47 protein-coding genes, 1 tRNA gene and 1 riboswitch are annotated in these 53756 nt (G+C 44.0%); of the genes, 19 read left to right on the forward strand and 29 right to left on the reverse strand.

Annotated elements, in window-relative coordinates:
• Positions 1 to 145: 145 nt before the first annotated feature.
• A complete protein-coding gene (locus tag F0251_RS21325) occupies positions 146 to 595 on the reverse strand; it encodes a low molecular weight protein-tyrosine-phosphatase (RefSeq protein ID WP_061033782.1) in 450 nt (149 codons plus the stop codon).
• Between the two features lie 84 nt (positions 596 to 679).
• Between F0251_RS21325 and cobO the strand changes: the two genes are divergently transcribed.
• Complete coding sequence (cobO, locus tag F0251_RS21330; protein WP_171731761.1) at positions 680 to 1285, forward strand: cob(I)yrinic acid a,c-diamide adenosyltransferase; 606 nt, start codon at positions 680 to 682, stop codon at positions 1283 to 1285.
• 219 nt (positions 1286 to 1504) lie between these two features.
• Here cobO and F0251_RS21335 read toward each other — a convergent pair whose 3' ends face one another.
• The 3 genes from F0251_RS21335 to apbC all read right to left on the reverse strand — a co-directional run bounded on the left by F0251_RS21335 (position 1505) and on the right by apbC (position 5733).
• On the reverse strand, positions 1505 to 3631 hold the full coding sequence (locus tag F0251_RS21335) for an AsmA family protein (protein WP_061033784.1): 2127 nt from the start codon (positions 3629 to 3631) through the stop codon (positions 1505 to 1507).
• Between the two features lie 107 nt (positions 3632 to 3738).
• The gene (gene udk, locus F0251_RS21340) at positions 3739 to 4380 is read right to left on the reverse strand and encodes a uridine kinase (RefSeq protein ID WP_004737367.1); all 642 of its coding nucleotides are present in this window, start codon (positions 4378 to 4380) and stop codon (positions 3739 to 3741) included.
• A 276-nt stretch (positions 4381 to 4656) separates the two neighbouring features.
• The gene (gene apbC / locus F0251_RS21345) at positions 4657 to 5733 is read right to left on the reverse strand and encodes an iron-sulfur cluster carrier protein ApbC (RefSeq protein WP_008220270.1); all 1077 of its coding nucleotides are present in this window, start codon (positions 5731 to 5733) and stop codon (positions 4657 to 4659) included.
• Between the two features lie 157 nt (positions 5734 to 5890).
• Between apbC and metG the strand changes: the two genes are divergently transcribed.
• Together metG and F0251_RS21355 are read left to right on the forward strand one after the other, a co-directional pair.
• Positions 5891 to 7951: a methionine--tRNA ligase gene (metG, locus tag F0251_RS21350; RefSeq protein ID WP_102424359.1), complete on the forward strand. Its 2061-nt coding sequence runs from the start codon at positions 5891 to 5893 to the stop codon at positions 7949 to 7951.
• A gap of 214 nt (positions 7952 to 8165) precedes the next feature.
• On the forward strand, positions 8166 to 8645 hold the full coding sequence (locus tag F0251_RS21355) for a DUF1456 family protein (RefSeq protein ID WP_105057410.1): 480 nt from the start codon (positions 8166 to 8168) through the stop codon (positions 8643 to 8645).
• A 117-nt stretch (positions 8646 to 8762) separates the two neighbouring features.
• Here F0251_RS21355 and fadR read toward each other — a convergent pair whose 3' ends face one another.
• Complete coding sequence (gene fadR, locus F0251_RS21360; protein ID WP_008220261.1) at positions 8763 to 9602, reverse strand: fatty acid metabolism transcriptional regulator FadR; 840 nt, start codon at positions 9600 to 9602, stop codon at positions 8763 to 8765.
• 640 nt (positions 9603 to 10242) lie between these two features.
• Between fadR and nhaB the strand changes: the two genes are divergently transcribed.
• Together nhaB and dsbB are read left to right on the forward strand one after the other, a co-directional pair.
• The gene (gene nhaB, locus F0251_RS21365) at positions 10243 to 11835 is read left to right on the forward strand and encodes a Na(+)/H(+) antiporter NhaB (protein WP_102426095.1); all 1593 of its coding nucleotides are present in this window, start codon (positions 10243 to 10245) and stop codon (positions 11833 to 11835) included.
• 147 nt (positions 11836 to 11982) lie between these two features.
• Complete coding sequence (gene dsbB, locus F0251_RS21370) at positions 11983 to 12492, forward strand: disulfide bond formation protein DsbB (protein ID WP_171731768.1); 510 nt, start codon at positions 11983 to 11985, stop codon at positions 12490 to 12492.
• Between the two features lie 375 nt (positions 12493 to 12867).
• On the opposite strand, the gene F0251_RS21375 is transcribed toward dsbB, so the two are convergent.
• The gene (locus tag F0251_RS21375) at positions 12868 to 13488 is read right to left on the reverse strand and encodes an SEC-C metal-binding domain-containing protein (protein WP_171731762.1); all 621 of its coding nucleotides are present in this window, start codon (positions 13486 to 13488) and stop codon (positions 12868 to 12870) included.
• Positions 13489 to 13667: 179 nt separating this feature from the next.
• Between F0251_RS21375 and dusC the strand changes: the two genes are divergently transcribed.
• Positions 13668 to 14624: a tRNA dihydrouridine(16) synthase DusC gene (dusC, locus tag F0251_RS21380; protein ID WP_102424921.1), complete on the forward strand. Its 957-nt coding sequence runs from the start codon at positions 13668 to 13670 to the stop codon at positions 14622 to 14624.
• A gap of 49 nt (positions 14625 to 14673) precedes the next feature.
• Here the strand turns inward: dusC and F0251_RS21385 are convergent, their stop codons facing one another.
• From F0251_RS21385 to yfbV, 3 genes are all read right to left on the reverse strand, one after another.
• Positions 14674 to 16140 (reverse strand): sensor domain-containing diguanylate cyclase, encoded by a 1467-nt coding sequence (locus F0251_RS21385; RefSeq protein WP_061033792.1) that lies wholly within the window; start codon positions 16138 to 16140, stop codon positions 14674 to 14676.
• Between the two features lie 256 nt (positions 16141 to 16396).
• Positions 16397 to 17362 (reverse strand): ABC transporter substrate-binding protein, encoded by a 966-nt coding sequence (locus F0251_RS21390; protein WP_105057412.1) that lies wholly within the window; start codon positions 17360 to 17362, stop codon positions 16397 to 16399.
• 270 nt (positions 17363 to 17632) lie between these two features.
• Complete coding sequence (gene yfbV, locus F0251_RS21395) at positions 17633 to 18085, reverse strand: terminus macrodomain insulation protein YfbV (RefSeq protein WP_061033794.1); 453 nt, start codon at positions 18083 to 18085, stop codon at positions 17633 to 17635.
• 344 nt (positions 18086 to 18429) lie between these two features.
• Between yfbV and F0251_RS21400 the strand changes: the two genes are divergently transcribed.
• Positions 18430 to 19626: an acetate kinase gene (locus tag F0251_RS21400; RefSeq protein WP_004737356.1), complete on the forward strand. Its 1197-nt coding sequence runs from the start codon at positions 18430 to 18432 to the stop codon at positions 19624 to 19626.
• 139 nt (positions 19627 to 19765) lie between these two features.
• Positions 19766 to 21931, forward strand: a complete 2166-nt coding sequence (pta, locus tag F0251_RS21405) for a phosphate acetyltransferase (protein ID WP_105057414.1) — start codon at positions 19766 to 19768, stop codon at positions 21929 to 21931.
• 82 nt (positions 21932 to 22013) lie between these two features.
• Here the strand turns inward: pta and F0251_RS21410 are convergent, their stop codons facing one another.
• From F0251_RS21410 to moaA, 11 genes are all read right to left on the reverse strand, one after another.
• Positions 22014 to 22952, reverse strand: coding sequence for a glutathione S-transferase family protein (locus tag F0251_RS21410; protein WP_171731763.1), 939 nt, complete (start codon positions 22950 to 22952; stop codon positions 22014 to 22016).
• Positions 22953 to 23317: 365 nt separating this feature from the next.
• Positions 23318 to 24313: a murein tripeptide/oligopeptide ABC transporter ATP binding protein OppF gene (gene oppF / locus F0251_RS21415; RefSeq protein WP_061033797.1), complete on the reverse strand. Its 996-nt coding sequence runs from the start codon at positions 24311 to 24313 to the stop codon at positions 23318 to 23320.
• Positions 24310 to 25284 carry an ABC transporter ATP-binding protein gene (locus F0251_RS21420; RefSeq protein ID WP_061033798.1) on the reverse strand — a complete coding sequence of 325 codons (975 nt, stop codon included), beginning with the start codon at positions 25282 to 25284 and terminating at the stop codon, positions 24310 to 24312. Before F0251_RS21420 ends, oppF begins: the two co-directional genes overlap by 4 nt.
• A gap of 52 nt (positions 25285 to 25336) precedes the next feature.
• The gene (gene oppC, locus F0251_RS21425) at positions 25337 to 26239 is read right to left on the reverse strand and encodes an oligopeptide ABC transporter permease OppC (RefSeq protein WP_061033799.1); all 903 of its coding nucleotides are present in this window, start codon (positions 26237 to 26239) and stop codon (positions 25337 to 25339) included.
• Between the two features lie 12 nt (positions 26240 to 26251).
• The gene (gene oppB / locus F0251_RS21430; RefSeq protein ID WP_017062174.1) at positions 26252 to 27172 is read right to left on the reverse strand and encodes an oligopeptide ABC transporter permease OppB; all 921 of its coding nucleotides are present in this window, start codon (positions 27170 to 27172) and stop codon (positions 26252 to 26254) included.
• Positions 27173 to 27284: 112 nt separating this feature from the next.
• The gene (locus F0251_RS21435; RefSeq protein ID WP_061033800.1) at positions 27285 to 28916 is read right to left on the reverse strand and encodes an ABC transporter substrate-binding protein; all 1632 of its coding nucleotides are present in this window, start codon (positions 28914 to 28916) and stop codon (positions 27285 to 27287) included.
• Positions 28917 to 29568: 652 nt separating this feature from the next.
• A complete protein-coding gene (moaE, locus tag F0251_RS21440) occupies positions 29569 to 30024 on the reverse strand; it encodes a molybdopterin synthase catalytic subunit MoaE (RefSeq protein ID WP_017062176.1) in 456 nt (151 codons plus the stop codon).
• A gap of 2 nt (positions 30025 to 30026) precedes the next feature.
• A complete protein-coding gene (gene moaD, locus F0251_RS21445) occupies positions 30027 to 30272 on the reverse strand; it encodes a molybdopterin synthase sulfur carrier subunit (protein ID WP_004737346.1) in 246 nt (81 codons plus the stop codon).
• The gene (gene moaC / locus F0251_RS21450) at positions 30269 to 30748 is read right to left on the reverse strand and encodes a cyclic pyranopterin monophosphate synthase MoaC (protein ID WP_004734026.1); all 480 of its coding nucleotides are present in this window, start codon (positions 30746 to 30748) and stop codon (positions 30269 to 30271) included. Before moaC ends, moaD begins: the two co-directional genes overlap by 4 nt.
• A gap of 12 nt (positions 30749 to 30760) precedes the next feature.
• A complete protein-coding gene (gene moaB, locus F0251_RS21455) occupies positions 30761 to 31273 on the reverse strand; it encodes a molybdenum cofactor biosynthesis protein B (RefSeq protein WP_004737344.1) in 513 nt (170 codons plus the stop codon).
• A gap of 79 nt (positions 31274 to 31352) precedes the next feature.
• Entirely contained in the window at positions 31353 to 32342 is a 990-nt protein-coding gene (gene moaA, locus F0251_RS21460; RefSeq protein WP_171731764.1) for a GTP 3',8-cyclase MoaA, read from the reverse strand.
• Positions 32331 to 32483: riboswitch (molybdenum cofactor riboswitch) on the reverse strand. (Overlaps the previous gene by 12 nt.)
• 194 nt (positions 32484 to 32677) lie before the next feature.
• Between moaA and F0251_RS21465 the strand changes: the two genes are divergently transcribed.
• Positions 32678 to 33565 carry a YvcK family protein gene (locus tag F0251_RS21465; protein WP_061033802.1) on the forward strand — a complete coding sequence of 296 codons (888 nt, stop codon included), beginning with the start codon at positions 32678 to 32680 and terminating at the stop codon, positions 33563 to 33565.
• Between the two features lie 78 nt (positions 33566 to 33643).
• Here the strand turns inward: F0251_RS21465 and luxU are convergent, their stop codons facing one another.
• The 3 genes from luxU to uvrB all read right to left on the reverse strand — a co-directional run bounded on the left by luxU (position 33644) and on the right by uvrB (position 37720).
• The gene (gene luxU / locus F0251_RS21470) at positions 33644 to 33988 is read right to left on the reverse strand and encodes a quorum-sensing phosphorelay protein LuxU (RefSeq protein ID WP_061033803.1); all 345 of its coding nucleotides are present in this window, start codon (positions 33986 to 33988) and stop codon (positions 33644 to 33646) included.
• 23 nt (positions 33989 to 34011) lie between these two features.
• On the reverse strand, positions 34012 to 35400 hold the full coding sequence (gene luxO / locus F0251_RS21475) for a quorum-sensing sigma-54 dependent transcriptional regulator LuxO (RefSeq protein ID WP_032553998.1): 1389 nt from the start codon (positions 35398 to 35400) through the stop codon (positions 34012 to 34014).
• Positions 35401 to 35689: 289 nt separating this feature from the next.
• Entirely contained in the window at positions 35690 to 37720 is a 2031-nt protein-coding gene (gene uvrB, locus F0251_RS21480) for an excinuclease ABC subunit UvrB (RefSeq protein WP_171731765.1), read from the reverse strand.
• Positions 37721 to 38229: 509 nt separating this feature from the next.
• On the opposite strand from uvrB, the gene F0251_RS21485 reads away from it, so the two are divergent.
• A tRNA-Asn gene (locus tag F0251_RS21485) sits at positions 38230 to 38305 on the forward strand.
• 480 nt (positions 38306 to 38785) lie between these two features.
• Here the strand turns inward: F0251_RS21485 and F0251_RS21490 are convergent.
• The 5 genes from F0251_RS21490 to F0251_RS21510 form a co-directional block, all read right to left on the reverse strand.
• Positions 38786 to 39226 carry a hypothetical protein gene (locus F0251_RS21490; RefSeq protein WP_061033805.1) on the reverse strand — a complete coding sequence of 147 codons (441 nt, stop codon included), beginning with the start codon at positions 39224 to 39226 and terminating at the stop codon, positions 38786 to 38788.
• 19 nt (positions 39227 to 39245) lie between these two features.
• Complete coding sequence (locus F0251_RS21495; RefSeq protein ID WP_061033806.1) at positions 39246 to 40577, reverse strand: hypothetical protein; 1332 nt, start codon at positions 40575 to 40577, stop codon at positions 39246 to 39248.
• Between the two features lie 696 nt (positions 40578 to 41273).
• The gene (gene sph, locus F0251_RS21500) at positions 41274 to 42761 is read right to left on the reverse strand and encodes a sphingomyelin phosphodiesterase (protein WP_301339457.1); all 1488 of its coding nucleotides are present in this window, start codon (positions 42759 to 42761) and stop codon (positions 41274 to 41276) included.
• Positions 42762 to 42863: 102 nt separating this feature from the next.
• Positions 42864 to 43244, reverse strand: coding sequence for a hypothetical protein (locus F0251_RS21505; RefSeq protein WP_239938164.1), 381 nt, complete (start codon positions 43242 to 43244; stop codon positions 42864 to 42866).
• A gap of 130 nt (positions 43245 to 43374) precedes the next feature.
• On the reverse strand, positions 43375 to 44187 hold the full coding sequence (locus F0251_RS21510; protein ID WP_105057419.1) for a winged helix-turn-helix domain-containing protein: 813 nt from the start codon (positions 44185 to 44187) through the stop codon (positions 43375 to 43377).
• Between the two features lie 797 nt (positions 44188 to 44984).
• Between F0251_RS21510 and rsxA the strand changes: the two genes are divergently transcribed.
• The 9 genes from rsxA to F0251_RS21555 all read left to right on the forward strand — a co-directional run bounded on the left by rsxA (position 44985) and on the right by F0251_RS21555 (position 53590).
• Positions 44985 to 45563 carry an electron transport complex subunit RsxA gene (gene rsxA, locus F0251_RS21515; protein WP_004737335.1) on the forward strand — a complete coding sequence of 193 codons (579 nt, stop codon included), beginning with the start codon at positions 44985 to 44987 and terminating at the stop codon, positions 45561 to 45563.
• Positions 45564 to 45565: 2 nt separating this feature from the next.
• Positions 45566 to 46159 (forward strand): electron transport complex subunit RsxB, encoded by a 594-nt coding sequence (gene rsxB / locus F0251_RS21520; protein ID WP_004734040.1) that lies wholly within the window; start codon positions 45566 to 45568, stop codon positions 46157 to 46159.
• Between the two features lie 7 nt (positions 46160 to 46166).
• Positions 46167 to 48977, forward strand: coding sequence for an electron transport complex subunit RsxC (gene rsxC / locus F0251_RS21525; protein ID WP_171731766.1), 2811 nt, complete (start codon positions 46167 to 46169; stop codon positions 48975 to 48977).
• Positions 48977 to 50023: an electron transport complex subunit RsxD gene (rsxD, locus tag F0251_RS21530; RefSeq protein ID WP_105057420.1), complete on the forward strand. Its 1047-nt coding sequence runs from the start codon at positions 48977 to 48979 to the stop codon at positions 50021 to 50023. Before rsxC ends, rsxD begins: the two co-directional genes overlap by 1 nt.
• 13 nt (positions 50024 to 50036) lie before the next feature.
• On the forward strand, positions 50037 to 50666 hold the full coding sequence (gene rsxG / locus F0251_RS21535; RefSeq protein WP_012603532.1) for an electron transport complex subunit RsxG: 630 nt from the start codon (positions 50037 to 50039) through the stop codon (positions 50664 to 50666).
• Positions 50666 to 51358 carry an electron transport complex subunit E gene (locus tag F0251_RS21540; protein ID WP_061033813.1) on the forward strand — a complete coding sequence of 231 codons (693 nt, stop codon included), beginning with the start codon at positions 50666 to 50668 and terminating at the stop codon, positions 51356 to 51358. The genes rsxG and F0251_RS21540 overlap by 1 nt, the downstream gene beginning before the upstream one ends.
• A 169-nt stretch (positions 51359 to 51527) precedes the next feature.
• Positions 51528 to 52163 carry an endonuclease III gene (gene nth, locus F0251_RS21545; RefSeq protein ID WP_171731767.1) on the forward strand — a complete coding sequence of 212 codons (636 nt, stop codon included), beginning with the start codon at positions 51528 to 51530 and terminating at the stop codon, positions 52161 to 52163.
• A gap of 108 nt (positions 52164 to 52271) precedes the next feature.
• Complete coding sequence (gene gloA / locus F0251_RS21550) at positions 52272 to 52688, forward strand: lactoylglutathione lyase (RefSeq protein ID WP_008220190.1); 417 nt, start codon at positions 52272 to 52274, stop codon at positions 52686 to 52688.
• Between the two features lie 467 nt (positions 52689 to 53155).
• Positions 53156 to 53590 carry a DUF2753 domain-containing protein gene (locus F0251_RS21555; RefSeq protein WP_004741697.1) on the forward strand — a complete coding sequence of 145 codons (435 nt, stop codon included), beginning with the start codon at positions 53156 to 53158 and terminating at the stop codon, positions 53588 to 53590.
• Between the two features lie 99 nt (positions 53591 to 53689).
• Here F0251_RS21555 and F0251_RS24715 read toward each other — a convergent pair whose 3' ends face one another.
• Entirely contained in the window at positions 53690 to 53755 is a 66-nt protein-coding gene (locus F0251_RS24715) for a hypothetical protein (RefSeq protein ID WP_353057832.1), read from the reverse strand.
• Position 53756 lies beyond the last annotated feature (1 nt).

Genomic DNA, 53756 nt, shown 5'->3' on the forward strand with positions numbered 1-53756 from the left:
ATAAAGCTAATCAAGCGAATGGGATATGGGTATCGAGATACAGACTACTTCTTCTTGAAGATAAAAGCGGCTTTCCCCGGAAAGCCGCGATGAACCTTTTTTATACTTATAGCTTAAGCCAAATACTGCTCTTACATTCTCGATCTCAAATCGACCTTAATATCGCTTCGCTAGATTCTTCGATTAAGTCCAAAACCAGTTCGAACCCATCACCCTCCCCATAATACGGATCAGGAACTTCTTGATACTGCGATTCACCGAAGCTTAGAAACAACGCCAGTTTGTATTGCAAGTGTGCCGGACATTGGCTCATTAAGTCGGTCAAGTTAGCTCTATCTGCTGCGAGTATTAAGTCAAACTCTTCAAAATCATTTGCGACGACTTTTCGTGAAGTAATGCCTTTAAAGCTATAGCCTCGCTTCTCTCCTGCCGCTTTAGAGCGTGAATCCGGCGGATTGCCTTGATGGAAACCAATCGTCCCTGCAGAGTCGACTAGAACATCAATATTGAGCTGCTGTGCCTTCTTTCGTAATACCGCTTCACCTGTTGGCGAGCGACAAATATTCCCCATACAAACCACGAGTATCTTTTTCATCCGTAATCACCTGTTCTTCCGATGGTTTTTGCTATCGTTAAGTTAGGCTATGATAAGCGCAATCACAACTTAAAAGGATTTGTTATGTCGACTGAAGACAACAAAGAACAACGTCATAAAGCAAGACAACAGAAAGTTAAAGAACAAGTCGATGCTCGTGTCGCTGCAGCTCAAGAAGTAAAAGGCCTGTTACTGGTCATCACTGGTAATGGTAAAGGCAAATCGACCTCAGGCTTTGGTACCATAACTCGCGCAGTAGGCCACGGTAAGAAATGTGCGGTTGCTCAGTTTGTTAAAGGCACTTGGGATAACGGCGAAAAGAATGTCCTGCAAAAGCTAGATGTTGAATTTCAGGTGATGGGCACTGGTTTTACCTGGGAAACGCAGAACAAAGCGCAAGATATTGAAGCAGCACAACGCGTATGGAGAGAGTGTAAACGCATGCTGGCTGACGAATCGATTGATGTGATTCTATTTGATGAGCTGACTTACATGGTGAGCTACGGTTACATTGAGCTAGATGAAGTCGTTGAAGCGCTTAACAACCGTCCGAAGATGCAATCAGTGATCATTACAGGCCGTGGTGCACACCGCACACTAACTGAAATGGCAGACACCGTATCAGAGGTACGTAACGTAAAACACGCATTTGAATCTGGTGTTAAAGCGCTACAAGGCGTTGACTGGTAATCACCTTCAACCAGAGCTCCCGGACTCGGTCATTCTTCCCTCTCGAGGATAACAACCACTAGGCCGTTATGCCCTTGAGCAAAGGACAACTGCCTATAGTCATTCTCTAGAGCGAGGGACGAGTGTCATAGGGAATCTCTCTTGAGTATTACCTATGCCAAAATAAAAAGCGCCATTCCTACAATAGGAATGGCGCTTTTTATATTTAGCGAGTAATCGTTAGTTAAAGAAACCTTTCAATAAACCGTCTACGGCTTCTTTGGTCTTCTCATCTTTAATCTTGTCCGTTAGCTTGTTAACACCACGGTCAATCTCTTTCTGTGCTTTTTGCTTCAATACATCATCAAAAACAAGTGCAAATTTCGGGTCAGCCCATTGGCCTGTCACCTTAATCGGAATCGTCACATCTTTCAGGTCATCAATACTCTTACCGCCCTGACCTTCTAATGAGCCAACAATCGATGTTCTTACTAAGAAATCTACCGTTTCATTAATGAAGTTAGCTTTACCTTGACCTGTCACGCGAAGTAGTGGTGATTGTGCCGACAAGTCATTGGTTGAAACCCAACCTTTATCAACCTTAAGTGTCGCTTTCATCGCACTAAAGTCAGTCTTTTTAGCTTCATTTGTGCTTTCAACTTTCTCGCCTTTGATCTTCGCGTAATTCTCACGAATCAGTTGTGCAACGTTGATACCGTTAACCGCACCATCTTCAAAGTTAATCGCGATAGTACCAACTAGGTTCTTTTTGATTCCTGTCGGAGTCAGGCTCTTACCTTTCACATTAACATCGATATTACCCGTACCTTCAAGCATATCGTTACCGGCAACATCAACCAGCAATGGCTGAACTTTCACCCCTTTAATTCTCTTCTTAGCAGTGTAAGTCGCCGGTGTTTTACGAGCGTCTAGCTTTGCTGTTGCAGAGATAGAACCTTGGTAAAGGTTTGATGTGAATGAAGTTAATTCAGCAACACCGCGGTTAACAGAGAATGCCGTTTTAACATTCTGCATTTTCGCATTGTTTGCTTTGAACTTATCGATCGTGATATCACCTTTCACATCAAGCGTTTTCAACGCAGATAGGTCAGGTTCAACTTCTTTCGCTGGTGCTGAGCTGCCTGACTTTGACGTTGAGCCACCAGCAGAACCAGAAGGCGCCGTGCTCGCAGTTTCTGTTGAACTACCTAAACCTAGGAACTCGTCTAAATCAATATTCGGGCTATGAAGCGAGAAACGAACCTTTGGTATGTCTGACAGAGTAACGTCGGCTTTACCGTCTAATGCAATAGAGTTAGCTTGTAGCTTCTCTAGCACAAAGCTCAAATGGCTCTTCGTTAGATCAAAGCTAAGATCAGACAACATGTCGACTTTCATTGGTGACTGAGGAAGCGTGTCACCCTTGAACGTAGAGTCTAACGTTAACTTGTTCAGTATCACTTTTGAAATTGCATTATCAACCGTCAGCTCACCGCCACCTTTCAGATCTAAATCTAGACCAGCAGCTTTACCAACCACAGCGTAAGTCAGTTGGTTAACCTTATCGAACTCAAACGTATCTAAACCAAGCTTTACGGAGTCAATTGACGTCGTTGGGTCATTAAACTTAGCGTTTAGGTCGATATTACGTAGCGCATAGCTTGCAAAGCCTTCGGCAAGTTTGAACTCAGCGCTACCGTTGGCTGAGAATTTTTGCTGGTTGTTCTCACCAGACGCAGCAAAAGTTGCCGTAGTCCATGTGTCTACTGCGAACTCAGATAGGTTCAAAGACACATCGTAGAGCTTAGTGAAAGAACCGGCTTGCTTGTCGTCCATTTCAAATAGTGCGTTTGAAATGGTTACGCCTGCTAGATTAATCGTCCAGCCAGATGTCTCTGCTGTGCTTTGCTCTTGTGGAGCCTGCGCAGACTCAGACGTTGTATCAGCTGCTGGTGCCGACGCATCAGATGTAGATGCTTGCGTCAGCGCATCAATATTTTTACGGCCATCTTTAAGCGTTTCTAAGTAGAATTCAGCGCCATCTAGAGTGATGTTGCCGATCTCTAGTTGGTTGCTAAATAGCGGAGTAACCGAAACGTCAACGCCAACGGTATCAACCTTAAATAGGTTAGGTTGGGTGAACCCTTCTGGGTTGCGTAATTCAGTTTGACCAAGTTCGAAGCCAATAGATGGGAAGAATTGCCAGCTGATATCACCCTCGATCACTAGCTCAAGGCCGGTGTGCTTCTGGGCTTGTTCGACAATTAATGGCTTAAATTGGTTGGGATTCACTAACAGCACTAGTGCCAAAATTGCCGCAACAACAATAAACACTGGCACAGCTATGAAAATGAGTAGTTTCTTCATCCGCATATTCCTTGCTTAGATTCCAAAAGAAAGTGGCACTATAAAAGTGCCACTGATTCGGTAAAAAATAAAGCTAAGTGAGTCACTTAGGCAAAACTTTTATTCGATTAAGACTTCAACAACTTCGCAATGTGCGCTTTTAGTACATCAATCGCGATACGGTTTTTACCACCACGAGGAACGATGATGTCTGCATGTTGTTTTGAAGGCTCGATAAACTGCATGAACATTGGACGTACTGTTTCTTGGTATTGCTTTAGTACTGTATCCATTGTGCGACCACGCTCTTCAACGTCGCGCTTAACACGGCGTAGTAGACAGATGTCTAGTGGTGTATCCATGAACACACTTGCGTGCATTAGGTTACGAAGACGTGGGTCTGTTAATAGCAGAATACCTTCTAAAATGATCACTTTCTTAGGAGTAAGTGTAGTCGTTTCAGAAGTACGTGTGTGTTCTGTGTAGCTGTACTCTGGTACTTCTACAGCATTGCCGCTCATCAGCTGCTGTAAATGCTCACATAACAGATCATGGTCCAGTGCATTTGGGTGATCGTAGTTAGTTTTAACACGCTCTTCCATACTCAAGTGGCTTTGGTCGCTGTAATAGCAATCTTCCGTGATAACACCAATTTGATGGTCGCCTACTTTTTCGCGCAGCTCATTATAAATCGTACTAGCAATCAGACTTTTTCCTGAAGCTGAAGCGCCAGCGATACCTACGATGACACATTGATTATTATCAGACATTATTTTGCACCCGATATGGTTTGGTGGTGGGAATAGATAAACCGCCTGATTATAGGGGCTAAAGCACCGAGATTCTAGTCGCCATTTTAGCAAATTGCAGTCAAATTGATGATCTCAATACATTTACTTAAGACAATCGTTTGCTTTCAAATAACTTGCCTACAACTATTTGCACAGGCTTGCCAACTACCTAACCAAAAAACGATAGTTGTGCAAAAACCACGGGCTGTTTATCTAAACCACTCATTATCTATACCGCGTTGAGGTTCGCGCTTACTATTCAACCATAGAAAAGTTGATCGCTTCTGGTCGCGCTTTACCCGTCCAAAACATTTTAGCCGCGACATTTTCAGCAAGCTCAAGGTAGTGACGTGTATGTTCGCTATCAGGGCGACGCACTACCGTCGGGCAACCGGCATCGATGTCTTCGCGAACATCAATATGCAGTGGGATTTGCGCTAAGATATCGAGGTAGAACTCTTCAGACATAGCCTCTGCGCCACCAGCGCCAAAGATATGCTCTTTCTCACCACAGTGACTACATATATGGTAGCTCATGTTTTCAACTAAGCCTGCTACAGGCACACTCACTTTATCGAACATCGCGACACCTTTACGTGCGTCTGCTAATGCTAGATCTTGAGGAGTAGTCACAACCACCGCACCGGTTACTGGGATCTGCTGAGATAGAGTTAACTGGATATCACCTGTGCCCGGTGGCATATCGATAACCAGGTAATCCAATTCTGGCCATACCGTTTCATTCACAAGCTGACCTAGCGCTTTTGCCGCCATTGGACCACGCCAAATCGCAGCGTCATCTTTCGATACAAGGTAACCAATTGAATGCGTGAAAATACCGTGCGCTTCGATTGGCATCATCCACTTATTGTTTTGCACTTCTGGCTTCGCATCTAGTTGTCCTAGCATCATAGGAACCGATGGGCCGTAGATGTCCGCATCCAATAAACCGACTTTTGAGCCTGACTTAGATAAAGCCAGCGCAAGGTTAACGGAAGTCGTTGATTTGCCCACCCCGCCCTTGGCAGAAGTGACAGCAATAATATTCTTCACGCCTTTAAGTGGCGTTGATACCGTCGTTTCAAGTGCCGATGGCTTGACCTTCACTTCAAATTGAAAAGCACTCACAAGCTTTTGTTCAATCTGAGCGTTCATCCAATTTTCCAGGTCAACAGCAAGCTGATTCGCAGCGAAAGGCAAAGTAATAACAAACGATCCACGAGGATCAACAGAGACAATGTTTTGGTGTAGCGCCCACTCTGGGATGAGGATTGGTGACTCAAACTCATTCAACCATGAACAGAAATCTTGCTTCGAAGTAAAGTTACGCATTGGGGCTCCTTTTTTTATTTATGCTATCACCCACGAGATGAAGACTGAACCCCTAAAAAACTAGGGGAATCCTTTGTCTGATACCTTGGCGTATCACACGTTATAAAGTAGTATTACCAATCAAATTTATACCTATCAAAAAAGCGAATTATTAAGTATGGCAACTGATCCAAGACAACTTTTGGTAACTTGTGCGCTTCCGTACGCTAACGGCTCTATTCACCTTGGTCATATGCTTGAGCATATCCAAGCTGATATCTGGGTTCGATACCAGCGTCTACGTGGCAACACTGTAAACTTCATCTGTGCTGACGATGCTCACGGCACGCCAATTATGCTTAAAGCTCAACAGATGGGTATCACGCCAGAAGAGATGATCGCTGCTGTTAGTGAAGAGCACCAAAAAGACTTCGCTGGCTTTGATATCAGCTTTGATAACTACCACAGCACACACAGCGACGAGAACCGTGAACTGGCTTCTCACATCTACCTAGAACTTAAAAAGAACGGTTTCATTTCTAGCCGTACTATTTCTCAGCTTTTCGACCCTGAGAAAGAGATGTTCTTACCAGACCGTTTCGTAAAAGGTACTTGCCCTAAGTGTAAGTCAGAAGACCAGTACGGTGATAACTGTGATAACTGTGGTGAGACATACAGCCCAACTGAGCTAATCGATCCTAAGTCAGCAGTTTCTGGCGCAACTCCAGTAATGAAAGACTCTGAGCACTTCTTCTTCGATCTACCTCAGTTTGAAAGCATGCTAAAAGAGTGGACACGTTCTGGCTCACTGCAAGCTGAAACAGCAAACAAAATGCAAGAGTGGTTCGAGTCTGGTCTACAACAATGGGACATCTCTCGTGATGCACCATACTTTGGCTTCGAGATCCCAGGCGAAAAAGACAAGTTCTTCTACGTATGGCTAGATGCACCAATCGGCTACATGGGCTCATTCAAGAACCTATGTGACAAGCGCGACGATCTAGACTTTAACGAGTACTGGAAGAAAGACAGCACCGCTGAGCTTTACCACTTCATCGGTAAAGACATCGTTTACTTCCACAGCCTATTCTGGCCGGCAATGCTAGAAGGTTCTGGTTTCCGTAAGCCAAACAACGTATTCGTACACGGCTACGTGACTGTAAACGGCGCGAAGATGTCTAAGTCTAAAGGCACATTCATTAAAGCAAGTACGTACCTAAATCACCTAGACCCTGAGTGTCTACGTTACTACTACGCTGCGAAACTAAACAGCCGTATCGATGATCTTGACCTTAACCTTGAAGACTTCACTCAACGTGTAAACGCTGACGTAGTAAACAAGATTGTTAACTTAGCTTCTCGTAACGCTGGCTTCATCACTAAGCGCTTCGAAGGCAAGCTAGCCGCTGAATTTGCAGAACCAGAGCTATACAACGAATTCGTTGCTGCTGCAGAGCGTATCGGTGAGCTATACGAAACTCGTGAATTCAGCCGTGCTATCCGTGAAATCACAGCACTAGCAGATAAAGCGAACCAGTACATCGACGAAAAAGCACCTTGGGTTCTTGCAAAAGAAGAAGGTAAAGAGAAAGAGCTTCAAGAAGTTTCTTCTGTTGGTATCAACCTATTCCGCGTCCTAATGGCTTACCTGAAACCAGTGATGCCTGAACTTGCGGCTCGCACTGAAGCTTTCCTAAACGAAGAGCTAACGTGGGAAGGTGTTGCTACTCCGCTAACTGATCACGAGATCACTAAGTTCAAAGCGCTATTTAGCCGTATTGATCCTAAGAAAGTGGAAGCGATGATTGAGTCTTCTAAAGAAGACGCAGCAGCAGAAATGGCAGCTAAAGAGAAAGCAGAAGCTGAGAAAGAAAAAGCAAGCCAAACAGAGCTAGACAAAGAACCAATCGCTGAAGAGATTGAATTTGACGCGTTCGCAGCCGTTGATATGCGTATTGCTCGTATCATCTCTTGTGAAGAAGTGCCAAAAGCGAACAAACTACTGAAGTTCCAACTGGACATCGGTGGTGAGACTCGCCAAGTATTCTCTGGCATCAAGTCAGCATACAAACCTGAAGAGCTAGAAGGCAAGCTAACTGTTATGGTTGCAAACCTAAAACCTCGTAAGATGAAGTTTGGTATGTCTGAAGGCATGATCCTAGCAGCAGGCCCTGGCGGCAGCGACCTATGGATCCTTGAGCCACACGAAGGTGCTCAACCTGGTATGCGTGTAATGTAATTCTGGCGTCTGTCAGATAAAGCATTCATTGCCAAATCCCTGATGTAACTTAACTTGAAAGAGTTAATAGCATCGGGGTTTTTTTATATCTACCGAAAATCGGCGTTCTCTGTTAGAGTCGCCGTCAACTATGCTAAGTAAAGTATGACAAGGTTATCGGCAGCAATACGCCGTTTGAAGCCGCTTTACTCTCTAAACCTTTTAGGACACCTCTGTGACTAACAACGAAATCTTGCGTCGTATTCAACACGCACTAAACCTTAAGAACGCACAAATCATCAAAGCTATCGAGCAAGCGGATGTGACTGTTGCCCACGACCAAGTGATTAACTGGCTAAAAGCGGATAACGATAAGTCATGCTCTAAGATGAAAGACAAAGAGTTAGCGGTATTCCTAAATGGTTTCATCAACCTTAAGCGCGGTAAAAAAGAAGGGGCTCAGCCAAAGCCTGAAGTTGCACTTACCAACAACATGATTTTCATGAAGCTACGTATTGCGTTGAACATGAAAGCAGAAGACGTGCTCGACGTATTAGAAGTGGTGGGTATCAGCCTAAGTAAGTATGAGATTGGCGCCTACTTCCGCAAGCCAGAGAACAAAAACTACAAAGTGTGTGAAGACCAATTGCTTTGTGATTTTCTAAATGGCGTTCAATTTACTCACCGTCCAGACTCAGAAGAGTTTGCGGGTTAAATAACAATCGACCAAGTTAACCAGACTCTTAATAAATAAAAAGCGGCGAGATAATTGAATTATCTCGCCGCTTTTCTTTGTTCTTACTTTAGAAACTGACTAAGTTAACCAAAAAGATTAGCTGTCGTCTTCCGTAAAGTTTGTTGGTAACGTCGTTTTCATTTCGTTCCAGATCTGTGCACTTGCGATACCGTAATTACGAATAACCAAAGGCAAGTTTTCACGTTGACCGCTCTCACAGATAACGAACAACTCTTTGTAAAACTCCATAGCCAAGCGACGAGCTTCAGGATTAGAGAAGTAGTAGCTACCAATACGATCATAGAGCTTACGTACACCGTTAAAGATCAGACCGTAAATCTGGTTACCTGAATGGAACGCCAAACGTTGGAACAGCATGTAGTCGTAAAAGTTGAATGTCTTCGCGATCAAGATCGTTTGACGTTTTGCTTCATCTTTCTCTGTGTCTTCTTTTACTGCTTGCTTAATTTTGTCTGCATACGGAGAAGATTCTAAGAACTCATCCCACGTAGGTGCCGCAAGTAGCGCTTCACACGATTCAATCACATTACTGATTGTACGCTCTGAAGCCTCTTTATTTGCTTTGAATGCATAACGCATGAAAATCGGGCTGATATTAGTACGAGCAGCAAGCAGGTCTTCTACCATCTTGCTTGCGTTATCAACATCCAGCGTCATTAGCGTATCAAGGATATGAAGGCCTGATGTCTCCATAAACTGGTTAACTTTAGTTGGTTTACCATGTTGGATTGTTAACCAACCATCACGAGCAAGACGTTGTAGTACTTCACGAAGCGTAGTACGTGTAACACCAATTAGCTCAGAAAGCTCACGCTCTGCTGGCAAGATAGAACCTGGAGGGAAACGGCCATTCCAAATACTTTCAATGATATACTTTTCTGCAAATCCTGCCGGGCTCTTCGCCTTAATGACCATCTACACTTCAATCCAATTAAATTATTTTCTTCTAATTTACTCATCATACCACTAGTAAAGGCGAGCGGAAACACCCTCAAAAATTTTACTCCCCCAAAACACCAGTAGAGCTAAAGCTCTAAAGTTAAGCTCATGTTTCCGTCCAAGGTTTGCAAAGCAAGTCTATATAAATCAGCATTTCAACAAATAATTAACACAATAAATTCACTTTAAAATCAACGACATTGGTCATATTTTCAAAGCTATCAAATTGCAATATTAAGTTGTAATAATCATATATAAACCGTCTTTATTCTGTAAATTTCAATCATTTCGCTGAAATATTGATTCTAGTCGGTTTTTATCACATTTTAAGTGGTATGCTTCCGCTACTTTGATCGCGTTTCTCACACAAAAAAGAGGTATTTTAGGTGCTACAGGGCTTTTCCTGTTGACTAAATGTTATCTAAGAGTAGAGTTGCGCTCAAAAATAAGCAGTGCTTGAGTTTCTAAGGGAGTGACTTGGCAAGACCACAGAACGTTACATGGAATGTAGTTTTTCTAAGTCACTGTTAGTTATAGTTTTTAACACTTTCTATAGCTCGATTCTCAAAATGTTGTATTGCTTGTCTATTCATAATCAACATAAAAGAGTATTAACATGCCGATGTCTCTCGGAAACGCTTTTATCAAGAATTTCCTTGGTAAAGCTCCTGATTGGTATAAACTTGCCATCATTTCCTTTTTAATCATCAACCCGTTTGTTTTCTTCCTAGTTGACCCATTTGTTGCGGGCTGGCTATTGGTGGTTGAGTTTATTTTCACCCTAGCTATGGCTCTCAAGTGCTACCCTCTTCAACCGGGTGGCTTATTGGCAATTCAAGCCGTTGCGATTGGCATGACCAAACCTGAAATGGTTTATCATGAGCTGCAAGCAAACCTTCCAGTATTACTCTTATTAGTATTCATGGTTGCCGGCATTTACTTCATGAAAGAACTTCTTCTGTTCATTTTCACGAAGATACTGCTCGGCATTCGTTCTAAGATCATGCTTTCTGTTGCGTTCTGTGTTGCAGCAGCATTCCTATCAGCTTTCCTAGATGCACTAACTGTAATCGCAGTTGTGATCAGCGTGGCTGTGGGCTTCTACTCGATTTACCACAAAGTTGCATCGGGCAAAGGCTCTAACTCTGCACACGACCATACTCACGATGAAGAAATCTCTGAACTAACTCGTGAAGACTTAGAAGACTACCGTGCTTTCTTACGTTCGCTACTGATGCACGCTGGCGTAGGTACTGCGCTAGGTGGTGTAATGACCATGGTTGGTGAACCACAAAACTTAGTTATCGCGAAACAAGCAGGCTGGGAATTCGGTGAGTTTATTATCCGTATGCTTCCTGTAACATTGCCTGTTTTCTTCTGCGGCATTCTAACTTGTGCGCTTGTCGAGAAATTCAAAGTATTCGGTTATGGCGCCAAGCTGCCAAACAACGTTCGCCAAATCCTAGTTGAGTTTGACAACAAAGAACGTGAAAACCGAACTAAACAAGATGTTGCAAAGCTTTGGGTTCAAAGTGCAATCGCAGTTTGGCTTATCGTTGGCTTGGCACTTCACGTTGCTGAAGTTGGTTTAATTGGTCTTTCAGTTATCATTTTAGCGACTGCGTTTACAGGTGTAATCGAAGAGCACTCTATGGGTAAAGCTTTTGAGGAAGCGCTACCATTTACTGCGCTTCTTGCTGTGTTCTTCGCTGTCGTTGCAGTAATCATCGACCAAGCACTATTCAAGCCAGTAATCGATGCGGTTCTTCACGTTGAAGATAAAGGTGCTCAGCTTGCCCTATTCTATGTGGCCAACGGTATTCTATCGATGGTTTCAGATAACGTGTTCGTAGGTACGGTTTACATCAACGAAGTGAAAACAGCGTTGGTTGAAGGCATTATCACTCGCGACCAGTTCGACCTGCTTGCTGTTGCTATCAACACAGGTACTAACCTACCTTCAGTTGCAACACCAAACGGTCAAGCTGCGTTCTTATTCCTATTAACGTCTGCACTTGCGCCGTTAATTCGACTGTCTTACGGCCGCATGGTAATCATGGCGCTGCCATACACTATCGTGCTGGCATTGGTTGGCCTTGCAGGCATCGTATACTTCGTGGAACCGATGACGGCATGGTTCTATGACGCAGGTTGGATCATTCAGCGCACCGGTGAAGCGGTTGCTCCAGTGATCTCTGGTGGTCACTAAGCTACACACTGTGTCGCAAAGCACAAAATGTGTAACTCACTAATCAAAAATATTAGTTGATTAGGAAACTTATCCAAGATAAAAAGCTCTGAGTATTCAGGGCTTTTTTATTTTATAGACGGGATTTAATTCGTGAACTTTTTTGTAATGCTCAAAGACTTCTCTAAGGGACGTTTATCTTGGCTTTTACTGCTAGCATTTATCGTATTTTTTGAGGCTTGTGCGCTGTTCTTTCAGCATGTCATGATGCTTGGCCCTTGTGTTATGTGTATTTATGAGCGTGTGGCAATGCTAGCTATTGGTGTCGCAGCCATGATAGGTGCTATCGCCCCGGACAATCCAATCTCGCGCTGGCTTGGCCTTGCTGGCTGGGGTTTTGGCGCATACAAAGGTTTAACGTTGGCTTTGGAGCACGTTGATTACCAGTTCAACCCGTCTCCATTTGCAACCTGTGACCTGTTCGTGACCTTCCCTAGCTGGGCACCTTTAAACCAATGGGCTCCGTGGATGTTTGAAGCCTACGGTGACTGCAGCAAGGTCGTGTGGCAGTTCTTGTCGCTTTCTATGCCGCAATGGCTTGTCATTATCTTTGCAGGCAACTTAGTGGCGTTCGGTTTCGTGGTCATTTCTCAATTCGTTAAATCCAAAAACAGCTAGGGCGCGTTGACCTTTCGTGGTTAAATTTTGTTCGGATGGGGGCGCCTAGTCAAAAGCGTTTTAATCGCGGCGAGGGAGAAGTAGCCTAGTCATTCTAAGCAAATCTCCCTCAACAAAGAGTAAAGCGTTTTTAGTCGAACCCTTCGGGCAGCGTTTGCTGGTCATTTCTACTGCGTTATCGGCTTCTCATGTAGACTAGCTACACATCAAAGCCTCTGCCTTGTATAAATCCCCAGCAATTCGCTGCAAAATCAGCTCAAAAGATCAACTCGCCCTAGTCACTCACGCTTTACAAAAACTAAAAAGTCGACCTTAGGGTCGACTTTTTGTTATCCAATCTTTGTCGTTTTCTAAAGAACAGCGCGCTTGAAACGATTAACTGTTCTTGCCACAGCATTGCTTGAATTTTTTACCGCTTTCACACGGACAAGCATCGTTACGACCGATATCTTTAAACGGATTCACGCTCTGAGATTTATTGCCCAGCATTGCTTCATCAGCGGCTAGTGCAACTTCTGAAATCATCAAGTCGACTTGACCGACAAGATCTGCAAGCGCAGGCGGGTTCTTTAGTCCAGCCGCCACCATTTGCTGTTGAGTTTGCTCTTCATCAATCGCGAGCATCAATGTCGTCAGCAGAGCTTGAAGCATACGTAACGTGCCGTCAGCAACACTTACGGTTTGCCATTGCTCTTCTACGGTTGGCCAGACCATCATGAAACCTTCCGCGAAATCAGCGAATTGTTCAGTAAAGTCACCTTCAGAAAACACATCTGTCAGTAAGTATTCACTACGCTGAATGAGGTTGTGCTGGCGGTTAATCTGTTCTGTCACGATTGCCACAAGCGCTTCACCCGCTTCTGGAGCAATAATCGCAAGCCACGCTTCTGGCTCTAGCGGCTTAGTGGCTAGGTTAGAAGCAAGAATTGCCCCTTCAAGAAACTGCGGAGTAATGTCGGTAATTGATTCTGGTAGGCTTAATAATTGATATGTCATGAAAGCTCTGGATATTGGGCATTTTCCATATTATAACGCTATCCCATGCATCATGTCGCCATTAACCGATTGAACGAGCCTCATCGTAAGCAAAGCCACACTCATAGTGACAATCCTGTGGTCAAGCCGTACAATCACGCCTCTTTATTTTCAGGACAGAGATGTTTCGGTAAATCAGCATGCGAGTAATACTTGGCCCTATGGAGGGCGTTCTAGACCATCTAATGCGTGAAATTCTCACAGAGCTCAATGATTACGACCTCTGTGTAACAGAATTCGTCCGTGTTACTGATCAACTATTACCACCGCATGTGTTCCATCGCTTGTGCCCTGAGCTTCACCAAGGCTCTCAGACGATGGCGGGCGTCCCTGTCCACGTTCAACTGCTTGGCCAACACCCAAAATGGATGGCAGAGAATGCGATTCAAGCTGCGAACCTTGGTGCAAAAGGAATCGACCTAAACTTTGGTTGCCCAGCAAAAGCGGTAAACAAGAGTAACGGTGGCGCATCATTACTGAAAGAGCCCGAGCTTATCTATCAAGTTGTTAAAGCGACCCGAGAAGCCGTTCCTGAGCACATCCCTGTTTCGGCTAAAATTCGTTTAGGTTGGGAACACCCAGATGAGTGCTTTGAGATTGTCGATGCGATTGAACAAGCCAAAGCGGACGAACTGACGGTTCATGCAAGAACCAAAACCGGTGGCTATAAGGCAAGTGAAATAAAGTGGGATTACATTAATCAGATCCGCCAGAAGACATCGTTACCTTTGATCGCGAATGGTGAGATTTGGAATTATCAAGACGGTCAAGATTGCATTAAAACAACAGGTGTCGATTCACTCATGGTATGCCGTGGCGCATTCAACGTTCCAAATCTTGGTAACGTGGTTAAGCACAACCACCAGCCAATGCCATGGATAGAGGTGATTGCTCTGCTGTTACGCTATTCAGAGTTCGAAATTGAGGGCGATAAAGGTCTTTACTATCCAAACCGTGTAAAACAGTGGTTTGTGTATCTGCGAAAAGAGTACCCAGAAGCGGAAGAGCTGTTCCGAGAAATCAGAACCTACAAAAAAGCTGCGCCTATCGTCGAGCAGATCAAACGCTACCAAGAACTGTACAATCAGCCTGCATAGATCTCCGCTCTCGAACTGTCTATTAAAGCATGTAGACTAAACAACGTGGCTAGAATTCGATACGATCTTTACCGGTCGTTTTAGCCACGTAAAGCTTCTCATCAGCAAACTTAAATATCTCTTCAAAGTTAAGCTTGCTCTGCTCTGTCTCTACAATGCACACACCACCAGATACTGTGAATCCATTCGGAATAATATCTGTTGAATTGGCGCAAATCGCTGTTTTTACACGATCGAGTGTTCGCATCAAAGTCTCGCGATCATCCCCTTTCAGATAGACTACAAACTCTTCGCCACCAAACCGGGCAGCAACATCACTACTGCGTATGCTACTCGTGATTTGGCGTGACATGTAACGAATGACATCATCGCCTTTATCATGACCGTAGGTGTCATTGATCGACTTAAAGTCGTCAATATCAAAAACGGTCAAAGCAAACAGCTGGTCATGCTCTACTCTACGCCAAAATGCTTCCAACCCGCGTCGATTCAGCAACCCCGTCATTGGATCTTTAGCCGCAAGCTCTTTGAAATAACCCCTTTCAATATTAGAGTTAACGTAGAAGAAAATAGTCACAGAGAACAGATACACAATAATGGCAACGATAAGGCTGTCTTTCTCATAAACAAAAAAGTGCTCAATCTCTTTCACTAAATCTAACTCATAGTACATCGCGTGATGCGAGGCGACACCTTCGAGGTTAATCCCATGATAGAAAGCTGCGTTAGCGTTCGGCATCGTTAGAGTTGTGTCTATGATATCGATACGACCAGCCAGATGTTCGTTAGAGTTTGCCAACAGCCGACCCGCGTTTATATCAACCGACAACATTCCTTGGTGCACGCCTTTATGGAACACAGGAATAGTCATACTAATCATGCGATCAAGAGAATCAAAACGATAACCAGGGCCAGAGAGGGTCAGTTGATCGGGGTTATTCGCAGTTTTCTGCCAGTATGGGCGACTCTTAATGGTCGATAACAACTCTTTACTCAACCCTTTGGCAAAATCCTCTGGCGAAGAGATCACATAACCACGAGTATCAATGAAGTGTACACCGTCGTGGTATTCATCAAGTTGAGATAAGAATGAAAGAATCGGGGCAAGTGCGATCTTTTCTGATGCACTTTTGTAGCTATCACTGCTTTCGGAACAGAGGGACTCTTCGCCAATCAACATATAGTCGATATCAACAGAGGGAATATCTGAAGTTTTACCATCCGCTAGGAGTAGCACATCAATAGGCCAGATTTGGCAAAGTCCATTCACTACATGTTTATTGTGATCAAGAAAAAGCGGGTTTCCTGATTTGTAGTAGTTAGAGAAGCTGTAGTCTAGGGCTGTGACCACTTTTGTAGTTCTTTTAAATACATCTTCGATACGATGAAACTCGCTGTCGATGTCTTTTTTCACCGAATCGAAATGGTTCTTTCCGATTAAACCAAGCAGCATTGCCGCGATCACCGCGGGAAACCCGAAGACAAAGGTAAGGCTAAAGTGCCTATTTACTTTCATATAATGTGCTCTTAGCGCTCAGCTATTTTCATTTACCCCATTAATATTATTACATTAATCGCCAACCTGCTCGACGTAAAATAATGTAAATTGATATTAACGGTACCGCTCTCGGTGAAATAACTGCTTATAAATGAACAAAATAGATAAAAGTTAACGCGTAGAACAGCGTAGCGCCATTTGATGGAAGGCGATGCTAGCACCGTTAACAATATGACTTATGTCTAATTCGCTAAGCTCATGCTATCCAACGCCATCACCGGCTCACTATCGCACGCTCAATCACTGACTTTGGCACCGTAACACCTAGCTCGCGAGCTGCATCCAAGTTAATCACCAATTGCGAACTCTGTGCGGTCTTTACGCTCAATTTACCGGGCTTTTGACCATTCAAGATAGCAGAAACATAATCCGCGGTTTGTACTCCAACGTCGTAATAGTCTAACCCTAAACCAGCAATAGCCCCCTTCCCTACATAAGACGTTGCCCCTGCGACCACTGGCGTCCCCGCTTGGTTTGCCGCTTCAATAAGGCCTTCAGCACCGCTAGCAACCGTATTATCGGTCAGCGCGTAAATTACGTCGGAGCGCTTGGCCACTGATTCTGCTTTAGATTCCACATCATCAATGGTCAGCGCCTTTTCTGTATAGAGCTCATAGCCAAAATCACGCGCTGCTTTTTTTAGTAGCCCAACTAAAGCGACCGCATTAGCTTCTGCCGGGTTATAGACCACGCCTATAGAGTTCGCCTCAGGAAGAAGCTCTTTGATTAGGGAGACATGCTGAACAATTGGAGATAGATCAGAAAGGCCAGTCACATTGCGTCCCGGTTTTTCAAATTGCTTAACAAGCCTTGCTCCGATTGGATCGGTGACGGCCGTAAACACAATAGGAATGGTTCTCGTAGCTGACACCAAAGCCTGTGAGCTCGGCGTGGCGATGCCCACCAAAACATGTGGGTTTTCGCTCACAAGTTCTCTGGCAATTTTCGCTGCCTGAGCTGGGTTTCCATCGGCCATTTCATAAGAAAACTCTAAGTTTTTTCCAGGTTCATAACCTTTTGCTCTTAGCCCTTCAAGAAGCCCTAAACGTGTCGCGTTTAAATCTGGGTGATCGACCACTTGTGACACCGACACTTTCGCAATGTTTGCCATCACACTGCTAGTCCATAGCAGCAGAGAACAGCTCAAAACTGCCGTTAATACTTTTTTTACTAAACCCATTCACACTCCCTGAATCAAGCTTCCGTTGTTATTGCTCGATCAAAGAGAACAACATCAAATCACTATTGACATTATTACCAGTAACAATTGATAACTTGAAGTGATATTTAACAAAAACACAACAAGGCTCGAATTATGCGAGGAAAGCTAGGTTTGCTTTGGGACACGATAAGAAATGGGGTGAATAAGATATGCAAGGGTTAGCTCTGAGAGCAAGCAAGTATGTAGAATATCGATGCTCTCAGGCCTGTGGGGAGATGTGAGGTGTTTTTAGAACCAGCGCTCCATTGACGACTTGTCTAACTGACGGAAAGCGCGGTTAAGGATAATGGCTAATTCTTTATAACGAGGGCGCGGCTTCATCGGCTCTAACGCGAACCCTGTTTCAGTGATCTTTTCGTGTAACTCTCGATACCAAGAGACCAAAGCCGGCGGAAGTTGAGTGTTTGAACGGTTACCTAACCACCACATGCCTTGAAGTGGCAAGCTAATAGCGAACAAAGCCATGACCACAGCTTGTGGCATTGCTTGGTAATTATTAAAAACCATTTGCGTAAGAACACTGATAGCAGCGATCGCAGGCATTACCTTAACACCAAAGCGCGTCGCTTTAATGATGCGTTGCTCTGGGAAAATAGCGTTTAACTCTTTTCGAACAGGCCAGAGATCCATGTACTTTTGGCCATCTTTTAAACTGCCAGCTAAACCAACTCTATTGCTCATATGAGTCTCCCATTAAAAAAAAGTTGAAATCATCAACTAAAAACACAAAAATTTGACGAAAAATAATATTCTTTCAAATTTTTTTGTTATATTTGCACAATATCGCTATTATTTGCAGACCTCAATCTCATTGTTGCCCTTATTTACAATTTAAGCAACTTTGAGAAGACTTCTGCAAGGAATGCACAAGCCGCTTTTGCTTAAAAAGTGCGCTTTCACTTTAATACGGAAATTAACGTTTTTTTGACCAAGGTTAGTACGCAAGCTAGCGAGCTTCGTCTATTCTTGAGATTAATTTTCATCCTTAACTGATTTCGATCAGAAAAATTAACAGGTAGTCATTAATGTCTAAGCTAGTTTTAGTTTTAAACTGTGGTAGTTCTTCTCTTAAATTCGCTGTTGTTGATGCAGAAACAGGTGCAGAGCACCTAACTGGTCTTGCTGAGTGTCTAGGTCTTCCAGAAGCTCGTATGAAGTGGAAACTTGACGGCAAGCACGAAGCACAACTAGGCGCGGGCGCAGCTCACGTAGAAGCACTATCTTTCATGGTAGAAACTATTCTTGCTTCTAAGCCTGAGCTTAAAGCTAACCTTGGCGCTATCGGTCACCGTATCGTACACGGCGGCGAGCAGTTCACTCAATCTGCACTAATCACAGATGACGTACTTAAGGGTATTCAAGACGCTGCGACTTTCGCACCTCTTCACAACCCAGCTCACCTAATCGGTATCGAAGCTGCTCAACAGAACTTCCCAGGCCTTAAAAACGTTGCTGTATTTGACACTGCGTTCCACCAAACAATGCCTTCTGAGTCTTACCTATACGCTCTACCGTACAACCTGTACAAAGAGCACGGCATCCGTCGTTACGGCATGCACGGTACTTCTCACCTATTCATCACTCGTGAAGTTGCAGGCCTACTAAACAAGCCAGTTGAAGAAGTTAACATCATCAACTGTCACCTAGGTAACGGCGCTTCTGTATGTGCAATCAAGAACGGTAAATCTGTAGATACTTCTATGGGCCTTACTCCTCTTGAAGGTCTAGTAATGGGTACTCGTTGTGGTGACCTAGATCCTGCAATCATCTTCCACCTACACGACGCTCTTGGCTACTCTGTTGAAGAAATCAACAACATGCTAACTAAAGAGTCTGGTCTTGCTGGTCTAACTGAAGTGACTTCTGACTGTCGTTTCGTTGAAGACAACTACGGTGAAAAAGAAGAAGCAACTCGTGCAATGGACGTGTTCTGTCACCGTCTAGCTAAATACGTTGCTGGTTACACTGCAACTCTAGAAGGTCGTCTAGACGCAATCACTTTCACTGGCGGCATCGGCGAGAACTCTGGCCCAATCCGTGAAATGGTTCTAAACCGCCTAGGCATCTTCGGCATCGAAGTTGACGGTGAAGCTAACCTTAAAGCTCGTTTCGGCGGCGAAGGTACTATCACTACAGCTAACAGCCGTATCCCTGCAATGGTTATCTCTACTAACGAAGAGCTAGTAATTGCTGAAGACACTGCGAAACTAGCAGGTCTTTAATCAAATTTAGGACCGCAGGCTTTAACGAGTCGGCGGTCTTTTGATAAAAATGGGGCTCAGCTTCTATTCCTATTCCTACCCTTAAATAGGAATATGAAGTTGAGCTTTTTTAATCCAATAGCTAAAGGTACTCATACGAATGTCTCGTACTATTATGCTTATCCCTACTAGTGCTGGTGTTGGTCTAACTAGCGCAAGCATGGGTGTTCTTCGCGCAATGGAGCGCAAGGGCGTTAAGGTTTCTTTCTACAAACCAATCTCTCAACCACGTTCTGGTGGCGACCAACCTGATCTGACTTCAACTATCGTTGGCGTAAACAGCGATGTTAAGATCGGTCAACCTCTTGCTATGTCTGTTGCTGAAAGCCTAATCGGTAACGACAACATGGACGAGCTACTAGAAACAGTTGTTGAGCGTTACAACCAGATCAACAAAGATGCTGACGTAACTCTTATCGAAGGTCTAGTACCAACTCGTAAACACCCATTCGCTAACCAAGTGAACGCAGAAATTGCTGCAACACTAGGTGCAGAGATTGTACTTGTTGCAACTCCGGGTACTGACAACCCTGCTCAACTTAAAGAGCGTATCGAAGTAGCATGTTCTAACTTCGGTGGCACTAAGAACAAAAACATCTCTGGCGTTATCATCAACAAGCTTAACGCTCCAGTAGATGAAGCAGGCCGTACTCGCCCTGACCTATCTGAAATCTTTGACGATGCAGACAGCGCTCAGCAAAGCGAACTAAAAGTAATGGAGATCTTCAACACTTCTCCAATCCGTGTTCTTGGTTGTGTGCCTTGGAGCATCGAGCTAATCGCTACTCGTGCTGCAGATATGGCTTCTCACCTAAACGCTGAAATCATCAACGAAGGTGAATTGAATACTCGTCGTATTAAGAGCATCACTTTCTGTGCGCGTTCTCTACCGCACATGATTGAACACTTCAAGCCAGGTTCACTACTTGTGACTTCGGCTGACCGTCCTGACGTTATCGTTGCAGCAGCACTTGCAGCAATGAACGGCGTTGAGATTGGTGCTGTTCTTCTAACTGGTGGTTACGATATCCCTGCGGAAATCCAAGACCTAATCAAGCCTGCTCTAGAGACTGGTCTTCCAATCTTTAAAGCACAAGGTAACACTTGGCAGACATCTCTGAACCTACAGAGCTTCAGCCTAGAAGTACCAGCAGACGATAAAGAGCGTATCGAGTTCATCAACGAACACGTTGCGGGTCACATCGATGGCAACTGGATCGAGTCAATGACGGAAGGTACTGAGAAATCTCGTCGTCTAAGCCCACCAGCATTCCGTTACCAACTAACTGAGTTCGCTCGCAAAGCTGGCAAACGTATCGTTCTTCCTGAAGGTGATGAGCCACGTACAGTTAAAGCTGCGGCTATCTGTGCAGAGCGCGGCATTGCAGAATGTGTACTTCTAGGTAACCCTGAAGAGATCCGTCGTGTTGCAGCACAACAAGGTGTTGAGCTAGGTGCTGGCGTAACGATCATCAACTCTGACGAAGTACGTGAAAACTACGTAGCTCGTCTAGTTGAGCTACGTGGCGCGAAAGGCATGACTGAAGTTGTTGCTCGTGAGAAGCTACAAGACTCAGTATTCCTAGGCACTATGATGCTTGAAAACGGTGAAGTAGACGGCCTGGTTTCTGGTGCTGTTCACACTACAGCGAACACGATCGTTCCTCCGTTCCAAATCATCAAGACTGCACCAGATGCTTCTATCGTATCTTCTGTATTCTTCATGCTACTGCCTGACCAAGTACTGGTTTACGGTGACTGTGCGATCAATCCAGATCCAACAGCTGAACAGCTTGCTGAAATCGCTATCCAATCTGCAGATTCTGCTGCGGCATTCGGTATCGACCCACGCGTTGCTATGATCTCTTACTCTACTGGTGAATCTGGTAAGGGTGCAGACGTAGATAAAGTACGTGAAGCGACGAAGCTTGCTCAAGAGAAACGTCCAGATCTAGTGATCGACGGTCCTCTACAATACGATGCTGCTATCATGGAAAACGTTGCTGCTTCTAAAGCACCGAACTCTCCAGTAGCTGGTAAAGCGACTGTATTCGTATTCCCAGACCTAAACACTGGTAACACGACTTACAAAGCGGTACAACGTTCAGCAGATCTAGTATCTATCGGTCCAATGCTTCAAGGTATGCGCAAGCCAGTAAATGACTTGTCTCGTGGCGCTCTAGTAGACGATATCGTGTACACAGTAGCTCTAACGGCTATCCAAGCAGACCAAGCTGCGCAAGCTGAAGAAAAAGTAGTTAACTAATTTTCTTTTTCAGAAAGCAAAAACCCTAGATGTTTATCTAGGGTTTTTTTACGCCTGAAGAAAAGCGAATTAATTAATGATTCTAACCACGTCCGTGAGGCGAATCTAAATCCAGATCAGGCCCTTTAGGCACCACTTGAGTCGGGTTGATACCAGTGTGGCTATAATAGTAGTGGCGCTTGATGTGGTAGAAATCCGTCGTCTCTTTAATACCCTCTATTTGATAGAGCTCTTTTAGATAACCTTGGATATGTTTGTAATCCGCAATTCGTTGCTTGTTACACTTGAAGTGACCCACATACACAGCATCGAATCGAACCAAGGTCGTGAACAACCGCCAATCCGCTTCAGTAATCTGCTCTCCCGCTAAATAACGGTTCTCACTAAGATGCGCATCCACTTTATCTAACGCTTCAAATAACGCGTCATACGCCTCTTCATAGGCTTCTTGTGTAGTTGCAAATCCAGTACGATAAACGCCATTGTTGATGTTCGGATAGATGTAGTCGTTCCATTCGTCAATCTTGCTCGCCAATTCACACGGGTAGTAATCATCGGTGTTACCCGTTAGTTCATTAAACTCTGAGTTAAACATGCGGATGATTTCAGACGACTCATTGCTCACAATGGTATTGGTTTTCTTATCCCACAATACAGGCACCGTCACTCGACCAGAGTAATCTGGTTTGGCTTGAGTGTAGATTTGGTGCATGCGAGTATGACCAAACAACGGCTCAGGTAAACCCATTTGCCATCCTTCACTCATCATGTCTGGGCATACGACGGTCACATCAATGTGCTCAGTTAGGTCTTTAAGTTCTCGGAAGATAAGTGTGCGGTGTGCCCAAGGGCAAGCTAACGATACGTATAGGTGGTAACGACCACTTTCTGGCTCAAATGGCGCACCGGCCTTATTCTCAACCCAGTTACGAAAGCCCGCATCTTCACGAACGAACTTACCACCCCTTTCTTTAGTGTCATACCACACATCGTGCCAAACACCTTCAACTAACTTACCCATATCCAAACCTCTGTGATGCTAACTTTTTTATACCAATCACAGTAAGTAAATGTTCAGAAATAGCGCAGAGAAAAGGCTTGAGAACAAGGAAGAATTTTTCTGTTAGTAGCTATCTACAATCAAAAATTCTAACGCCGTTATCGAGCGTTTTAGCAAGCTAGGATGAGCAGTTATTTACTACGATTGGTATTAGTATAAAAAAAGCCAACTTTTTCAAAACTAGAAGAAGTTGGCTTAGTTGTTCGAATTATTTGATGAAGCTGTTGAGAAAAATATAGGAACTAGGACTGCAGTACAAAAAAAGCGCGACTCTAAAAACTAGTCGCGCTTAAGCCTGTCACAGGCTGAACCGTTTTAAATTGGCTCTAGACTTGTACGTGCAAGCAAGATACTGCGTGAACGTCATCGCCTTGAATCGTTGGCTTAGTTTGCGCGCACGCCTCTGTCGCTTGTGGACAACGAGTACGGAAAACACATCCTGATGGTGGGTTGATTGGCGATGGCAGATCGCCTTCCAGCATCTGGATTGTTTTACTACGCTCTAAGCGAGGATCTGGAATAGGAACCGCAGACATCAACGCCTTAGTGTACGGGTGCTTTGGATCAGAGAAAAGTGCATCTGATTCACCCAGCTCAACCGCATTACCTAGGTACATTACCAATACACGGTCTGAGATGTGCTTAACCACTGACAAATCGTGTGCGATAAATACCAACGAAAGACCTAGCTCTTTTTGCAGTTCTTTCAGAAGGTTAACAACTTGAGCTTGGATAGATACGTCAAGTGCCGAAACCGGTTCATCACAGATGATCATCTTAGGTTTCAAGATAAGTGCACGTGCGATACCAATACGCTGACACTGACCGCCAGAGAACTCGTGCGGGTAACGGTTGATTACGTTAGGCAGTAGACCTACCTTCGCCATCATCTCCTTAACACGGTCTTTCACTTCCTGCTTAGAAAGCTCTGGGTAGAACGTCTCTAGCGGCTCAGCAATGATGTCACCAACAGACATACGCGGGTTAAGCGATGCTAGTGGGTCTTGGAAAATCATCTGAATCTCTTTACGAGTTTCACGACGCTGTACTTCTTGCATCTTAGTTAGGTCTTGACCTAACCACATTACTTCACCGTCAGTTGCTTCAACCAAACCAATGATGGCACGAGCAAACGTCGATTTACCACAACCAGACTCACCTACTACACCCAGCGTTTCACCTTCGTAAAGGTGGATATCAACGCCATCAACTGCTTTTAGGTTTGAAGGTTTTGCCCAAGGCCACGCTGATTTAGCCGCAATGCTAAAGTGAACTTTCAGGTCTTTAATATCTAATAATAACTGCTTATCTACTACGCTCATTTTGTCCAAGCCTCCCAATCAGAAAAACAAGCACGCTGACGGTCGCCTTGACCAAATGGAGTCAGAATCGGTGCTTCTTGCTTACAACGGTCCATTACACGGTGACAACGGTCTTGGTAAGGACAGCCTGTTGGCAGGCGAAGTAAGTTTGGTGGGTTGCCTGGAATAGTCGGTAGGATCTCACCTTCTGTATCCAAACGAGGAATAGCTTTCAGTAGACCTTCCGCATATGGGTGACTCGGCTCGTAGAAGATTTCGTCAACCGTACCGTACTCCATTGTACGACCAGCATACATCACAAGTACTTTGTCACAAGAACCCGCAACAACGCCCAAATCGTGGGTAATCATGATGATTGCCGTGTTGAACTCGTCTTTCAATTCGTTCAGCAACTCCATGATTTGAGCTTGAATAGTTACATCCAGCGCGGTGGTGGGTTCATCTGCAATAAGCAGTTTTGGACGGCACAATAGCGCCATTGCAATCATCACACGCTGACGCATACCGCCAGAGAATTCGTGTGGGTACATGGTGATACGCTTACGTGCTTCAGGGATTTTAACCGCCTCAAGCATGCGTACTGATTCTTCGAATGCTTCCGCTTTACCCATGCCTTTGTGTAGCATAAGTACTTCCATCAGCTGATCACTTACTTTCATGTAAGGGTTCAGTGATGTCATAGGATCTTGGAAGATCATCGCGATCTGTTCAGCACGAACTTTGTTCAGTTCTTTTTCTGGAAGGTTAAGGATCTCTTTACCTTCGAATTTTGCACTACCAGAGATGATGCCGTTTTTCGCCAACAACCCCATGATAGAGAATACAGTCTGTGATTTACCTGAACCTGACTCACCAACAATACCTAGCGTTTCGCCTTGGTTAAGTGAGAAGTTCAAGTCGTTTACTGCGGTTACGATACCATCTTGCGTGGTAAATTCGACGCGCAGGTCTTTGACATCTAATAAGCTCATCATTGCTTCCTTAATCTTTTATAGCTTTTGTAGTTTTATTTGCTATTAATTTTTATCTGTCTTTTGGATCAAGCGCATCGCGCAGACCGTCGCCTACGTAGTTAAAGCAGAACAGCGTGACTACCATGAATGCCGCAGGGAATGCCAGTTGCCAAATTGCAACTTCCATTGTTTGCGAACCTTCTTGAAGCAATGCGCCCCAGCTTGTCATAGGCTCTTGAACACCAAGACCAAGGAAAGATAAGAATGATTCTGTAAGGATCATGCTCGGAATAAGTAGCGTAGAGTAAACCGCTACGATACCTAGAACGTTTGGAACGATGTGACGTGTAATGATCTTCCATTTGCTTACACCACATACGTGAGCAGCTTCAATGAACTCTTTACTACGTAGACTCAGCGTTTGACCACGTACAATACGCGCCATATCTAGCCAAGCAATCGCACCAATCGCAACGAAGATTAGAATGATGTTACGACCAAAGAATGTTACTAGAACGATTACTAGGAACATGAATGGTACTGCGTACAAGATTTCTAGGATACGCATCATCACTCGGTCAGTACGACCACCAATGAAGCCGGAAGCTGCACCGTAAAGCGTACCAATCAATACTGCTACGAAGGCACCCATCACACCAACCATCAATGAGATGCGGCCACCGACCAGAGTACGCACGTACAGGTCACGACCTAAGCTATCAGTACCGAACCAGTGGTCAGCATTGGGACCAACGTGCATTGCATACCAATCAGTATCGTCGTAAGTATACTGAGCCAGCATCGGCAAAAAGATAACCGCCAGTACCATAATAGTAAGGATGAACAGGCTGACCATCGCCGCTTTGTTACGCATGAAACGAATACGAGCATCCTGCCATAAACTACGACCTTCAATCTCCAAACTCTCAGAGAACTTTTCGATCGCTTCTAAATTTTCTTTTTTCTTCAACATAACCAGTCCCTGTTAGTAGCGAATTTTCGGGTCAATCAGCGCTAGCAAAATATCAACAATTGCGTTGAACAAGATGAATAGGAAACCAATCAAGATGGTTACACCCATTACTAGCGAGTAGTCACGGTTAAACGCAGCGTTAACAAACAGCTTACCGATACCTGGTAGGCCGAAGATGGTTTCAACAACAACTGAACCTGTGATGATACCTACGAATGCAGGTCCCATGTATGAAACAACAGGCAGCATTGCTGGCTTAAGAGCATGCTTAAGAATGATGTAACGGTAGCTTAGACCTTTTGCACGTGCAGTTCGGATAAAATTACTGTTAAGAGTTTCGATCATGCTACCACGAGTAATACGAGCGAAAGTTGCTACGTATAGAAGAGACATCGCGATAACAGGTAGCACGATGTACATGAATGTACCGCCATGCCAACCACCAGCAGGGAATATATTCCAGTGCAGTGAGAATAGGTAAATCAGTGCGGGTGCCAATACAAACGATGGCATTACAACCCCAAGCATCGCGGTCGACATGATGGTGTAGTCGACCCAGGTATTATGCTTCAAGGCGGCAATGGTCCCGACGGTGACCCCCATTAGTAATGTGAAGATAAAGGCAACGAAACCTACCTTCGCCGATACTGGAAGTGCTACCGCGATCAACTCATTTACTGTGTAATCTTGGTATTTAAAAGATGGACCGAAGTCACCTTGTAAGATATTTGTCAAATACGTGGTGTATTGTTCAAATACTGGTTTATCTAAGCCGTACTTAGCTTCGATGTTAGCCATAACTTCTGGCGGTAATGGACGCTCGCTTGAAAACGGGTTACCCGGCGCGAAACGCATAAGAAAGAAAGATATAGTGATCAAAACCAACATGGTTGGGATCGCTTCAAATATCCGTTTCATAATGAATTTAAGCATAAACTCACTCTTTCAGTCTGTGACAATTAAAATTAGAAAGACGCTACATGCGCGCCCTGCGCATGTAGTGCCTGTATCGTTATATTTATATTAACTTTTGAATCGAAGCTGATTATTGAGCTTTGATGTATAGGTCTTTCGAGAAGATCTTGTCTTCCGCGTTGTTGATTGGGAAGCCACCAACATGCGGGTTAAGTAGACGAGATTTCACGTATTGGTAGATAGGAGCGATTGGCATATCGTTAGCCATCAACTTCTCAGCTTCTAGGTAAAGTGCTTCGCGCTCTTCTTCTGAAGTAGAGTTAAGTGCTTTGTCGATGATTTGATCGTAAGCCGCGCTATCGTAGTGCACACCACCGGTAGTGTTGTTACTCTTCATTAGCGTTAGGAACGAAGACGCTTCGTTGTAGTCACCACACCAACCAGCACGTGCAACTTCGAAGTCACCAGAGTCTTTAGAAGATAGGTATGTTTTCCACTCTTGGTTTTCAAGTGTTACTGAAAGACCTAGTGTTTTCTTCCACATTGAACCTAGTGCTACAGCAATCTTCTTGTGGTTCTCTGAAGTGTTGTAAAGTAGGTTGAATTTAAGTGGGTTGTCTTTACCGTAACCCGCTTCTGCAAGAAGACGCTCTGCTTCTGCGTTACGCTCTTTTTGAGACATCTTACCGTAAGCAGGTAGCTCAGGGTTGAAGCCAGCAGTGATTTCAGGCGTTAGGAAGTAAGCAGGTTTTTGACCTTGCGCTAGGATTGCACCTGTTACGATATCACGGTCGATTGCATAAGAGATTGCTTGACGAACACGAACGTCATCAAACGGTGCTTTCTTCGTGTTGAAGATGTAGTAGTAAGTACATAGGTTACCCGCTACAGATACATCTTCAGCGTGCTCTTTTTGAAGGCGCTTGAAGTGCTCAGTTGGCAGTTCGTTTGTGAAGTCGATTTCGCCAGATAGGAAACGGTTCATTTCCGCTACTTGGTTTTCGATTGGTAGGAACGTTACTTTGTTAAGAACTGTTTTATCGTTGTCCCAGTACTGTTCATTACGCTTAAGTACTAGACGCTCGTTAACAACCCATTTATCAACAGAGAATGCACCGTTGCCAACAAAGTGCTCTGGCTTAGTCCACTGGTCACCGTATTTCTCAACCGTTGCCTGGTGTACTGGCTTCATTGTTGTGTGGCCCATCATCATTACGAAGTATGGTACCGCTGTTTCTAATTCAACAACTAGAGTGTTTGCATCCACTGCTTTAACGCCTAGTTCACTCTTGTCTTTCTTACCCGCTACGATATCTTTCGCATTCGCCATCTTGGTGTATTCCATGTACCAAGCGTATGGAGAAGCCGTTGCAGGATCAACTGCACGTTGCCAGCTGTATACAAAATCTTGAGCTGTTACAGGATCGCCGTTAGACCATTTTGCGTCTTTGCGTAGGTGGAAAGTGAATGTTTTGTTGTCTGTCGTTTCCCAGCTTTCCGCAACACCAGGGATAGTGTTACCGTCGCCGTCTTGGTTCACTAGACCTTCTAGAAGATCACGAATTACGTGAGATTCTGGTACACCTTGAGATTTGTGTGGGTCGATAGTTGCAACTTCAGTACCGTTACCGCGAACAAGTTCCTGAACTTTTGCCAGTTCTGTGCCTGCTGGAACTTCAGCAGCGATAGAAAGAGTAGAAGAGGCAGCCACTGCCAAACCAGCACCTAGAAGAAGGGCCTGAGTGATTTTATTCTTGTACATTTAATAAACTCCAAGTTTTATGTATTGCATCCATGACTTCTTTGCTTGGTTCACTGAACGGCAGTGATTTAGATTTATTTAGCTCAAAATTTAAGCATAAAAATCTAAAACCTTACAAAGATTGAGGCACACACTATCAACCATTGAAGTAATTTGCCACAAACAAGTCGCAAAAAATCGGATAATTCTCCGAAATACTTAAGGTATCAGTGTAAATATCTAACAAATCCCAAATCAGTAGTGACTTGCGTAGAGGGATTAATTAAAAAACAGCCTTTAGTGTTGATGTATCTGTGTTGATACTTTTTTTTAGCATCTTATGCTAGAACACTGAGCGCAAATTAACATTAATGCCACATGAAATCTAATTGCACATCACATATCACCTAAACCGTCTACACTATTTGTGAGGATAATCACTTTATACAAGACAGCATAATGCTCTGCACCAAAGCGGGTTATCCAATGCACCAATTAAGACAAAATTACGCTCTGAATTTATATGCAACCACAATGAATTATCATTTATAAAATCAATGGTTATCTATAAATAGATTTATAGCAGGCACAAAAAAACCGACCCAAGTGGTCGGTTTTTGACTGTCTCATATACAAATGAGTAAATGCTGAAGCAACATCACTTTCAGAGAAATTACTTCTCCCAGCGTTCCGCTGCTTTCGTGTCTGAATCACGAGAATCAACCCAACGCGTCGTTTCGGTCGTGCGTTCCTTTTTCCAAAAGGGAGCCTTGGTTTTCAGGAAGTCCATAACGAATTCACAGGCTTCAAATGCAGCACCACGGTGTGCACTGGATACACCAACGTAAACAATCTGGTCGCCGATATCTAAGTCACCTACACGGTGGATAACACGCATCTTCTGAATAGGCCAGCGAGCCTCAGCTTGGTCACAGATCTCGCTCAGTGATTTTTCTGTCATACCCGGATAGTGCTCCAGAGACAAACCAATCACATTGTCGCCAAGGTTCATGTCGCGAACTTTACCAACGAACGTCACAATCGCTCCGGCAGCTGTACCTTGAGCCAAGTAGTCGTATTCGTCGCCTACCGAGAAGTCCTCAGCTGTCACTAATACTCTTGGATCCATGCTTAGCCTCCAGTCACTGGTGGGAAGAAAGCCACTTCGTCGCCGTCTTTCACTTCAGTTGTCAGAGGTACGATTGATTGGTTAAGTGCAGCCAGAAGCTTACCCTCTTCCAATGCGATATCCCATTTGCCTTCTTGTGTCACAAGATGACTGCGAATCGCTTCAATCGTCTTAAATTGTGCATCAACTTCAACGCTGTCCACACCAACAAGTTCACGAGTTTGAGCAAAGAAAAGTACTGTAATCATGATTCCACCTTGAAGTGACCAGATTTACCACCTGTCTTCTCTAACAGGCGCACGTTTTCGATAACAATGTCTTTCTGAACAGCTTTACACATATCGTAAATCGTTAACGCAGCCACAGAAGCAGCCGTTAGCGCTTCCATTTCTACGCCAGTCTTACCAGCAAGCTTACAAACCGATTCGATGCGAACCTTGTTTTCAGACTCGATAGCTTCAAGCTGCACTTCTACTTTAGTTAATAGCAGAGGGTGACACAGTGGAATCAGATCCCACGTCTTTTTAGCCGCTTGAATACCCGCGATACGTGCCGTTGCGAAAACATCACCTTTATGATGGCTACCAGAAACAATAAGCTCTAGCGTTTCAGCAGACATTTGCACGAACGCTTCTGCTCTCGCTTCACGTACTGTTTCTGCTTTAGCCGATACATCGACCATGTTTGCTTCACCAGACGCGTTAATGTGTGTAAATTGGCTCATACTCAAACCGCCTTATACAGAAAGGTGTGGCATGAAGTTGCAAGGACGGTGGCTAGCATCCATCTGTTGCTTGATGATCTTAGTCCAACCAGTACGACAAGCACCTGTAGAGCCTGGCATTGCAAAAATAACCGTGTGGTTCGCAAAGCCCGCAATTGCGCGAGATTGAATTGTCGATGTACCGATCTCTTCGTAAGATACTTGACGGAATAGCTCACCAAAACCTTCGACTTCTTTGTCGAATAGTGGCTTAAGCGCTTCAGGCGTGCTGTCACGAGATGTGAAGCCCGTACCGCCAGTGATCATGATCGCTTGTACACTTTCATCAGCGATCCACTTAGATACGATCGCACGGATCTTGTACATGTCATCGATAACGATTTGCTTATCAACTACGTTGTGACCTGCTTCTTTAGCATTCTCAGCTAAGTAACCACCTGACGTATCGTTTTCTTCTGTACGCGTATCTGAAACCGTTAGTACTGCGATGTTTGCTGCTTGAAATTTGCTTTCTGCGTGACCCATTTGTTCACCTATATAAAATTAGACTGATTCGCCCAGCTTAAATAAACTGAGCGATAAAATACGTTTGAGTGTGTGCGGGTTAACCGCCGATTGACGCCAAGTTTGGAGTCATGCCGCTGTTGCCATCATGTAAGAAGTGGCTAACGGACTTGGTTTGTAGCTGAGCCTGAATACGATCAATGAGCTCTTGCTCTTGTTGATCTTCTTGAATCAAATCTCTCAGTTCAACACCGTGATCGCCAAACAGACATAGGTGCAGCTTACCGGTCGCAGAAACGCGCAGTCGGTTACAGCTCTCACAAAAGTCTTTCTCGTAAGGCATGATCAAACCAATTTCCCCCTTGTAATCTGGGTGAACGAACACTTGCGCAGGGCCATCATTAACGGCTCTCACTTTAAGCAACCAACCATTAGCAATAAGTTGGTTACGAATCGCGACACCTGACACATGGTGTTTATCAAACAACTCGTCCATCTCGCCAGTTTTCATCAGCTCAATAAAACGCAGTTGAATCGGTTTGTCTTTGATCCAGTTAAGGAAGGTAGGCAACTCTTGGCTATTGAGGTCTTTCATCAATACTACGTTTACTTTGACTTGTTCAAAGCCAACCTCAAACGCTTTATCAATGCCTCGCATTACCTCAGTAAACTTATTCTCACCAGTAATCTGATGGAACATGCGCGGATCTAAGCTATCCACGCTTACGTTAATGTGAGTTAAACCAGCATCACGCCACTGCCCTACTTGTTTCTCCATGCGGTAGCCGTTAGTTGTTGTAGCAACTTTTTTGATACCTGGAGTGTTGGCAACGGTTTGAATAATTTCGGGGAAGTCTTTACGCAGGCTCGGCTCTCCGCCTGTGATGCGGATCTTTGAGGTGCCACAATCTGCAAACGCTTTAACGACACGTTTGATCTCGGGAACACTTAAAAAAGACGAGTTTTTTTGCCCTGACGGTTTGTAACCATCTGGCAAGCAGTAAGTACATTTAAAGTTACAGACGTCTGTAACCGACAAGCGCAAGTAATAAAACTTGCGATGAAATCTATCTTCGAATTGTTGCGCCACGGAACACCTTTCCAAACACGGGAGGCATAATCATTTCCAATTAAGCCCTTGTGACAACATGTCACTGGCTCTTGATGCGTATCGGTACAGCAAATACCACTGTGCGACTTAGCATGCGAGAGCTCGGAGTTATGGCAACCGCACGTTACATTCACACGCACAGTAGCTGGGTAATAAAATACTTAATATTTGTACGTGAATCTAGCTTTGATGACAAAAAACGGGCCACATTGGCAAAAAAAACGTATCAAACGCTCAAAATAACTCTTGTTGAGTATCTGACAAGAAGCATTTAACCTAAATTATAGTTGGTAATAATCTAACAAGAATAAAAAATGAATATTTACACTTCAAAGAAAGTGGTCGCAATCGGTGGCGGCCATGGCTTAGGTCGCATGTTGGCGGCATTAAAAGATTTCGGTAGTAACGCCACGGGCATTGTTGCTACAACAGATAACGGTGGTTCAACCGGACGAATTCGAGATTGCCAAGGTGGTATCGCATGGGGTGATACTCGTAACTGCATCAATCAATTAATCACTGAGCCGTCAATCAGCTCGATGATGTTTGAATACCGTTTTCGCGGTCAAGGTGAACTCGACGGTCATAACTTGGGTAATCTGATGCTGACCGCACTAGACAACCTCTCGGTTCGACCATTAGAAGCGATTAACCTGATCCGAAATATGCTCAAGGTCGATGTCAATATCGTCCCTATGACCGAACACCCGTCAGACCTTACCGCCCTATCTATGGATGGGCGCTGGGTAACAGGTGAAACCAATGTGGATGACATGACAGAAAAGCTACGCATGATGGACTTGTCGCCGGAAGTGCCAGCAACTAAAGAAGCCGTTGCTGCAGTTGAGCAAGCGGACTGCATCGTTCTTGGGCCAGGGAGCTTTTTGACCAGTGTGATGCCACCACTTCTGCTCCCAGAGATTGGTAAAGCTATTTCCGAAAATACCCATGCTAAGCTTATCTTCGTTGAAAACTTATCGCCAGAGCATGGTCCTGCCGGGAAAATGACACTTCAAGAACAGCTTGAGTGGTGTGAACGTACCTGTAAAGCACGCAAGATAGATATTATTCTTGGTAATGAGCCTCACCCTGAACTTGAAGGACAATGGAATTGTGTCACCACTGATCTTGCGTCGGCCAACCGAGACTGGCGCCATGACCGAGTGAAGTTACAACAAGCGATCGAAGCTCAGTTGGCTTAAACCACAAACCAGCTCAAACAACAGAAACTAAAAAAGGAGCATTCCGCTCCTTTTTAGTTTCTATAGTAATTCTCTACTTTAGAGATCCGTCATCAACTGCTGATATTCTGTGTATGTCGAAAGCAGTAATGACTGCATATCTTCAAAATCACCATCGGTAATAGGCAGAGACTGTTTCACTTTACTGTCTAAATCAATCGCGAAACTGCACAAGGAGTCAGCACCAAAGCTGGCAGCGCTGCTCTTTAGAGCATGGCTAATATCCGCCAAATACTTGGAGGTATCCGACTCTTTATTTATCTCTAGGTGCTCATAGTAGCCTTTTAATTCTCCTAAAAAGATCTCCAGTAACACCGGAACATTCTCTTGCCCTATTTCACCGGCAAGCTCATCAACTTTTTGTTGATTCAATACTTTGGTCATTGTTATTTCTTTTCGTTTGGTGATTACTGCTTTGCATTCCACGCTTGCAATTTACGGTAAATGGTCGAAGGACTTACATCCAAGAAACCAGCTGCTCTTGGAATGTTGCCATCACACGCTTTGATGGCCTGCTCGATGGCTGTTTTTTCAGTGATCCACAGCGGGAAAATATCTTTAACGGTGATGTCTTCACTCTGCTTCTCTTTCAAGCGTAGACTGTTTTCAATTGGCTGGTTTAGTGGTGGCGGCAACATGTTGAGCGTAATCTCTTTACCATTGTTCAATACCACAACATTTCGCAGCACGTTTTGCAGCTGACGTACATTACCAGGCCATTCATACTGATTGAAACGATCAAGCACTTCCTGAGCAAAACGCACAAACGCTTTGCCCTCTTCCACGGACATATATCCTAGCAGTGAGTACGCAATCTCGATGACATCTTCACCACGCTCGCGCAATGGTGGCAAGTGCAGAGGAATCACGTACAAACGATAGTATAAATCTTCTCTAAAACGCCCTTCTTGAACTTCTTTCCAAGGATCGCGGTTGGTCGCACAAACAAAACGAACGTCGACACTCTTCATCTTCGACGAACCCACTTTTTGGAAAGTACCTGTCTGGATAAAGCGTAAAAGCTTGGTTTGCAGTTCAAGGTCCATTTCACAGAGCTCATCAAGGAACAAAGTGCCACCATCAGCCAGTTCAGCAGCGCCTTGACGATCTGTTGCCGCCCCTGTAAATGCCCCTTTCACGTGACCAAACAGTTCACTTTCAATCAAGTCCTTGGGAATCGCCGCACAGTTGATAGCGATAAACGGTTTATCGCCACGCTTACTCGCAGCATGAATAGCTTCTGCACACACCTCTTTACCGGTACCACTTTCACCAGTAATGAAAATACTCGCTTTACTTGATGCGGCAGAGTCAATAGTTCGATACACCTGCTGCATAGTTTGGCTACTACCGATGAAACCTTGATAGTTCTGATTTCCAGGGTGCTCTGAACTGTTCTTTAATTTCGTCGCTTTGCGGATAGCATTATTGACCGTGATACGAAGGCGGTCTGCTTCACACGGTTTGATAAGGAAGTCTTGAGAACCGTGACGCATCGCTTCAACTGCGGTATCAATCGAACCGTGAGCTGTCATGAAGATAACAGGCACCTCAGGGTACTTTTGTTTAACCGCAAATAGCACGTCCATGCCCGTCATATCAGGCAGGCGTAGATCTAATAAAATTAGGTCAGGGATTCGATGATTCAAGCTCTCAATTGCATCGCGACCAGTGCCCACAATGTTGATATCAATTTCGAGCGGTGTAAGATACGAGCGGTACAAAGCTGCTACCGAGGCGGTATCCTCTACCATCAACAAATACTTTGATTTGTTATCTAGCGTTTTTGATTGCATATCCTAGCCATTTATAATTTGCATTTCTTATTATAGTCGCATTCCGCTTTGCATTATGCAAATTGGCCACAATATTTGTATTGTATTTCTATACCGACTTCAAACAATCAATATCTTATCTATATGGCATGAACGATGCAGTCGATTAGATGACCTTCGGGTCACCTAGCCAACTGACGTTGTTAGTGGACTAAGTGTTCACAAACGTAAGCCAGTAGAACATTTCCTACTGGCTATTTTTTGTCTAGAACACGAGCAAGAGGGAGGTTGAGCCAATAATAAGTAACATTTAGCTATTGGTTATAAACTGCTTTCTCAGCTGTTCAATTTCATCGCGTTTCTGCGCTGCCAATTCAAACTCCAAGTTTTGAGCATGTTGATACATCGCTGCTTCCAACTTACTGATCTCTTTATCGAGCTGTTGTGGTGTTAGTACTGCGTAACTTTCTGATGGCTCTGCCACCTTAGACAATGGTACCTGCTTAGATTGTCGTTGCTGCTTCGACTTAGTGATATCACCCAACTCCATGATATCTTTGATATTACGCTTAAGAGCTTGTGGCGTAATACCTTGCTCTTTGTTGTAGGCCTGCTGCTTTTCTCTACGGCGGTCCGTTTCATCTATCGCCTTTTTCATCGATTTCGTGATCGAGTCACCGTACAAGATCGCCTTACCTTCTAGGTTACGAGCTGCACGACCGATCGTTTGGATCAGAGAGCGCTCAGAACGCAAAAAGCCCTCTTTGTCAGCATCAAGAATCGCCACCAGCGATACTTCAGGCATATCCAAACCTTCTCGAAGTAAGTTAATACCTACTAACACATCGAACTCGCCAAGACGTAGGTCTCGAATGATTTCAACACGTTCAACCGTATCGATATCCGAGTGTAAGTAACGCACTTTCACCCCATGTTCTGTTAGATATTCAGTAAGATCTTCCGCCATTCTCTTGGTCAACGTAGTCACCAATACACGCTCTTCTTTCGCTGAACGGATTCTGATTTCAGACAACAAGTCATCCACCTGAGTCGCGACTGGCCTTACTTCAATAATAGGGTCTAATAAACCAGTAGGACGAACGACTTGATCGGCGATCTCTCCATCTGATTTTTCAAGTTCATAGTTACCAGGCGTTGCAGAGACAAAAATCGTTTGCGGCGCGATGGATTCAAACTCATCGAATTTCATTGGGCGGTTATCCAACGCAGAAGGCAGACGGAAACCAAATTCAACTAAAGTCTCCTTACGAGAGCGGTCGCCTTTATACATCGCGCCGATTTGCGGCACGGTAACGTGTGACTCATCGATGATCAGCAGGCCATCGTCAGGCAAGTAGTCGAATAATGTTGGAGGCGCTTCACCTTCAGCACGACCACTCAAGTAACGTGAGTAGTTTTCAATGCCTGAGCAGAAGCCAAGCTCTGTCATCATCTCGATATCAAATTGAGTTCTCTGTGAGATACGCTGCTCTTCGAGAAGTTTGTTATTGTCTTTCAGGTATTGGGCTCGATCTCGTAGTTCATCTTTGATGTTCTCGATCGCTTCAAGGATTTTTTCTCTCGGTGTCACATAGTGAGTCTTTGGATAAACCGTAAAGCGTGGCAAATCTCTTTGCTTTACTGCGCCAGTTAGCGGGTCGAAAATGCTGATACAGTCGACTTCATCATCAAACATCTCGATTCGTACTGCGTCTTGGTCGGATTCAGCTGGGAAGATATCAATCACTTCACCACGAACACGGAACTGACCACGCTCAAAAGCAACATCGTTTCTGGAATATTGAAGTTCGGCCAAACGACGCAAGATATCGCGCTGATCCATGATTTCGCCGCGGCTCAAGTGAAGCATCATTTTCAAATAAGACTTAGGATCACCCAAACCATAGATAGCGGAAACAGACGCAACGATAATAGCATCTTCTCTTTCTAATAGTGCCTTGGTCGCAGACAGCCTCATTTGTTCAATATGAGCGTTTACAGACGCATCTTTCTCAATAAATGTATCCGTGGTTGGAACGTAGGCTTCCGGCTGGTAGTAGTCATAGTAAGAAACGAAATACTCGACAGCGTTATTTGGGAAGAAAGACTTCATCTCACCATAAAGTTGAGCAGCCAACGTCTTATTTGGCGCCAATAGGATTGCTGGTCTTTGAGACTGGGAAATGACGTTAGCAAGCGTGAAAGTTTTACCCGACCCCGTTACCCCTAATAGAGTTTGATGTGCGAGACCAGAATCCAGTCCATCTAGTAATTGGGTAATCGCAGTCGGCTGGTCACCGGACGGACTGTAGTCCGATACCAAATCAAAAAGTTTACTCATAGGTCGCCATTTCCATACTGTTTTTTTAATCAGGTCATTGTCACTCTATGAGGAGTGTCGATGCAACTATTATCTGGAGAAATGCATCTTAAGATTAGAGATCAGTTATAGCTTTTAATTTTAGAACTTGGTACTATCCGTGCCCCTGCAAAGTTTCCTCAGCTAAATTACTCGAATTTTAATCCACTACTTTTCCCCAAAAAACCTAAAAATACCGCTTGTTTTACTGTTCCCTTTGTAATCAAGAAAAGTTATACAATCGTAATAAATTGCAAACTATCCTTTAAATACATCAAGTTAGATCAATTTTTTACATTTTCAGATTTATCCCGGCTATTGTTGTTAAAGTTTCACACACACACTTATCCACAATTTTGGTGGATAACTAAAGCAAAGCCAAATCCAACAAGGCATTCAAGAAAGTAAAGTTATTTATCTAATTTTTTTCTACTATTTTTTGTTGACAGAAAATAGGACTCTTATTAGAATTCGCGTCGCTAACAAGCAATTCCCCCTTAGTTCAGTTGGTAGAACGGCGGACTGTTAATCCGTATGTCGCAGGTTCGAGTCCCGCAGGGGGAGCCAAATTTAAAGAAGCCGCATCACTTGATGCGGCTTTTTACGTTATAAAGCGACTGGTTTGTATCAAACCAATGTCTCAGAGCTGGCCGCCCGCGTTCTAGTCCCGCAGGGGGAGCCAAATTCTAGAAAAAAGCTCAATCGAAAGATTGAGCTTTTTTCGTTTTAACTGCGACTAACTTGTTCCGAGTTAATGTCTCAGCCGAAGCGTCGGACCGTACTAGCCGCCCGCGTTCGAGTCCCGACAAGGGGAACCAAATTTAAAGAAGCCGCATCACTTGATGCGGCTTTTTGCGTTTTAAAGCGACTGGTTTATACCAAACCAATATCTCAGCCCAAAAATAGGACTTTGCTATGCCCTATGCCCTATGCCCTATGCCTAGTGCAGATCAAAAAAGCCACGAACGAGTCCGTGGCTTACTTAATTTTGAGACCACAGGTTAACCGAAAAATAATCGGTACACTGCAGAGTCTATTTATGTTGTATTACAGGTGACGAGCAATCGTATCCATCAGCACAGCTGCTACCTTATCATCGCCAGCTTTATCGCCTTTGCTGTAGGTATTGATCTGACGCTTCGATGAGTCGTGGATATTGGTAATAGCTACCACTTCTCTCTCGATACCAAATCCAACCAGCTTAATCATCAATTCTTTATTTTTAAATGAGTCGCCAACGATCACGATAGAGTTAAAGTCTTTCAGTAACTCTTTCGTCAAGTCTTCAACTTGAACATCATTACTATTAATAAAAAAGATATCCGCAGACTTCGCAGAGCTACGTTCTCCAGCAGACTTCAGTTGGATTCGCTGCATCTCATTGAATACACCGTTATCTTGCGTTCCAATGGTAGATAGGCTCGCAGCATTAGAAGCCAAAGACAATAGCAGCGTACTAGCAAAAATAGTGCTTTTAACAAAATTCATTCTCTTTACCCTCTAATAACTAAAGAATTGTTTCTTTCATAATACGGAAAGTTTGACCTTTATCATCCGTAGTACAATCGGTATCGATCGTAATGCCGTAGTTAGAATCTCTTTGGTACAAAATTGACTCATTCTCATTAATTGACCAAGTGCTGCCATACATATTGAGATAAGCGCGCGAAACCGTCACCGCATTGCCAAATACCAGTTTTTGATCACGACAAGTATTCCAATCCGCAGTGTAGTTTTCCTGCCAAGTCTCATAACTCTTCAGATCATAAACTCGGTACAGATCTTCACCCCAGATTTCAGCAGCATTCTTTACATGCCAAAATTCTGAAGATGGATTATCCGCATAATAGCCAGCTTCCCCCACCGCTTTTGTATTAATAGTCTGGACAACCGTATGGCCGATATCATTGCCCTCATCAACCGAGGTGTAATTCAACATACTGTGTGTTTGACTAGATTCTTTGGTTTTGTTAAAACCAAAGCCTACTGCGAGACCAGCAGACGGACCATCTGATTTGCTCGCTTCAAAAGAACCCGTAATATCAAAGCTAAAAGACGTACTCTCAGCTAACGAAATCTCTTTATTCACATTACTCGAGCCCGGAAAGCTTTGCTGGTTCACAAACAGATTTCCGTGACGGTGTTGAGGAAGACAGTGATCGTTGAGTTCGTCGTTTTCACACCTCTCACTTAAATACTTCCAAGTCAACCTTGTTTGCTCTTCTAGATCATTAGGGGCTTCATTAACCGCTCTACGGTGCATCTGATTGTAAGCATCTTCACCTGACATGAAATTGAATTGAGAATTCCCGTGGAAAATCTGACCTAAGTATCCTTCTCGGTAATAAAAGTGCGGCGCAACTTTTTCATCTTCCCACTCGAAAAAATAGCCTCCATCGGCAAGGGTTTGACGTGTGACATTCATGCTGCCGTCAACCGCCATAATATAGTTAGTCTTGTTTGACTGAGAAAACATCAACAGATCGATAGTACGAGCGACGTCAACCTGCTCATGAATTTTGTACTTTTCCTTACCTGGGCCATAGGCACCATTCTGAGAGGTAATAATGAACTGTTCTTCAATTTGACCATCTTCTATTCTTGCATGCTGGCAAAGATTCGCAATTTTTCCAGGTAAACCCTCCTGCTCTAGATGGTTATTAATATATTCTACTTTTGCATTAAATATATCGCAGGCTGTCGCCGGGTCGTCGTACACAACGTACTCGTCAGCACCTTTAAAGTAAGCATCATCAATTCCAGGGATAGGAGATGCATTAGCATAGCCAGATAACACAGAGACTGTTATCAAGCTTAGACTGAAGCTTCTTAATTTCATCACTCGTTCCTTTTAACTGCATTAACATCAATATCGATGCCTTTTAAAATTAACGAGTCAAAAAAATATAATCACAATAAAGTAGTAATAAAAAAATATATTCTGTTATTGAAAAAACCTGAACAATAGTGAAGTCACCATTTCATTCATATATCACAAGAAAAATTAAGTTCGATAATTTTTGAGTCTTCTTCCTTAAACCTTCGGTAACAATGTGAAATAAGACGGCCTTGCTCTGTACGAAAAGAAAGACCAGAATGCCCTATATTAATTCTCTTCCGCCATACTAAAAGGTCTTCTAGCGAATCCACCTTCTCTATTTGAATTTGTATTTTTTCAAAGTATCCGTCAAAGTTCATAATTCAATATCTTACTAACGCCAAAAACCATTCCAACAAGTTTTTATTAATTAAGGCAATTTATAAAAACCAAATTTCAACACATCATGAATTTAAAAATTCGTTTAGCCATTTATTAACCAACCGAGAATTGGATGATTTTTTATAATATAAAAAGCCACACTAAAGTGGCTTTTATTTAAAGATGGCAACTTAAGGGCTACATTGATGGCTAACCAACCTGACCTCTTACTATCACCCAACACACTCTATTGGTTCACTATTTACAATAAACCAAATGAGTCAAATAGTACTGACAATCAAGTAATTTCAAGAAAAATCAATATTTAGAATATATTCATTTATAGGAAAGACTCGATTCCCAGTCGGAGAATTCAAAGTTGTCCATCTCAATAATGAACAGCCCATTTTCTCCAACGGGTAGCTCTTTAGTCCCTTGGATATACAGGTTACTAGGCTCAAGATATTTGTTCGGGGATGTCCAGAGATGATGAGCATGATCATAAATATACACGACATCACCATTTTGGATGCAGCTATCGGATTCTGTTAAGCGGCTAATCTTCATGAAGTCAGAAGAATCGTGATCTTCCGTGTAATACGTACTACCACTATAAGTCCAGTAGTGATCTTTATAACCATCTGTTCTAGAGATCTGTACATAGTCATGGTCGTGGATACAAGTACCTATATATGGATGCCAGTTGTCTAACTTAAACTTCGCATTGGATTGCTCTCCATCGGGACCGTAGGTAAGCCAGCCATTAGACACATTTGGATCTGCGTAAACATATTCTCCAGTTAATCGATGCTTTAGTCTGATGGCGTTATACGGCTTATTGATTGGGCGCACACTCTGAGTTGGCGTGCTTTCATCTGCATACTCAAATGCAGTGACTGGGAAATGGTCTGAATACTCATAAAAGTAATACGGCTCCTGTGTGCCGGGTAACTCAACTCTATCCGACACGATATCTAACACTTGGTTATGCCAGTTCTTGGGTTGCTTATGACTACGCTCAACAAGAACATAATCTAGTAATTGCCCTTTTAAATTTGGGTAGTTTGCGTGAGCTAAACCATTGACAGCAGGGTCCCATGAGTAAGGCGCGCCAGCATAGTTAGTCGGCGCTGATGCATTTAAGGTCGCGAGCATTGAGGAAAACTCTTGTGAGTCCTTTGCGACATTTAGGTCACCAGCAATAAAAAACATTTCGTCAGCTGAGCGGTTTGCCCCGAAAATATAGCTATCTATTTGTGCGAACTGGTCTTGTCTAACCACAGAGGGAGCAATATTACAGGTATCATCGTCAGCTTGAACATGGGTGCCGATAATATTGTATCTCTCTCCGCCTTTATTAATGACGGTGTGTATAAAACCTTTTTGGGATGCCCAGTCTGCGCCACAACCATCTCTAAAAATCACTTGTGACTTATACTCAATTGGATATTTACTGAATACAATCACGCCGCCATCATCAAGAGATGTCGAACGCCAACCTTCAGTATGGTCCCAGCCATTCTTTGTACGGCCCAAAACAGGCGTTAGATACCCAAATTTCTGAGCGAGTGCATCGATAAGTATTTGACTCGCTCGGTTATCGAACACTTCATTAAATACAACCACGTCGATATCATCAAAAACCGACGAGTTTGCCAATAACTCTGCTCGTTTATTTGGATTAGTCCCACCAACGAAAATTCCCAGATGGTGATCCAGCATATAGACATTGTAATTCATTATCTTGGGAGGTGAACTGCTCTCCTCAGCTCGTAAAGTAAATGTGAATAGTATTAGAAAAACTGATATCAGATATCTTGTCATGGTTAGTACATCTCCTATTAAACTGAGATGTATCCTCCCATAGTGATATAATTGATAATAATTAAATAGGTCTAAAAAAAATATCAAACCATGGTTAAAACCTTAATAGTAATCATAAAAGTCTACAATTGGCAGTGGTTCCATTTTCACAGCGACCATTTTCTTTACAGGGCTATTTGAAATGATAAGCATATATTGGTTCGGTAGCTCTTCAAGTATTTGAACCGACTTAAAGAACGACAACTTATTTCGTGCTTTTACATACCTATCATAAACAAGCATGTCATCATCACGCTCAAAATCAATGTCTCCATGGTCAACGCGTTCTTCACGTAAGCTTACATTAAATAGGCCATCACTCTTGCGAATGAATTTTCCTTTTGTGTAAATATCTAGGGTGTTATTGAGTCCAGCTTCTTTTATAACCGTAACCGCCTCAAAATTATCCTCACTGATCACTACGTCCATGTTCTCTGTGGCCATATAGTCACCATCTACTGTCATATAAAGGGTGGTAGAGTTGACCAAAACATTTTTTTTCGAACGTAGGCTATGTGTAATAGAAGCAAACATTATGCAAAGACAAAAAAGAAGAAAGTAAATGCTTTTATTTTTAGTAAACATAACGACTAAGCTCCGCGTTAACCATACCAACGAGATCATCCGTAGACTGAGGAGATTCAAACAAAACCACTAAATTGACAGGTGGTGCCAGTGGCTTGAGGATGACAATAGATAAGCTTTCTTGAGAGTGGGCAAGGATCAATCGGCTTAACCTACCTTGTTTAACTTCTTCAGAAACCAGAGGAGTAACGCCTTTTGCGACTACTTTGGCCTCTTCTTCATTATCGCTGTAGACTGTTAACGCTTCGCTAGAAAACATTTTGGTTAGTGGGAGCCAACTCGTTAAATTAGGCTCTTTTGTAGCAAACACCAATGGAAACAATGCGGCAATCACAATGAATACGAGGCCCAATGCAATATAGATTTGATTACGACCAAATGTATGTTGTGTGTTTTTGTCGGTGCTGTCTTCAAAACTCCCAGCCTTACCACTCGGGTCCCCGGTTAATAAGTGGTCTTGGCTATCTAATTGACTATCACTCTCTTCTAGCCACGACACCGCCTCACTTTCTAGTTTATAACCAACCTTAGCGACCGTTTTCAGATACTTTTGTTGCTTCCCATCATCCTCGATCAACGTACGTATCGCGCTAATCGATTGTGTAAGTGACCCTTCCGAAACGTGCTTTCCTGGCCAAGCTCTATTCAACAAATCTTCTTTTGTATTAATTTTCCCAGCGTTTTCACACAACATTAGAATCACAAGATGATCATGATAGCCGATGCGCTTTTCTTCATTTTTGAGTAAATCAGTCACTAACGGGTGGTCTAAGTGTATTAACCAATTATTTAATTTGTACATAAATTAGCCTTGAAACTGAATAACCATAATATTTATACAAATATAATTTTCATGGATAAATATTGGATTCATTTAAAACAATTTTTGATATGTCACTTGATTCATTAAACCATTTGTCACTAACCGAACGTTAACAGGATTAATTAAATGGTTATTTAAAAAGACAAAATAAGTAACTTTTTTGTAAAAGCAACTATATATAAAAAATGCATCGCCATGAAACAAAAAAAACTAAAATACATATATTCCAAACTTGACAACTATTTCATAAAAAAAAGAGAGTGAATTTCACTTAATTATTAGTAAATATTACAATTTAATTCACAAATTGACTTATAATGACAGTAAATGTCTTTTGATTTTTTCTCTTACCGGAAAAAACCTATGCCTAGACGTTCGCTAAAAATCTGAATTACAACAAACTAATCTGCGCAGATTAAGTTTTTGCCGATGTCAGGCTCATTTAGGGTAGACGATTTGCCCCTTCCCTCTAATCCTCACTGGTGAAACCGGTTTCTTAAAAGCTGATACATTCAGTACTCAACAAGAAGACAGTAACCTCGTTAAAGTTGTCAATTCTCTGCTCGAGAAAACCACGTATAGAAGCCCAAACACGTCCGTGATACGTGTGTCATTATCACGCTTTAGAACAACTGATTTGTTTCAATGAGATCTGCTATCCTCTTATTAAGCGTATAAATTTCCATCAGACATACAAAACCACACCGTTCACTGGTTGTTATTAGGTGAGCAAAGCAGGATAATATCGGGATCGGAATCTCAAGAATTAATCCATTATGACCGAATACCTTTTGTTGTTGGTTGGCACAGTGCTGGTCAATAACTTTGTGCTAGTGAAGTTTTTAGGGCTATGTCCTTTCATGGGAGTCTCCAAGAAACTGGAGACTGCGATTGGCATGGGCCTCGCGACGACTTTCGTTCTGACGTTAGCGTCGGTATCTGCATACCTAGTAGAAACCTACATCCTTACCCCTCTGGGTATTGAATACCTGCGTACCATGAGTTTCATTTTGGTTATCGCGGTGGTGGTTCAATTTACGGAAATGGTGGTTCACAAAACCAGCCCGACTCTTTATCGCCTATTGGGTATCTTCCTACCCCTTATCACCACCAACTGTGCGGTATTAGGCGTGGCACTCTTGAACATCAATGAAAACCACAACTTCATCCAGTCGATCGTTTATGGTTTCGGCGCGGCGGTAGGTTTCTCTCTTGTTCTGATCCTATTTGCTGCAATGCGTGAACGTATTGCGGTTGCTGATGTTCCAATGCCATTTAAAGGTGCATCGATAGCGATGATCACAGCAGGCCTAATGTCTCTGGCATTCATGGGCTTTACTGGGTTGGTGAAATAAGCATGAGTACCATTTTAATTGCGATCATTGCGTTAGCTGTTTTAGCCGCTGTTTTTGGCGCTATCTTGGGCTTCGCCTCTATCCGCTTCAAAGTAGAAGCCGATCCTATCGTCGATCAAATCGACACAATTTTACCGCAAACACAATGTGGCCAGTGTGGCTACCCAGGTTGTCGCCCATACGCGGAGGCGATTGCTAACGGAGACAAAATCAATAAATGTCCTCCTGGTGGCCAAGCAACCATTGAGAAGCTAGCAGACTTAATGGGCGTAGAAGTTGAAGACTCCGCTCACGACTTAGATAACAAAGTAAAAACTGTTGCCTTCATTCATGAAGATATGTGTATCGGCTGTACTAAATGTATTCAAGCCTGCCCTGTCGACGCCATAGTTGGTGGTACTAAGGCACTACACACAGTAATTAAAGATGAATGTACTGGTTGTGATCTTTGCGTCGCGCCGTGCCCTACTGACTGTATTGAAATGATTCCAGTGGCAACAACGACTGAAAATTGGAAATGGCAGATGAACATCATTCCTGTTACAGATATCACTAACCAAGCAACTGATGCGACCGCGTCAGAGCCTAAGGCATAGGGTTAGTATGATCTCTTTAATTGAACAAATTCGCACGGGCTCTATTTGGACCTTCCCAGGCGGCGTGCATCCTGCTGAAAACAAGAAACAGTCCAATACCACTGACATCATTCATGCAAGGCTTCCAGAAGAAATCGTCCTTCCGGTAAAACAGCACATCGGTAAGCCAGGTAACTTATTGGTTACCGTGGGTGACACCGTACTGAAAGGCCAACAACTAACGGCTCTAGATACCGGTTTTACATTACCGGTTCACGCACCTACATCAGGTGTGATTACTGCTATCGAACCAAGAACTACCGCTCACCCTTCAGGCTTAAGCGAACTCAGTGTCGTCATTAAACCTGACGGCTTAGACGCTTGGATTGAACGAACTCCCGTTGAAGAATTTTCAACAAAGACCTCAGACGAACTGCTTGATGTGATTCGTCAAGCTGGTATTTCAGGTATGGGCGGTGCAGGCTTCCCTACTGCGAAAAAGCTTCAGTCTGGCCTTGGCCGTACTGATATTCTGATCGTCAATGCAGCTGAGTGTGAACCTTACATCACCTCTGATGACAAGTTGCTTCAAGAACATGCCGAAGAAGTACTAAAAGGCATCGAAGTGGTTGAACACATCCTTCAACCAAAGCTGACGGTTATCGGCATTGAAGACAACAAGCCAGACGCGATAAAAGCACTTGAGATTGCAGCGAAAGACAAAGACATCGTCATTCGTGTTATCCCAACCAAATACCCTTCAGGTGGTGAGAAACAGCTGATCAAGATCCTCACCAATAAAGAGGTTCCGGCTGGCGGTATTCCTGCAGATATTGGTGTTCTGGTTCAAAACGTCGGCTCTCTTTATTCGATCAAGAGAGCAGTAATCGACGGCGAACCTGTCGTTAACCGCGTTGTGACTTTAACCGGCAAGACCTTTAAGCAACCACGTAACGTTTGGGCGCTATTAGGCACGCCGGTACATGAGCTGCTTGAAGAATTTGGCTACAAAGCTGATAAAAAGCTGCCGCGTTTAATTTTGGGCGGCCCTATGATGGGCTTCACCTTGCCACATGCCAATGTGCCAATCACTAAAACGTCGAACTGTATTTTAGCGCCAACGCGTCGTGAAATTTCACCAAGCACTTACGAAATGGAGTGCATTCGATGCAGTGCATGTGCCGAAGCTTGTCCAGCGTCACTGTTACCTCAACAGTTGCAATGGCATGCAAAAGCCAATGAGCTAGACAAGTGTGAAGAGCTAAATATTAAAGACTGTATTGAATGTGGTGCATGTGCATTTGTCTGCCCAAGCGAAATCCCTCTTGTTCAGTACTATCGCCAAGCAAAAGCTGAAATCAAAACTCGAAAAGATGAAGCCGCTGCTGCAGAGCGCGCCAAGATTCGCTTTGAAGAGAAGAACGCTCGTATGGAGCGTGATAAAGCCGAACGTGAAAACCGCTTTAAGAAAGCCGCAGATAACCGCCGTAAAGATATGAAAACATCCGGCGGTGATGATGCTATTGCTGCTGCGATTGCTCGTGTTAAAGCACAAAAAGCCGCTGCGGATCAGGCTCCGAATGAAGAGCCAGCAGTGAAACCTGCGGTTGCTGCCGCTATTGCGAAGGCAAAAGCGAAACAAGCTGCAGCTCAGAAAGCAGAAGGCGCTGAACCAGACAACTCTGAAATGTCTAAACTGCGTGAAGAGCGCAAGCGTCAAGCGAGAGAGCGCAAGGCACAACAAGCAGCAGCCGATACTCCTGCAGAAAGCTCAGGTGATGGCAAGAAAGACGCCGTTGCTGCGGCTATTGCTCGTGCTAAAGCGAAGAAAGTTCAACAAGCGGAATCAGCTACTGAGGCTCCGGCAGAAAGATCTGGCGATGCCAAGAAAGATGCTGTCGCTGCGGCCATTGCTCGCGCTAAAGCGAAGAAAGCACAACAAGCAGAATCAGCTTCTGACGCTCCAGCTGAAAGTACTGGTGATGCCAAGAAAGATGCCGTTGCTGCGGCTATTGCTCGTGCTAAAGCGAAGAAAGCACAGCAAGCGGAATCAGCTTCTGAAGCTCCTGTTGAAAGCTCTGGCGATGCTAAGAAAGATGCTGTCGCTGCGGCCATTGCTCGTGCTAAAGCGAAGAAAGCTCAACAAGCTGAATCTGCTGCTGAAGCTCCTGCTGAAAAATCCGGCGATGCCAAGAAAGATGCTGTTGCTGCCGCTATCGCTCGTGCTAAAGCCAAAAAAGCCCAGCAAACGAAGCAAGCAGAAACATCTGAACCAGTGGTTGAAGTTGAAACCAAGACTCAATCGGAGCACGTCGACCCTAAGAAAGCTGCTGTTGCTGCGGCCATCGCTCGCGCTAAGGCTAAGAAAGCACAGCAAGCGACACAAGAAACAACCGAAGCTCCTGAACCTGCAGTTGAAACTGAAGCTGGAAGTTCTGGCGATGCTAAGAAAGACGCCGTTGCTGCCGCTATAGCTCGCGCTAAAGCGAAAAAAGCACAACAAGCACAACAAGCGCAACAGGCTGAGGCAGAAGAAACGCCTGAACCCGCAATTGAAGTTGAAACTGAAACTCAACCAGAAGCTGTCGACCCTAAGAAAGCGGCTGTTGCTGCGGCCATCGCTCGCGCTAAGGCTAAGAAAGCACAGCAAGCTAAACAGGTTGAAGCACAAGAAATCGCTCCTGAGCCTCTAACCGAGAAAGAGACTGAAGTTGTAGCTGAGACTCAATCACAGCAAGTCGATCCTAAAAAAGCAGCCGTTGCTGCCGCTATTGCTCGTGCTAAAGCAAGAAAAGCACAGCAAGAGCAAGATAAAAAGAACAATGAGGAGAAAGAGTAGTGGCCTTCTTTATCGCCAGCTCACCGCACGCACACAATCGTAGAAGCACACCAGATCTCATGAAATGGGTCGCTATTTGTGCATTGCCAGGTCTACTAGCTCAAACCTACTTCTTTGGATGGGGTACGCTCATCCAGTTAGTATTTGCTATCGCACTTGCTGTTACCTTTGAAGCAGCCGTAATGCTGCTAAGAAAACGTCCGCCAGTAATGGCGCTACGAGATTACAGTGCAGTTGTGACCGCTTGGCTACTCAGTGTCGCTATTCCTCCGCACTCACCGTGGTGGATTCTGGTGATTGGTATGTTCTTCGCGATTATTATTGCGAAGCACCTATATGGCGGCTTAGGGCAAAACCCATTTAACCCGGCGATGGTGGCTTACGTTGTTTTGCTGATTTCATTCCCAGTTCAGATGACCAGTTGGAATGCACCAGCCAGCTTAACCGCAGAAGCGACAAGCTTTGTTGACTCCTTCTTGATGATCTTTACTGGTTTCAATAATGAAGGGTTATCTCTACAACAAGCTCGTCTTGGTATTGATGGCACCACTATGGCAACGCCGCTTGATGCATTCAAAACCGCATTAACAGCAGGTAACACAGCGTCTGAAGCTCTGTCTCAACCGCAATTTAGCTGGCTAGCTGGCGTAGGCTGGGAATGGGTGAACCTTGCTTACCTCGTTGGCGGCCTGGTACTTATCAAGCAACGCGTGATTCAATGGCATATTCCTGTGGCGTTCATCGGCAGCCTTGCTCTATTTAGCCTAGTGTTCTTAGTGCTCACTCCTGGTGAAACCGCTTCTCCAACCATTCACCTTCTGTCTGGCGCGACTATGCTTGGTGCATTCTTTATTGCAACCGACCCAGTTTCGGCTTCGACGACTGTTAAAGGCCGCTTAGTGTTTGGGGCCCTAATTGGTGCGCTAGTGTTTATTATCCGCAGTTGGGGTGGCTTCCCTGATGGCGTTGCGTTTGCTGTATTGTTAGCCAATATGTGTGTTCCACTGATTGACTACTACACCAAGCCTCGTACATACGGCCACTAAAGGAGCGGACATCATGCTAAATGCGATTAAGAAAAACGGCCTTGTGCTCGCGATTTTTGCCTGTGCATCGACAGGTTTAGTGGCGGTAACCCACTACCTCACAAAAGACCAGATCAAACAACAAGAACAAGCTCAGCTACTGTCTGTTCTTAACCAAGTGATCCCGCACGATCTTCACGACAACGAACTGTTTTCGTCTTGTACTTTAGTTCAAGCTGAAGAGCTTGGTACTGAACAAGCGATGCCCGCTTACATCGCAAAAATCAATGGTGAGCCAAGCGCGATTGCTATCGAGGCAATTGCACCAGACGGTTATAACGGTGCAATTAAAGTGATCGTCGGTATGAAAATCGACGGTACCATTTTGGGCACACGTGTACTTTCTCACCAAGAAACTCCGGGATTAGGTGATAAGATTGATCTACGTGTGAGTGATTGGATTCTTTCGTTTGCAGGTAAGCAAGTGACGGATTCTAATCTAGACCGTTGGAAGGTTCGTAAAGACGGTGGTGACTTTGACCAGTTTACTGGTGCAACCATCACACCAAGAGCAGTCGTGAAGTCAGTCAAACAAGCGGTTCAATACGTTAACCAAAACAACCAAGCATTGCTTGCTCAACCTCTAAATTGTGGTGGTGAATAATGAGTGATCATAAAACACTAATCAAAAATGGCATGTGGGCCAATAACCCTGCCCTAGTACAGCTACTTGGCTTGTGTCCGCTATTGGCTGTCTCTTCAACGGTGACCAACGCACTTGGGCTCGGTATTGCCACGCTACTTGTATTAGTCGGTTCGAACGTTGCCGTTTCTCTGGTTCGTAACCACGTGCCAAAAGAAGTGCGTATTCCAGTATTCGTGATGATCATTGCATCACTGGTAACGTGTGTTCAGCTGCTGATGAATGCTTACGCTTATGGCCTGTACCTATCTCTCGGTATCTTCATCCCACTGATCGTAACTAACTGTATCATCATTGGCCGAGCGGAAGCTTTCGCTTCTAAAAATGAAGTATTACCTGCCGCTCAAGATGGTTTCTGGATGGGCCTTGGTATGACATCAGTATTGGTGGTACTGGGCGCAATGCGTGAGGTTATTGGTAACGGTACTCTGTTTGATGGTGCAGACCTGCTTCTTGGTGATTGGGCTTCTGTGTTACGAATCCAAATATTCCAGTTTGATAACAGCTTCTTGTTGGCTCTACTTCCACCGGGCGCATTTATTGGTGTTGGTTTCTTGATAGCGTTGAAAAACATCATCGATCATCAAGCGAAATCGAAACAACCAAAGCCAGAAAAACCTGTTATTGAGCGTGCCCGCGTGACTAACGCTTAACAACAAAAATCTGCTGAGCTGCTCAACCGCTCAGCAGAAATAGATATAACCAATACACATAACAATGACGCTCATAAGAGCGCGTAACCGATGATACGGCCTGAGTTTTTCGAGTGTATTAAATACCCACTCCAGAGCTCTGCCCTAACTATTTGAAAGTAATGTCGCTATGAACAATGTAAAACGAGTACAAATACTTGAGCGTTTGAGAGAAAACAACCCAAAGCCAGAGACTGAGCTAAATTGGAGTAGCCCTTTCGAACTTCTGATTGCGGTACTTTTGTCTGCACAGGCAACTGACGTCAGCGTGAACAAAGCTACAGATAAGCTTTACCCTGTTGCCAATACTCCACAAGCGATTTTCGACCTAGGTGTCGATGGCCTGAAAGAGTACATCAAGACTATCGGTCTGTTTAATTCGAAAGCAGAAAACACCATTAAGACATGTCGTATGCTGCTTGATCTTCATAATGGTGAAGTGCCAGAAGATCGCTCTGCACTGGAAGCTCTTCCTGGTGTTGGCCGCAAGACTGCCAACGTAGTATTGAACACCGCTTTCGGCTGGCCAACCATTGCCGTTGATACTCACATTTATCGTGTATCGAACCGAACTAAACTCGCGATGGGTAAGACAGTCGATGATGTCGAAGCCAAGCTACTTAAAGTGGTTCCAAAAGAGTTTAAATTGGATGTCCACCACTGGCTCATTCTTCATGGACGCTACACTTGTGTCGCGCGTAAGCCTCGCTGCGGAAGTTGCATTATTGAAGATCTGTGTGAGTTTAAAGAGAAAACTGACGTCTAAGTTCATAAACAAGAACCACAAGCCTATTGGCTAAAGAGTGTCGCAATTGTCTGGCGGCAGAAAACAGAATTACAAAAACGTAAACATAGTTAAAGCTAGGAGCAAATCATGTCAAACGGTCGTATTTTACACACCATGCTACGCGTGGGTGATCTAGACAAGTCTATCGAGTTCTACACCAATGTAATGGGCATGCAGCTATTACGTAAGAACGAAAACAAAGAGTACGAATACACACTGGCTTTCGTTGGCTTTGGCGACGAATCTCAAGGCGCTGTAATTGAACTAACGTACAACTGGGGTACGACTGAATACGACCTTGGTTCTGCTTTCGGCCACGTGGCTATCGGTGTTGATGATATCTACACAACGTGTGACGCGATTAAAGCAGCAGGCGGTAACGTGACTCGTGAGCCAGGTCCAGTAAAAGGCGGGTCAACACACATCGCATTCGTTAAGGACCCTGACGGCTACATGATTGAGCTGATTCAAAACAAACAAGCGAGCGCAGGTCTAGAAGGTTAATTCCGAAATACCTTTGCGAGATACGGCTAGAACGCCTAATAAGATAAACAAAGAAGCGAGCACAGTGCTCGCTTCTTTTTTATCACTCTCACCATAATCGATATTCTTTACTAGGGCTTGTTGATGTTTTGCGGTTGAATTTTGTTCGAGATAAAAGCGTTTTAATCGCGGCGAGGGAGAAGTAGCCTAGTCATTTAAGCAAGTCTCCCTCAACAAAGAGAAAAACGCTTTTTGCCGAACCCTTTGGGCAGCGTTTGCTGGTTATTAACGACTACGTTATCAACTTCTCTTACAAACAAACGACATATCAAAGCCTCATCCTTCCATGTAAACCCAGCAACTCGCTGCAAAAACAAGCTCAAAAGGTCAACATGCCCTATATATTTTTAACAATCTCACTGATGAAACTTTACTTGATAATGATTATCATTTAAATTATCACCCCTATTGATTAGTGAGGTAATACAATGATTAGCGAATGGGAAAAACACACGTTACTCGCCGATACGGCATTGCAGCTCGACGATCCTGTACGAAGTATTCTTCATTATCAGCAGGCACTGAACCTAAGTGAGGAGATCACTGAGCGTACAGATATAGAGGCCGATGAGCGTTTACTAATCTCGGTGATATCTTGTCATAATCTCGCGCAATTCTGGCGCTGGGCGGGTGATACAGAATATGAACTTAAGTATCTACAATTGGCTTCAGAGAAAGTACTGACTCTGATCCCTCAGTGTCCCAATACACAATGTGCTAGCTTTATTGATTCTATTGGCTGTTGTAAAAAAGCACTTATCGATTTCATGAAACGCCATCCAAACCCTAAAATTGCCTCTATGGTGGAAAAAATCGATACCGCGACTAACTGCGAAATGATCGCTCGCTTCCGTCTCAACTAAGCAAATCCGTCTATAGGCACATATCGAGTTGATTCAACTAGATTTCAGATACAAAAAGCCCGTCATAGTGAAGTGACCCCGTAAAGTTGGACATTTCTGTTAAGCGGCTTTCAAGGCCTGAGTTCGATATTCTATCGGAGTCAGGCCTTTTAGTTTCACTTTTATA

The sequence above is a fragment of the Vibrio sp. 070316B genome (assembly GCF_013114115.1).
Taxonomy (GTDB): Bacteria; Pseudomonadota; Gammaproteobacteria; order Enterobacterales; family Vibrionaceae; genus Vibrio; species Vibrio chagasii_B.

Bases quoted from the DNA above. Each gene is read 5' to 3' on its own strand.
- F0251_RS21325 (WP_061033782.1), bottom strand. From the start codon at position 595: ATGAAAAAGATACTCGTGGTTTGTATGGGGAATATTTGTCGCTCGCCA.
- cobO (WP_171731761.1), top strand. From the start codon at position 680: ATGTCGACTGAAGACAACAAAGAACAACGTCATAAAGCAAGACAACAG.
- F0251_RS21335 (WP_061033784.1), bottom strand. From the start codon at position 3,631: ATGAAGAAACTACTCATTTTCATAGCTGTGCCAGTGTTTATTGTTGTT.
- udk (WP_004737367.1), bottom strand. From the start codon at position 4,380: ATGTCTGATAATAATCAATGTGTCATCGTAGGTATCGCTGGCGCTTCA.
- apbC (WP_008220270.1), bottom strand. From the start codon at position 5,733: ATGCGTAACTTTACTTCGAAGCAAGATTTCTGTTCATGGTTGAATGAG.
- metG (WP_102424359.1), top strand. From the start codon at position 5,891: ATGGCAACTGATCCAAGACAACTTTTGGTAACTTGTGCGCTTCCGTAC.
- fadR (WP_008220261.1), bottom strand. From the start codon at position 9,602: ATGGTCATTAAGGCGAAGAGCCCGGCAGGATTTGCAGAAAAGTATATC.
- nhaB (WP_102426095.1), top strand. From the start codon at position 10,243: ATGCCGATGTCTCTCGGAAACGCTTTTATCAAGAATTTCCTTGGTAAA.
- dsbB (WP_171731768.1), top strand. From the start codon at position 11,983: ATGCTCAAAGACTTCTCTAAGGGACGTTTATCTTGGCTTTTACTGCTA.
- F0251_RS21375 (WP_171731762.1), bottom strand. From the start codon at position 13,488: ATGACATATCAATTATTAAGCCTACCAGAATCAATTACCGACATTACT.
- dusC (WP_102424921.1), top strand. From the start codon at position 13,668: ATGCGAGTAATACTTGGCCCTATGGAGGGCGTTCTAGACCATCTAATG.
- F0251_RS21385 (WP_061033792.1), bottom strand. From the start codon at position 16,140: ATGAAAGTAAATAGGCACTTTAGCCTTACCTTTGTCTTCGGGTTTCCC.
- F0251_RS21390 (WP_105057412.1), bottom strand. From the start codon at position 17,362: ATGGGTTTAGTAAAAAAAGTATTAACGGCAGTTTTGAGCTGTTCTCTG.
- yfbV (WP_061033794.1), bottom strand. From the start codon at position 18,085: ATGAGCAATAGAGTTGGTTTAGCTGGCAGTTTAAAAGATGGCCAAAAG.
- F0251_RS21400 (WP_004737356.1), top strand. From the start codon at position 18,430: ATGTCTAAGCTAGTTTTAGTTTTAAACTGTGGTAGTTCTTCTCTTAAA.
- pta (WP_105057414.1), top strand. From the start codon at position 19,766: ATGTCTCGTACTATTATGCTTATCCCTACTAGTGCTGGTGTTGGTCTA.
- F0251_RS21410 (WP_171731763.1), bottom strand. From the start codon at position 22,952: ATGGGTAAGTTAGTTGAAGGTGTTTGGCACGATGTGTGGTATGACACT.
- oppF (WP_061033797.1), bottom strand. From the start codon at position 24,313: ATGAGCGTAGTAGATAAGCAGTTATTATTAGATATTAAAGACCTGAAA.
- F0251_RS21420 (WP_061033798.1), bottom strand. From the start codon at position 25,284: ATGAGCTTATTAGATGTCAAAGACCTGCGCGTCGAATTTACCACGCAA.
- oppC (WP_061033799.1), bottom strand. From the start codon at position 26,239: ATGTTGAAGAAAAAAGAAAATTTAGAAGCGATCGAAAAGTTCTCTGAG.
- oppB (WP_017062174.1), bottom strand. From the start codon at position 27,172: ATGCTTAAATTCATTATGAAACGGATATTTGAAGCGATCCCAACCATG.
- F0251_RS21435 (WP_061033800.1), bottom strand. From the start codon at position 28,916: ATGTACAAGAATAAAATCACTCAGGCCCTTCTTCTAGGTGCTGGTTTG.
- moaE (WP_017062176.1), bottom strand. From the start codon at position 30,024: ATGGATCCAAGAGTATTAGTGACAGCTGAGGACTTCTCGGTAGGCGAC.
- moaD (WP_004737346.1), bottom strand. From the start codon at position 30,272: ATGATTACAGTACTTTTCTTTGCTCAAACTCGTGAACTTGTTGGTGTG.
- moaC (WP_004734026.1), bottom strand. From the start codon at position 30,748: ATGAGCCAATTTACACACATTAACGCGTCTGGTGAAGCAAACATGGTC.
- moaB (WP_004737344.1), bottom strand. From the start codon at position 31,273: ATGGGTCACGCAGAAAGCAAATTTCAAGCAGCAAACATCGCAGTACTA.
- F0251_RS21465 (WP_061033802.1), top strand. From the start codon at position 32,678: ATGAATATTTACACTTCAAAGAAAGTGGTCGCAATCGGTGGCGGCCAT.
- luxU (WP_061033803.1), bottom strand. From the start codon at position 33,988: ATGACCAAAGTATTGAATCAACAAAAAGTTGATGAGCTTGCCGGTGAA.
- luxO (WP_032553998.1), bottom strand. From the start codon at position 35,400: ATGCAATCAAAAACGCTAGATAACAAATCAAAGTATTTGTTGATGGTA.
- uvrB (WP_171731765.1), bottom strand. From the start codon at position 37,720: ATGAGTAAACTTTTTGATTTGGTATCGGACTACAGTCCGTCCGGTGAC.
- F0251_RS21490 (WP_061033805.1), bottom strand. From the start codon at position 39,226: ATGAATTTTGTTAAAAGCACTATTTTTGCTAGTACGCTGCTATTGTCT.
- F0251_RS21495 (WP_061033806.1), bottom strand. From the start codon at position 40,577: ATGAAATTAAGAAGCTTCAGTCTAAGCTTGATAACAGTCTCTGTGTTA.
- sph (WP_301339457.1), bottom strand. From the start codon at position 42,761: ATGACAAGATATCTGATATCAGTTTTTCTAATACTATTCACATTTACT.
- F0251_RS21505 (WP_239938164.1), bottom strand. From the start codon at position 43,244: ATGGCCACAGAGAACATGGACGTAGTGATCAGTGAGGATAATTTTGAG.
- F0251_RS21510 (WP_105057419.1), bottom strand. From the start codon at position 44,187: ATGTACAAATTAAATAATTGGTTAATACACTTAGACCACCCGTTAGTG.
- rsxA (WP_004737335.1), top strand. From the start codon at position 44,985: ATGACCGAATACCTTTTGTTGTTGGTTGGCACAGTGCTGGTCAATAAC.
- rsxB (WP_004734040.1), top strand. From the start codon at position 45,566: ATGAGTACCATTTTAATTGCGATCATTGCGTTAGCTGTTTTAGCCGCT.
- rsxC (WP_171731766.1), top strand. From the start codon at position 46,167: ATGATCTCTTTAATTGAACAAATTCGCACGGGCTCTATTTGGACCTTC.
- rsxG (WP_012603532.1), top strand. From the start codon at position 50,037: ATGCTAAATGCGATTAAGAAAAACGGCCTTGTGCTCGCGATTTTTGCC.
- F0251_RS21540 (WP_061033813.1), top strand. From the start codon at position 50,666: ATGAGTGATCATAAAACACTAATCAAAAATGGCATGTGGGCCAATAAC.
- nth (WP_171731767.1), top strand. From the start codon at position 51,528: ATGAACAATGTAAAACGAGTACAAATACTTGAGCGTTTGAGAGAAAAC.
- gloA (WP_008220190.1), top strand. From the start codon at position 52,272: ATGTCAAACGGTCGTATTTTACACACCATGCTACGCGTGGGTGATCTA.
- F0251_RS21555 (WP_004741697.1), top strand. From the start codon at position 53,156: ATGATTAGCGAATGGGAAAAACACACGTTACTCGCCGATACGGCATTG.